Origin of the sequence: Bacillus sp. 22475, assembly GCF_052044835.1 — a bacterium.
GTDB classification, from domain to species: Bacteria; Bacillota; Bacilli; order Bacillales; family Bacillaceae_G; genus Bacillus_A; species Bacillus_A cereus.
In genome coordinates this window covers 62612-120282 of sequence record NZ_JBQENW010000010.1, presented here as the reverse complement: position 1 = coordinate 120282, position 57671 = coordinate 62612, and the positions used below count along the sequence as shown (strand labels likewise).

Below are 57671 nucleotides of genomic sequence, written 5' to 3'. Positions count from 1 at the left end.
ACAGGAAAATGGAAAGAGCAAACATTCTCTATTCCTTCTTATATATATGATCGTTATTCTTTTCACGAGGAAACCGACTTTGAAAAAGCAAAATCAATTATTCACTCTTTGCACAATCGTCCTTCTACTACCTTTTTAAATAACACACTTATCAATTTAAGTGAACTATATGATTTATTTCTCACTAATAAAAAACTGTCTCCTTATATACCAAAATTTGAAGTGGCAACGATACAAAACATTTTTAAACTGTTGTTAAAAACTAAAGATATTATTATACGCCCCACTAATACACATTCAAAGGATAACTTATATCGAATTGCTTACAAAAATAAAACGTTTCATATCGATACAGTAAATGAAAAATACCATACTTCTCTTCCATTAACACGGACAGACGAATTTATATCTTGGTGTAAATCTAACATACCTTCATCACGTTACATAGCACACACTATGCTACAACCACCAAATCAATTAACATATCCACTCCACATTCGAACCATTTTGCAAAAAAACAAAGAACAAACTTGGAATGTTATCGGTCAATTTATACAAAAAAGCTCATTTCCTAATCAACTTTTACCCTCAACAACGGACGATGATTCATTACATTCATTTTCAAAAATTAAATACGTACTATCTAGTACGGGTGTGCAACTATTGCAAGATGCTTTACACGACATTATAAATGAAGTATTCCAAACACTAGATCAGTCTTATTCTTCTTTATTTGAACTAGAACTTTCCACAATTATGGATCAAAAAGGCGCAATTTGGCTTATGTATGTCAACACGATTCCCCCTTACGAACAATACATTCGTCATAGTGATTCATTAGCTGAAAAGATATTTCACGGACCACTTAAATTCACTCGCTTTACACCATAATGAAAGGAGGTAAACCTATTTTGAAAGAACATATATATACATTAAACATTTCAGATGAACATCCAAATAGCATTACTTTACCTTACGTTTTTTCTATTACGCCACCTATTACATCCCTCTCCTTCGGTATACGTCACATTGCAAGTGAAGAGGTGAAAATTCATTATTCCTTTACTCGCGAAATTATTATCGGAAAACATATTGCCGAAAAACTTTTACTACCTCAATCCACTACTATTCATGCATTCACACAAAACCAAACAATTATTTTCGGACCATTAATCGGCATTTTTACAACTGGCTTTAACGATGATTCTTCTAACCCTTTAGGAAATCGTTCAATTGCTCTCAGTGAGTTGTTAACACCACCATTCTCATTACGACCGTTCGTATTCGTCTTTGGCGTTCAACATATAAACTGGGAAGAAGAAACGATTGAAGGATATTTCTTTCAAGAGAAACAATGGATAAAGAAAAGGGTCCCTTTACCAAATGTCATTTACGATCGATTACCGAATCGACAAGCTGAAAATTATAAACCAATCGTCAGAGCAAAAAGAAAGTTGGAACAAGACTACTCCATTCCATGGTTTAACCCAGGTTTTTTCAATAAATGGGAAGTTCATCAACTTCTTATGAAAGACGAATCAATTAGACCCTTATTACCAAACACAGAAGCATTTCAGCATTTTGAACAAGTAGAACGGTTTCTTGGCACGTATAAATCTGTGTACATGAAACCAATACACGGGAGCTTTGGTAGAAATATTCATCAAATGTTTTATTCTCAAACAGAGAATTGCTACTACTGTCGTTATCGCGAAAATGAAGAAAATAAACTAAGAAAGTATCAATCATTAGAAACTCTTCTAAACCACGTATTAAAAGGACATGATTTAAAAAAGTTTATCGTACAGCAAGGTATTTCGTTACTTCGCTTCGATGGGCAACCTGTTGATTTCCGCATTCATACAAATAAAAATCATTTCGGTAATTGGATAGTTAGTGCAATCGTCGCCAAAATAGCTGGCAAAGGTAGTTTAACAACGCACGTAAATAGCGGCGGTGATACGAAATTGCTACAAGAGCTTTTTCCAGATTCAACGAAACAAGTTCAAATTGAAAATAAATTAAAACATACTGCCTTACAAATAAGTTACGCGCTCGATGAACAAGTAACCGGAAATATTGGAGAAATCGGTTTTGATATCGGTTTAGACACAAAGGAAAATCCGTGGCTCTTTGAAGCCAACTCTAAACCTGGGCGAACTGTATTTCAAGATGAAAAATTAAAAGAACAAAGTGAAATGACGCGCCAATTATTTTACGAATATGCCGTCTACTTAACGGAACATTCTTTACGTGATACAAAAGAAAAAATGTCTCAAATCAAATCCGGGACTTCATCAAACACCGAACATATCCCTTCTCCTATGATTCACTCACAAATACAAAAACAAAAACTTCCACCTAGATAATAAGGTGGAAGTTTTCTATTTACACAAGTTTCACTACAACCTCAGTTTCCACGTTACATACTCCGCAATAAAAAATATGATTGCAATATTTATTTGAATTATTATGCGTTAAACCATCTACTGCACTTAATAATTCTTGATCCATATAGGCACTATAATCGTCTATGTAATCTACAGACTTCCCATAATCTTGGAGTATACTTTGGCAATTTTGACAAGAATATGTTTGTGATTCTAATGCGTTGCAAAGTGGGCAAATCCCCATCATGATTCCTCCATACGTTATCGTTTAAAGCCTCTCTTTTTTAGATTGAAGAGAGCACCTACCCATGCATAGGAGCGGTCACTCCATCCCTACTTAAAAATAGAACTATAAAGTTGCTACCGATTTCATTTCAATAAATCATAAATAAGAAGCTAATGATTAGCCTACAAGTAGCAGGCTACAATGAGAAAATTATATTTAATATCCTCCTTAGTTTGGCCTGTTTTCTTAAAAATACAACGATTACTCTTATTTCATAATTTACGAAATCAATACGTTTTTTTGACAAAATTTACAAATTATTATTTTGTATATCTTTCTAGGTAACATCCATACTATGAGTACAAACTTAATTACCGATGGATTAGCGCCAACCGGGGCGATAATCTGGTTCAACTCCAGCTAGTCCAACCAAAAAAATTTTTATAACTCTAAGGAGGATATATTCCTATGGCAAACCAAAATTCTTCAAATCAATTAGTAGTACCAGGTGCAACAGCTGCAATCGATCAAATGAAGTACGAAATCGCTCAAGAATTTGGTGTACAATTAGGAGCAGATTCTACGGCTCGCGCTAACGGTTCAGTTGGTGGAGAAATTACAAAACGTCTAGTTGCAATGGCTGAGCAAAGCCTTGGCGGATTCCAAAAATAAATATATATGGCAAAAAGGTCTCAGGGCATATACCCTGAGACCTTTCTTAATTTACTGCAACATTTGTAAAAACTTTTTCGTGCGTTCTTCTTTTGGATTTGTAAATACATCTTCTGGTGTACCTTGTTCGACAACGACACCACCATCCATGAAAATAACACGGTTGGCAATTTGATGTGCAAAACGCATTTCGTGCGTTACAATAACCATCGTCATGCCTTCTTTAGCAAGTTCTTTCATGACTTTTAAAACTTCTTGAACGAGTTCAGGATCAAGCGCTGACGTCGGCTCATCAAATAGTAACACTTCCGGCTCCATCGCAAGCGCGCGCGCAATTCCAACGCGCTGTTGTTGTCCGCCTGATAATTGGAACGGATATAAATCCACTTTATCTGCTAAACCAACTTTTTCAAGGAAATAGTTTGCTTTTTTCTTTGCTTCTTCTTTCCCTACTTTTTTCACTGTAATGAGCCCTTCCATTACATTCTGAAGTGCTGTTAAATGAGGGAATAAGTTATGGTGCTGGAAGACCATACCTGTTTGTGTACGAAGATTTACAATATCTTTCTTCGATACTTTTTGAGCGAAATTAAGCTCTTTATTACCAATGCTAATATTACCAGCATCCGGTGTTTCTAGTACGTTGAGACAACGTAAGAATGTCGTTTTACCAGATCCAGACGGCCCAATAATAACAACAACCTCGCCCTTCTCAACTGTTAAATCTATATGCTTTAGTACGGTATTATCTCCGAAACTTTTTTGTAAATGTTGAATTGAAATCATAAAAACAAAAACTCCTTTTGTAAAAGGATTATTTTAATGTGTAGCGTTCTGAACGCTTTTCTAACATCTGTTGTACGATTGATAATAAGAAACAAATAACCCAATAAATAAGACCTGCTTCAAAATAAACAATTAAAAACTCGTAGTTCATCGCCGCAATTTCCTGCGCTTTTCGGAACATTTCTGTTACTAAAATTAACGATGCTAATGAAGTATCCTTCACTAAGCTAATAAATGTATTCGAAAGCGGCGGGATTGATACGCGCGTCGCTTGTGGTAAAATAACACGTTTTAATGCCTGTGGATATGTCATCCCAATTGTATAAGCTGCTTCCCACTGCCCTTTCGGAATGGAAAGGATAGAAGCACGAATAATTTCAGATGCATATGCACCGACATTTAATGAAAATCCAACAACTGCTGCTGTATATGGCTCAACTTCAATATTAAGAGTTGGAAGACCATAGAAAATAATAAATAATTGTACAAGAAGTGGTGTTCCGCGAATGATAGATACATAGATACGAGCAATCCATTGTAAAATACGACTACCAGAAATACGTGCGAGCGCTGTTAACGTTGCCAGTATAATCCCGATAATAAATGTAATAAGCGTTAATGGAATTGTTGTAAAAACAGCTTCCTTCAGCATAGGCATGAAGGAAGTCTGCATAATATCTATCCAAGTAGACAATCGATCTGAAACCAATGCACTACTTAGATACATTTTCACCGAACCATTTTTTCGTTATTTTGTCATACGTACCGTCTTTTTTCATCTCTTCTAACGCTTTATCTACTTCTTGTACAAGCTTATCGCTACCTTTACGGAATAAGAATCCACTTTCTGAAGCTTCTTTTTCAGTATCTACAATTTTAATTTTCGCATCTTTTTTCGTTTCTAAATAATTTAATACTGATAACTTATCATTAATTGTAAAATCAACGCGTCCTGAAGCTAATAATTCTGCTGCTTGGCTAAACCCTTCTACACCAATAATTTCCGCACCATTTTTCTTAGCGATATCTGCATAGTTACTCGTTAAAGATTGTGCTCCTTTTAGTCCTTTTACATCAGCAAATGTAGCAGGCTTATCTTTATCTTTTGCAATAACTAATGCCGCTGAAGATGAAACATATGGCTTAGAGAAATCGTATTTCTTTTGACGATCTTCACGAATACCAACTTCGTTTGCAACCATATCGAAACGTTTTGCATCAAGACCAGCAAGTAAGCTATCCCATTGTGTTTCTTTAAATACAGGCTTTACACCTAAACGTTTTGCAACTTCTTCTGCTAATTCAACATCGAATCCAGTTAATTTATTGCTTGAATCGTGGAACGTAAATGGTGGATATGTACCTTCTGTACCAATTACAAGTTCACCGCTTTGTTTAATCTTTTGTAACGCATCTTGACTAGCTGTATCTTTTTTCTCTTCTTTACCGCAGCCGGCTACAATCCCGATCGCTAATGTAGTTACTGCAAGCACTGAAAATAATTTCTTCATGATTGTAATCCTCCAAGTATTCTGATAGGAATTTAAAAACTATATTGATTGTATGCAATCTTGAACAATTTTTCAATGAAAATGTTCTTATTTAGTTTATCCTTTTTCTTCATAATCAAACAAAAGGGAAAATAACGCTACATACAAAAAATAAGTAACATTTTTTAATATAGCATTTATAAAGAAAAAGGTAAAACAATACTTCTTATTTAACTGTCGTAATTCGCTAAAGAGTCGACATGTTCATCAATAAAAAAGAACTTGTGAAAATCACAAGTTCTCCTCCATACCTATTAAGCACTCTGATTGCCTTCCATTTGCGTTTTATACATATCATAATAACGCCCACGCTTTTTCATTAGTTCATCATGAGACCCTTTTTCCAAAATCGTTCCTCTATCGAGCACAATAATTTGATCTGCGCTTTTAATCGTTGAAAGACGGTGAGCAATAATAAATGTCGTTCTTCCTTTTTTCACAACTTCTAGTGCTTGTTGAATCATCGCCTCTGTTTCTGTATCAATACTAGACGTTGCTTCATCTAAAATTAAGATAGCTGGATCAAAAGCGAGTGCTCTAGCAAATGAAATAAGCTGACGTTCTCCAGTGGAAAGCGTACTTCCCTTTTCTGTAATTTCTTCATTTATATTGTTTGCAAATCTTTCAGCACCAACATCATGCAATGCTTTTATGATACGCTCTTTTGAAATTTTTTCGTTCTCTAAGCTTACATTGGAAGCGACCGTCCCGCTAAATAAAAACGGGTCTTGCAATACGATTCCCATATGCTCACGAGTTGCTTGTTTCGGCATTTCTCTTACATCGTGACCATCAATCGTAAGCCTTCCTTTTTCAAACTCATAAAATTGAAAGAGTACATTCATGATAGAGCTTTTTCCTGATCCAGTATGACCGACAAGTGCCACTGTCTCGCCTTGTTTCGCTTCAAAAGAAATATTTTTTAGCACTTCATCTTTTCCATTATAAGAAAATGATACATTATCAAATTTTACATTTCCTTTTAAACGGGGCATACGTTCTTCTTCTACCGCTTCCCCTTTTTCCTCTAACAATTCAAAGACACGTTCTGATGCAACGCGCGCTTGCTCTAAGTTTGCAAGCTGGTTCACCATATTCGTAATTGGCGAGAATAATCGTGTTAAATAATCGACGAATGCATACAGTACCCCAAGTGAAATAATACCTGTAGCACTTAATGACGCACCGCCGAAATACCAAATCACTCCTGTGAAAGCGATATTTCTTAATACGGCTACTAAGTTATGCGAAGTTGCTGCATTTAAATTTAAAATTTTATTTTGATACTTAAAATAATCACCATTTAATTCTTCAAATTCTTTTTTCGTTTCACGCTCTTGACGGAACGCTTGAATAATTGGCATCCCTTGAATGGATTCATTCACTGTTCCGTTAATATCAGATAAACGAGAGCGCATTTTATGATTGTATACAGACGCGTATTTTCTATAAAGAATCGCCCAAACAATTAAAATTGGGATAATTAATAAACATAATGAAGCGAGCTTCACATCTAATAAAAATAGCGCAGCAAATATCCCAATAATATAGATGATACTAGAAACGAATGTTGCCAGCACCGTTACATATAAATCACGAATGGCCTCTGTATCATTCGTCACACGCGAAACAATTTTCCCTGCCGGTAAATGATCAAAGTACCGAATTGGCAACGTTTGAATATGAGAAAAAACATCCTCCCTCATAATTTGAATAATTTTGTTCGCTGCCTTCTGCAAAAAGAACTGCTTTCCGTATGCAAATAATGATACGACTACTAATAAAGCGAAATAGCCACCACCAAGTAATAATAGACGGTTTATTTCTGGTTTATAAAACGCAAACACTTCTTCTTTCGTTAATGCCTTCGCTTTATACACTTGCACCGCCTTACCATTTTGAACGGTAATCATATCTCCTTTTACAGTACGTGATCCTTCAATATTCACTTTATTCGGTACAAAGTAATATTGAAAACCGACTTGCATTACGCGTACTTCTTTACCTTTTGTCTCGCCTTGTTCAAAGCGATCACTTCGCTTATAAAACGCGCCATTATATGAAACAGCTTCTTCACTCTTTTCTGTTTCATACCAAGGTTTCTCTATCCCGACGATATGATCATCAATCATCGTTTTAGCGACGAAAGGACCAGCAAGCTCTGCAATGACGAAAATAAATAACATCAGCATCGCTGCAAAAATCGTCCCTTTCACTTTCATCGCGTATTGAAACAATCGTTTTGAAACGCTCATATTTTCACCCCACTATCCGCACTTTCACTTTCACCTTGTTGTCTTTCAAACTGTTCAGCATACCAGCCTCCGCTCTGGATAAGCTGAGCATGCGTACCTTCTTCTATAACTGCGCCTTCATCCATAACGAGAATCCAATCCGCATGTTGCACTGCAGATAAACGATGCGTCGTAATAATCGTCGTCTTTCCGCTTCTTTCTGTTCTTATATTTTCAATGATCGCTGCTTCCGTACGAGCATCTACAGCTGATAAAGAATCATCCAAAATTAAAATTTCTGGATTTTGAATAACAGCTCGTGCAATCGAGATCCTTTGTTTTTGCCCTCCTGATAAAGAAACACCTTTCTCTCCAACGAGCGTTTCTAACCCTTCTGGTAAAAACTCTAAATCCTTTTTAAACGCCGCAATTTCAATCGCTTTCTCGAGTTCGTCTTCAGTCGCTTCCCTATTTCCGAATAAAATATTTTCTCGCGCTGTTTTTGAGAACAAAATATGCTCCTGCGGTACATAGCCAATCCACCCGAGTACATTTTCATTCGTTATTTTATCTAATGTCACATCAGAAACTGCAATATCTCCATCTCCAAGCGGATATTGACGAAGAAGTTGACGTACAAGCGTCGTTTTCCCGCTTCCTGTTTTCCCTACAACCCCAAGCGTCTCCCCTTGTTTTAAGGTAAACGAAACCTTTTTTAAATTTGTTTCAGTTGATGAAGGATATGAAAAGGTAACGTCATCAAACTGAATATAATCCGGCTCTTGCACAAGCTTTGGATGTTTCGGATTCTTTACATCTGGCTCATACGCTAACGTTTCATTCACACGGTCAAGCGAAGCATTTCCTCTTTGCATAACATTAATTAATTCACCAATTGCGAACATCGGCCAAATCATCATCCCTAAATACACGTTAAAAGAAACGAGTTCACCAAGCGTCACCTTTGACTGGAACACAAGGTATGCACCGTACACTAAACCGATTAAATAACTAAGACCGACAAGCATTTTCACAGTTGGTTGGAATAATGCATCAATTCTCGCTACCTTCATATTTTTTTCGTAGACGTCATCTCCTAAATGATGAAATCTTTCCTCGTCTGCATTCTCTTGTACGTATGCACGAATAACGCGCACACCAGCGATTGACTCAAGTACTTTATCGTTCATATCACCGAATGCATCTTGCGCAACTGTAAATCTTTCATGCAATTTCTTTCCATATATATTCATCGCATACGCCATAATCGGAAGCGGTATAAGTGCCGCAAGTGTAAGCTCCCAACTAATTGTAAATCCCATCATAAAAACGATCGTAAGCATATATAAACTCGAATCCACGAGCGTTAATATACCGAAACCAGCTGTCATAGCGATTGCTTTTAAATCATTTGTCGCTCTCGCCATTAAATCACCAGTACGATTTTTTTGATAAAACGTCGGTGTCATTTTAAGTAAATGCCCCATAAATTTAGACCGCATCGTTTTCTCAAGTACAAATGCACCTCCAAACAATTGATGTTGCCATACAAAAGTAAGACCATACCCAACGATTGTAACCCCTATTAAAATAAGAATAGATTGCATAATAGCTTCGTTCGATAACGTTCCTGTTTTTATGTTATCTATCGTAACCCCTAACACTTTCGGGGGAATAACTTCAACTATATTCACAATTAAAAGAGCTCCAATGGCAATACTATATCTCTTCCAGTGCTCTTTAAAAAACCATTTTAACTTTAGTAATACTGATAACAATGTAACCTCTCCCTTCTCGTTCTCGTTTAATTCTCATTTCTTTATCCGCTATCCAAACCCATCACATTTACATTTCGTAACCCATACAATCTCATCACATTTTTCCACCTTCCAAAATTTTATATAGTAACATGGAAAATAAACAAAAAAAAGCATACCGCCGCTTGACGATATGCACAAAAATGCATAAAAAGCGTACGTTACGATATACGCAACGTACGCTTTTTATAAGACAAAGATGCCCTATATATCCGCACGGGTTGCGTAATGATATAAATGTTTTCTGCCATTTAACAGAGCTAAGCTCATTACATTTACGATTACAATCATTACGCACACCCCCTTCATTTATTTTCCATTTATAATCTTACAACTTTATTGAGTATTCTGTCAATTATTTTTTTACACATAAAGTAAAATTCACGAAAATGAAAATGGTTCATGACATAATAAACCAGTTTGAAATAAAAGAATGTTCTGTAAGAAAGGGCATACAAAATAAAAAAAGAATAAGAAATCGTTTTCACAAACATTTCATTTGAAAAATGTTATCAAACCCCCTACAATCACCTTATACTCACTCTTACAAGTTGCTATTTTAGGAGGACTAATCATGACAACTAGCAATACGTACAAATTTTATTTAAACGGAGAATGGAGAGAAAGCTCTTCAGGAGAAACAATCGAAATTCCATCTCCATACTTACACGAAGTAATTGGACAAGTACAAGCAATTACTCGCGGAGAAGTAGATGAAGCAATTGCATCTGCAAAAGAAGCTCAAAAATCATGGGCTGAAGCTTCCCTACAAGATCGCGCAAAATACTTATATAAATGGGCTGATGAGCTCGTAAATATGCAGGATGAAATTGCCGATATCATTATGAAAGAAGTCGGTAAAGGCTATAAAGATGCGAAGAAAGAAGTTGTTCGTACAGCTGACTTCATTCGTTACACAATCGAAGAAGCTTTACATATGCACGGAGAAAGCATGATGGGCGATAGCTTCCCTGGCGGAACGAAATCGAAACTTGCGATCATCCAACGCGCACCACTTGGTGTTGTATTAGCAATCGCACCATTTAACTACCCAGTAAACTTATCTGCTGCAAAACTTGCACCAGCATTAATTATGGGTAACGCTGTTATTTTCAAACCAGCAACTCAAGGTGCAATTAGTGGTATTAAAATGGTTGAAGCACTTCACAAAGCTGGCCTTCCAAAAGGTCTTGTAAACGTAGCTACAGGACGCGGTTCTGTAATTGGTGACTACTTAGTAGAACACGAAGGCATCAATATGGTATCGTTCACAGGTGGTACAAACACAGGTAAACATTTAGCGAAAAAAGCTTCAATGATTCCACTTGTATTAGAACTTGGTGGTAAAGATCCTGGTATCGTTCGTGAAGATGCTGACTTACAAGATGCTGCAAACCATATCGTAAGCGGTGCATTCTCTTACTCTGGTCAACGTTGTACAGCTATTAAACGTGTACTTGTACACGAAAACGTAGCGGACGAGCTTGTTAGCTTATTAAAAGCGCAAGTAGCTGAACTATCAGTTGGATCTCCAGAACAAGACAGCACAATCGTTCCATTAATCGACGACAAGTCTGCTGACTTCGTTCAAGGCTTAGTTGACGATGCTGTTGAAAAAGGTGCTACAATCGTTATCGGTAACAAACGTGAGCGTAACTTAATTTACCCAACATTAATCGACCACGTAACAGAAGAAATGAAAGTTGCTTGGGAAGAGCCATTTGGCCCAATCCTTCCAATCATCCGCGTTTCTTCAGACGAGCAAGCAATTGAAATTGCTAACAAATCAGAGTTCGGCTTACAAGCAAGTGTCTTCACAAAAGACATTAACAAAGCATTTGCAATTGCTAACAAAATCGAAACTGGTTCTGTTCAAATTAACGGACGTACAGAGCGCGGCCCTGATCACTTCCCATTCATCGGTGTAAAAGGTTCAGGTATGGGCGCACAAGGTATTCGTAAAAGCCTTGAGTCTATGACACGTGAAAAAGTAACTGTATTAAACTTAGTTTAATCTTATAAAAAGAAGCTGATTTATTTTTAGATCAGCTTCTTTTCTATATAAATACTTCCAAAAAACGGAGTATTTAGTTCTACTTCCGATTTGGTTTTCCAAATCGAACTAAAACATGCCATAATAATTTTAATTCCTGAAGCACTTCTTCATAAGTTCCACGATCACTCCAAGATAATGGATTGCGTTTCAAATCCACTACAGCAGAGCCAATTATATTTGCATCGATACAATTATTCCGTGCAATACGTCTTGCTAAAGATGGCATTTTTGAACCTCTAAAATCCATCGGAACTTCGTCTACCATAAGTACAAAACCGATGTGCCAATATAAATCAATAGCATACTTCAGGCAAATTTCTTCTAAAACTCTTCCTACATCCGTACCCTTAAATGAAGGATCTGCAACAAGCACCTCTACGTCTTCTTTAAGAGAAATCTCTCCATGAATCTGCGCTTCAATATAATGATTAAGATTACGGGCTGGCTCTTTGCTTACTAAATCTATAAACGGCCTTTTCAGATTAGCCAATAAATGATTAATTATTATTGTTGGAGTCAAATTTCCTTCACCAATTGCAAAATCTCTTACGAATGCCTCTTCCAAAAGAGCAGCTAAAATCATATCAAACTCCTCATAAGTCCCCTTTTCTTTCGGATCTTGATGTGAATCTAAATATGTATATGTAGAGCGCGAAGAAACTTTTGGAGATAAGAGAAAATAACAGGATCCAAAACGCGGAGCCGGCCCATCTGGATGTAACATCAAATTTAGCGCTCCGTATTTTGGACGTTGATCATTCGTTACGCCTTCTAATTGATATGCCCCTCCAAATATTCTCTTTTCCCAAAGGTCACGTTCACCACCAGGGTAAGCAGATACGCTTCCATTAGATAGCAACGTTTCAAATTGACTTTTATATATTCCTTGTTCAAGCAATGCTTCAGCAACACTTTTCATACTCGAATCTAGTCTGTCTGGATGAAAGTGTAAAGCAATCCTTGCATGAGATTTTAAATTAGCGACAGCTTCTTCAAATATTTCATCTGTAATATTACACATGTTAAGTATATGATTAATTGTTGCTTTAGCCCCACGTTTTTCGTTCTCTGCATATTTTGAAATATACTCTAAAGCAAATAATTGAGATCTTGATAATTCCATAATCAAACCTCTCCTTTAATTAAAATGACCTTAATCATTTCAATTAAAAGCTTATTCTTTCCTTCTTATGAAACGAACCTGATTTATTTAAAAAAGTAATTTACTAAATCTTAATTATGCATACACGCATTTTTCATAGGCAAATGTACACATTCTACAGAAATTTGATACCCTAGCCATCGTTCAGCAATATGTTCAAATGATAAAACAGATCCCGTTGTAAAAAAGCGATGCTTCGGATTCAGATTGTCAGACAAAATTCCTTTGTGCTGTAAAATGGTACTTAACTCTATCGCTGTTTCTTCTGCAGAACTAATAATCGTTACATCTTCTCCTAGTTCCTTTTTTATATAGGACTCTAAAAGTGGATAATGCGTACACCCAAGAATTAACGTATCTATATCTTCTTTCGTTAATGGAAGTAAAGCTTGTTTCACTTGCTGCGTGACATATGCTATATCTTCTAATCGATTTTCTACAACTGTAGCTAAAGTCGGACACGCATGACTATACACTTCCAAATATGTATCAAGCTCATGTAATGCTTTTTCATACATATTAGATTTTATCGTACCTACAGTTCCAATTACTCCGATTTTCTCTTTCTTTGTTACTTTAATTGCCGCTCTTGCTCCTGGATGTATAACGCCAATAACTGGAATGGAAAGTGCTTCTTGCAGCACAGTCAATGCAGCAGCTGCAGCAGTATTACATGCTACGACTAGCGCTTTTAATGGAAACTGTTTGAGGAACTCAACCATTTCAAATACGAAAGATTGCACCTCCTATACACTTCTTGGCCCATACGGGCAACGCTTATTATCACCAACATAATAAATGCTTTCTTTAGGCAATTGTCTTATAATTTCGCTCGCAACTGTTAATCCCCCAACTCCCGAATCTAACACACCTATTACTGAATGTTTATGATATACAGACATTTACTTCATCCCCTTTTCAATCATCTAGCGCTAATAACATGTATTATATTACGAAAATTCAAATATCACATAACAATCCCTCTTACTTCTAATCACAAACTCTTCTCTATAATCTGATTATTACTATATCCATTGACGTATAAAAATACATTTGTTACTCTTAAATACGTTAATTTAATATTTAAATCCTCATTCGTATCTCGGTGAGGTAGAGGTTGCAGTCATTAAGAGTATCATTTCAGGAGATGTAGTGGCATTGATGAAGGAATGAGAAAGGAATGATTGCCGAAGTAAGTTGTGTCCACCATGCACGCTTGCTGGGTCTGCATTTAATAAGTGCAGAACTGTCACAAACGCTTCGTTTGTGGAGAGCTATCGAGAGGTATGTCGTGGGTTTCTTATAAGATAGAAAGCATGTAGCGGCAGATTACGTGCTTTTTTTGTTTTGTTTGGGACTTCTCTTCTTTACTAAGAAGACATACATATCTCCTCGCTTGACTTGGTTATACTAACTTTGGAGGTATTTTCTATGCAACAAAAAAAATGGGGCTTTTGGGTACTAACAGCTTTCGTTGTCGGTAACATGGTTGGCGCTGGTATTTTCATGGTGCCAAGTACGTTAGCACAAACAGCAAGCCCTCTCGGTGTCACTTTAGCTTGGTTAACAACAGGGTTTGGTGTTTTAATGCTAGCTCTTGTTTTCGGTAATTTAGCAATTCGTCGTCCTGATTTAACGACAGGACCACAAAGTCATGCATATGCCTTATTCTCAACACCAAAAAAGAAAAAAATGGCTGGTTTCAGTATGGTATGGGGATATTGGGTTGCAAACTGGGCAAGTAACGTTGCCATCATTACATCATTTGCGGGATATTTATCACTCTTCTTCCCAATTATGAAAGATACACGACTACTATTTTCAATCGGTTCTTTTAACATAGAAGTCGGAAAACTAATTACATTTACTATTTGTTCCATCTTACTTTGGGGAACTCATATTATATTAACAAACGGTGTAAGCGGAGCTGGAAAACTAAACTTCTTAGCAACAACAACGAAAGTAACTGGATTCCTTTTATTCATCGTCGTTACTTTATTTGCATTCGAAGCTTCTAAGTTTGGACAATGGTACACACCGATGATCGATAAATCAGGTGTATCACACGGTCTTCTTTCACAAGTAAATTTAGCTGCTCTTACAACGCTTTGGGCGTTTATCGGAATTGAATCAGCCGTTCTTTTATCAAACCGTGCTGTTTCTCCAAAAACGGTAAAACGTGCAACGGTTGCAGGATTACTTATTACAGTTGCCATTTACTTAGGAATTACAATTTTAACAATGGGTGTACTTCACGTTGATAAATTACAAGCTTCTGAACGTCCATTAGCAGATGCACTAAATGCTGCAATGGGTCATGGCGGCGGGAAACTGATGGCATTACTTGCTCTTACTTCCCTGTTCGGTTCTATCTTAGGCTGGATTTTATTAAGCTCAGAAGTACCTTATCAAGCAGCAAAAGAAGGTTTCTTCCCTTCCTTCTTCACGAAAACAAATAAAAAAGGAAGTCCAATTTACTCATTACGATTAACAAACATTATGTCGCAAGTATTCCTATTCTCAACATTATCAGGAACCATTGCGGAAGCTTATACATTCGTTATTACCGTATCGACACTGGCCTACCTCATTCCATATCTCGTTTCACCAATCTTCCAGTTAAAACTAGTCGCAACTGGTGAAACATATAAAAATGAAATGCGGGCAAGAATTACAGATGGCATAGTTGCAGTTATCGCACTTTGCTACGCACTATGGGTTATTAAAACCGGCGCATCCGATATAAAAACGTTCCTTCTCGGAATTGGTTTATTCGTAATTGGATTTGCTTTCTATCCATTAATGAATCGTGATCAGAAAAAAAATAACGAAAAGAAAAACGGGCAAGTTGCATAACGCAATTTGCTCGTTTTTTCTTTTGTAAAACATATATAATAGAACAAAGAGGTGAAAAACATGTCAATCGAATCGCTATGGAGCAGTCGCTTCCAACAACATATTCAAAATATCATTACATACTTTGCACGTATGATTAACGGTTTACTATATAGCTTTATCTTTATTTCATGCGTTGGTGCATATTATTATGCTCAGTTTCTAAAAGCATCTCCTTCTAAAGGAATATCTTTAATAATTATAACGATTGTACTTACATTCATTATAACGAGATGCCCTATCCGTACATTTATTCAAAAACCTGATGCTGTCTATTTACTAGCACTAGAAGAGAAATTAACATCTTATTTCAAAAAATCTCTTCTATACAATTACATCATTCAGCTTTTCCCATTATTATTTACGTTCCTTATTCTCGTTCCACTTGCTATGCAATCATTGCAATTAACGGTTCCTTTTTTATGTACAATCTTTATCATGTTAATGATTACGAAAGCCTGGAACATGTACATACATTGGATGTGGCGTGATAGTCACGAAAAAAACATATGGCTAATCATTCGTATTACTTGTAACGCCCTAATCATTTTCATGCTGTTTTATTCCGCAAATGTTCTCATATTGGGCGGACTACTCTTACTACTTGCTTTCCTACTTCTATATACGAAAAAACAGCCTACAAAACGAATACCTTGGGATTACATAATCGAGCAAGAAGAAAAAATGAACGTTCGTTTTTATCAATTTGCTAGCATTTTCACAGATGTTCCGCAACTGAATAAACAAGTAAATAAAAGAAAATGGCTTACAAATTGGATTGAACCTTTATTACATAAAAAACGAGCAACTTTCTTCTACTTACATACACTAGCATTTTTACGTGGAAATGATTATTTCGGTATATATATTCGCTTAGGATTGATCGGTGCTTTCGCCTTATATTTCATACCAAATATATACGTAAAAGGCGCTATCGCTTACATCGTTCTATATATGATTTCTATGCAGCTCCGTTCACTGTGGAAATATTTTTCGGGAAATATTATTGTAGCATTATATCCAATCCATACTGAAGAAAGGATGAAGCAATTTCTTAGCTTAATCTTTATATTGCTAAGCATTCAACTCATTGTATTTTCGAGTGTTATACTCATTGCTACAGGTCAATTTTTACATAGCCTTATCATTATGATTGTCGGGTTACTCTGGATCAAATTTATTATTGTACCAAAAACGAAGCAACGCGTTTCTTCGTTTTAACGAAAAGAAATATCTTAAAAACCAAGGAGCAAATAAATTATCTCCTTGGCTTTTTTATTTTGCTTCCTCAAACAAGAATCACTGAAACAACCGATATTTTATGATTTTTACATACAAAAACGATAATACATGTTTACGTCCTAATAAAAAGGGTATTTATTAAATTAACAGAGCAAAGAAAGTGGAGGGAATGAAAAAATATGAATTAAAGTTTCACTTTATAACAGGCATTGCTCAAGGATGATTCTGGAACCGACAATATAATGTAAGGAGCTGAATGCAATGAGTAAAAAAATTGCTATTTTAATAACGGATTATTTCGAGGACACAGAATACACAAAGCCGGTAGCAGCTTTTAATCAAAAGGAATATGAATTAACAACCATTGAAATGGAAAAAGGGAAAACAGTACACAGTAAGCAAGGAAAAAGTGAAGTCGTCATTGATAAAAGTATTGATGATGTTTCTCCAGAGAACTTTGATGCCCTCTTCATACCAGGTGGATTTTCCCCTGATATACTCCGTGCAGATGAGCGTTTTGTACGCTTTAGTAAAGCATTTATGGATGCGGAAAAACCTGTTTTCGCTATTTGTCACGGACCTCAGCTACTCATCACTGCACAAACACTTGAAGGACGTGATGTAACTGGATATAAATCTATTGAAGTCGATTTAAAAAATGCCGGCGGGAACTTTCATGACAAAGAGGTTGTCGTATGTCAAAATCAGCTAGTCACAAGTAGACAGCCAGAGGACATCCCAGCGTTTATTGAAGAATCGTTGCGTATATTAGGATAACTACTTTGGTTAACTAACCTCCTTTTATTTACATGAAAATAATTAATCAGTGGGGTTTTATTCATCCCCCCACTGATTAATTAGCCCTCACCAACTGGTCGTTTACAGGAAATCCGACCACCACAAATAGCAAGATAAATAAAAAGAGGGGAATCCAAAAGTTCAGTTTTAATGATCTTTTGGATTCCCCCCTTTTCTCACCCAAAAATTCCTTATCACTTTTCATAGGCAGTTCTCATATAGTGAAAATGACTATATAATTCCTATCCATAAGTTAAATAATGATTTCGCACATATATAAATACAAAAGATGGGAGCCTTATTTATGAATAACAATCCACCTTCAACGCCCCCAAATGCAACGGAAACGAATAATAATGAAGTGAGCTTACAAACGTTACGCGTCATTGGGCTTATTGTACTGATTAGTGGCTACATATTAGTCGCTCTTTCTGAAGTAGGAACATTAAAAAATCTTTTGCTACAGCCGAATACCACTCCAAATTTAGCTGAAGTTGATCCGTTCTAAAAATTATATAAAAAGCGAATCCCAGTATAGCTGGTTCGCTTTTATATAGTTTCATCCAATTTGAGAAACATTTCTCTCATCCTCATACTTCTCTTTCCCTATCGCTTTCATAAATAGTAAAATACTGCTCATACCAACGATAAAGTACAGAGCACTCATGCCCCAAGATGCAATAAATGAACCTAGCATAACACCTAATGCCCCGTTCATTTTTGCCACTTGAAAGACCATTCCGTTAATCGCCATATAAGAACCTCTTGCCTCATTTGGCACCATATCTGCCATAATAGATTGACGCACTGGCACATACATCATCTCACCTACCGTTTGGAAAAGCCCTGCAATTAATAAAATCCATAAGCTATTGCTCGTTCCGAGTATTGTAAATCCAATTGTATAAATGAATAAACCTACATATAAGATTTTCAAATCGTTGAAGCTTTTCAGCATTTTAATAAGAAGTGCTGAACATAACACAACTAAAATTGTATTCTCTGCAGAAATCCAGCTCAGCATTCGAATACCCGTTAAATCAAACGTAAAACCATTACTGAAGAAAAATTGTACTGTTTCAAATTCCTTCTGCAAACGTACCCCTAAATAATTATTAATTTGAAACTCTAACGATAATGTACATATACTCGCTGCACAAAAAATTAAAAACGCTCTATCTTTCATTACGACTTTATAACTATCCGCCATATCTTTTAATATATTTTTCTTCTCCACCGTTTTTCTCGCTACATACACTTCTTCCATATATACAGCCATTACATATAAAGTAATAATTGCAACAAGAGTTAATACGATAAACAATTGTAATCTATAGTTTTCAAATAGTAATCCACCAAATATTGCTCCAATTGCAATGGATAAATTAATCGCCCAGTAGTTAATGCTGTACATCACTTTTCGATTTTCAGGTGTACTCACATCAATTAACATCGCCTCTGTCGCAGGATTCATAAGTCCAGAGCCTAAACTATTCACTAACATAAACACAAATGTTAGCCATGGTGAGTCAACGTAATCCGAATTCGCAACTCCCATACAAGCAATGGAAATGACTTGTATACTTTGACCGATAATCATAACCTTTTTACGCCCAAGCCGGTCTCCAACATATCCACCGTATAAACCAATTACTAATGAAGCTATGACATTAATAAGTAGTAACGCACCAGCAATCGCACTACCTAACTTTATTGAAAAATAAATCGCCATAAATGGAAAAATCATCGTGGACACAGTACGTGTTAAAAACGAAGTTATAATTCTAATTTTTATATTTCGATGCATACTCCAAAATTCCATTGTTTCCCCCTCCTTATGCTTACTTATTTTACTTTGAAAAAAAGGAAGAAAAAGGTTAGAATATTCTAAAGAGTTTCCCCTTTTATGATAGAAGGAAGTGTATATATGAAAATTATGGAATATTACATTAGACTAAGACTACATGCACAAGATCAACAACATATGCGAAATAGCTTACAAGAATTAGCGGATGTTTTATATTGCAGTACGAAAAACGTAAAGATTTTATTAAAGAAAATGAGCGAGGAACAATTAATTCGCTGGACTCCAGGTCGAGGCCGCGGAAATAAAACGGAAATTCTATTTGTACATAATTTCGTAGAAGCAATTGAATCCCATACAGATGAACTGTTAGCGCAAGAAAAATTAAAGGATGTTTTTCTTCTTTTAAAAGAACCCCTACCCCTTGCACTTCAAAAAAAGATAGAGAATAAACTACATCATCATTTTGGATACGAACCTTCAAATGATATGTACGACGTATTAAAGATTCCTATATCGAGAAAGATTTTCCCATTAGATCCGGCTTTTGTGGCTGTAACTACAGAGAGCCATCTTACGAGTCAAATTTTTGATACGTTAGTCGTCTATAACGATGTTACTGAAAAAATGGAGCCTCACATTGCGCATACGTGGGAATTAAGTGAAGATGGACTTACGTGGACCTTTTATTTACGAAAAGATATATATTTTCATAACGAAACAATTTTAACTTCTAAAGATGTACAATTTTCATTCGAAAGACTAAAGCAAGTTCAATCCCCTTTCGAATGGTTAACAGAAGAAATTATTCAAATTGAAACACCATCACCACTGCAAATTCGATTCCATTTAGCAAAACCAAATTTATTTTTCTTACACTATGTAAGTTCCATGCAGCTCGCAATTTTACCGCGTGATACGAGTATTCAAAATCATCATTATATAGGTACTGGACCTTTCAAACTTGCTCATTACTCTGAAGATAATATCGTACTCGAAGCGTTCAACCATTATTTTAAAGAGCGCGCGTTATTAGACCGTATTGAATTTTGGGGTATTCCTGACCATGTGCAAATAGATGCTGATTATGAACTACCAAACGAAGAAGAAAATGAAAGGTACGACATACAAGTAGAAGAAATAGGCTGCATTTATGCTGGCTTTAACTTTACAAAACCTGGTCCCCACCACGACATTTACTTTCGAAAAGCTTGGAGAGAACTATATGATGTTGAAACGATACTTCGTAGCATAGAGGGTAGACGAACAATTGCTGCATCAAGCTTTTTCCCTGATAGAAGCCGCCTTGCAACAAGAAGATCCTACTCTTTAGAAAAGGCAAAAGAGTATTTGCAAAAGAGTACATATAATGGAGAAACGATACATATTTACTTCTTCGCATTTAAAGATAGTGCAAATGATGCATATTTCTTAAAAGAACGATGTGAAAGTTTAGGTATACAAGTAGAGCTTCACCCATTTCCCGTTTCAGATTATATGGATCGCTCTATTGATAAACATGCTGATATTATTTTCATGGGAGAAGTCTTTGCTGCCAATCATGAAATTGCATTCTTAAATGTATTTAAAAATAAAAGTTGCTTCGTAAATCGGTTCATGGACCCGCACTACGAAAAACAAATTAACTGTTTACTAGATACATTTTTACTAGAAGAAAATAAAGAAAAGCGTTATGAACTCATGTATGAGATTGAAGAGTTTTTACAAGCAGAACACATCATTTTATTTAACTATCACGTTTTAAAAAGAAAAACATACCCTTCTTCTTTAAAAAACGTAACAATTGATTCATTTGGTTGGGCAAATTTTGCGAAGTTATGGATACAGCCATCCACGTATTAAAGTGTGAGTTTTTATAAAAGGAGAAGGTACTACATCCTTAGTAGTACCTTCTTCACATACAAATATAAACTATTATTTAATTACTCTATCTAAGTGATCTTTCAAGTTCAATAAATATTGTTCTATATCCGGATTCTTCACCACATCATAACAAGCAAAACTCTTTAACGGACTCATACCGAGAAACTTTTGCACGCGGTGTAAATGACTAAGCGCTGATTCTAAACTTTCTCCTTCAAAGAACTTCGTCTTATCTCCAAATGCTTTTTCAGGTGCATTCCAAGTTGTAGAGAACATATACTCTTTCTCTTTTAATAAACCACCTGTTCCATATTCATCTGCACCTTTAAAGAACAAACCGTATTCATATACTTCATCCATATACGTTTTAAATAAGCCTGGAACACTAAACCAATAAATCGGTGTTTGATAAATAACAACATCGGCCCATAAAAACTTATCTTGTTCTTCTTTAATATTGTAACCATCTTGAATCGTTGTTGTTTTCACATGATGATTCTCGCCTAATACAGTAACCATATAATCTACTAACGTTCTATTTAATCGTCCTTCCTTTGTACCGTATTTTTCATGTCCATTTATAATAAATATATTTTTCATCGTTTTTCTCTCCCCTATATGATCTACTCTTCGGCTATTAAGCCGAGTTGCTGCTGTAGTGTAAGATTATCTTCTAAATGCCAATCTTCCGTTATCTTTCCGTCTTTCACATGTAAAATATCAATCGCAAAAAAATTAATTTTCTTACCATTATGCGTTCCTGTAAAAGAAAGACGGGCTGTTACTTTATCACCAACAACTAATAAGTCTTCAATCTCGCAATGTATATCAGGCACAACTTTACGAAAATTTTGCGCTGCAAACTTTAATCCTTCAATGCCTTGTGGTCGCCCTTTCGGCAATGTATTATCGAAGAAATCTTTAGTAACAGTCTGCGGAATAAGTTCCTCCTTACCTGTATCCCAAAATGCATAAAAACGCTGCGCCGCATGAACCATTTCTGTCGCTTCTTTTTTACTTAGTGAGGGATCGATTGTCATTGCTTTTGGCTTTGGCATTTCTTTTAATAACTGGACTTCAGTTTTCTCTTCCACACCGCATGCTACAAGCACAATACAAATAACAAACAAACTAAGAACTCCAAATAACTTTTTTATCCCCATGGAAATCACCACCTCCTTATATAAATCCTCTTTGTTTCGTATTGCTATTGTATATGCAATAACTTCCTTTATGGAAGTAGTGATATTTTTTTCATATAGTTACCAAAAGTATAGTTTTGTGATACTATAAAGCAAATTCATCCAAAAAAATTTTATGGAGGCTAGTTCCATGAACAATATAGATCCAACTGAATTAACGAAAGGTTTACCTGGCATACCTTGTCCTATCGCTAAAACGCTTGATGTAATTAGTACAAAATGGACGTTTTTAATCATTCGTGATCTTCTTATCGAAGGAACATTACGCTTTAGTGATTTACAAAAATCAATGGATGGTATTAGTCCAAAAACATTATCGCTTCGACTAAAAGAATTAGAGTCTCAAGGCATTATAACGAGAAAAGTATATCCAGAAGTTCCGCCTCGTGTAGAGTACACATTAACGGATAAAGGAAAGCAATTAGAGGGGATTTTTATTGAATTAAAACGGTTTGGATTAAGTTTATAAAATGAAACCTTAATCAGGATAAAACAAAAACCCCTTACCGTCGTAAGGGGTTTTATTACTTCGCAAAACTTTCAGCCAACTGTTTCTCTCTCCACATAAATGTAATGCCGAGACCAACTATTAAAACAACGCCTGAAAATGCATATGGATAATGAATATTCATATCAAATAATATTCCGCCCATCGCTGGTCCTGCAATATTGCCTAAACTCGTATAAGTCGAGTTCATACCAGCAACGAATCCCTGTTCTTTTCCAGCTGCTTTTGACAAAAACGTCGTTAAAGCTGGACGAAGTAAATCAAATGCTAAGAAAATGAAGCAAGTAACGAGAAGTACAAGCCAATAATTAGAGACTACAGTTGAGACGAATGCTAATACTGCACCTACAATTAAACATATTTGGATTAATACTTTTTCACCGAACATGTCTACCAATTTGCCAAACATAAATACTTGCACAACTACCCCAAAGATTGAACTAATTGTAATAATTGCTGCAATATCTTTCGGCGAGAAACCAAATTTATGATCAGAGAACAAGCTAAACACTGTTTCATATGCTGATAATCCGAATGCGAGTACAAATACGATAATAAATGCAATTGCATACATTGGATGTAATGATTTCTTTAAATCACCAATAAAACTTGATTCTTTCGTATTAGAAGAAATCTCTGCAAGTTCTTCTTTCGTTAACGGTTCTTTTAAAATAAATATCGAAATCACACATGCTATAAAGGCAATTGCTGCTGCAACGAAAAACGGCACACGTATACCGTATTCTGCAATAAATCCGCCGATTCCAGGCCCTATAATGAATCCAGTACTAATCGCTGCAGATAAGTATCCCATTGCCTTTGGACGTTCCTGAATAGATGTAATATCCGCAACATATGCCGTAACACCAGGCATAATAAACGCAGCACTAATTCCGCCTAACACCCTTGCTACATAAAGCATCCATACATCTTTTCCCAATCCAAAAAGAAGCTCTGAAACACCAAAAATAAATAATCCAATGATTATCATTTTCTTCCTACCGTAAAGATCAACCCACCGGCCTGTAATAGGTGAAGTAATGAGCTGTGCCATTGCAAATACTGCAACGAGATATCCCATCGTCTTCCCTGTTAAATGCATATCATTCATAAAGGACGGCATAACCGGAATGATTAATCCAATCCCTAAAAAAGCGATAAATATATTACTCAAAAGAATGACCAATACCATCTTTTGTTCTTTTATCGGTTTCTTCACTTTTTAACACCTCTTCCCGTAAGTTCCTCTCAAAAAATAATACCCAAGAAGCTTTTTCTTTATCCTGCTCTTTGCGGGCTAGTAATGAGTGAGGATGCCTCCACTCATTAGAATTTCACTCTATCCTTCCACACATACATAAGCATTAGGTGAATGACTATCATTCAGTTTTCCTCAAAAATGAACCTACCTTTTCAGACAGGTTCATCTTACTACTTCTTTATATGTAGTGCATGTGTTAAAAAATCTAGTACTTCTGCCTTTTGCAAATCCACTTGATCATCATCTTTATGATCATATAAATAAACTTGTTCCGCTGCTGATTCAACAAGAGCGATAAATAACTTCGCTGTTCGTTCTGCGTGAACCGAATCACGAATTTCACCAGCTTCTTTCGCCTCACTTAAAAATTCGCTTAACCACATATAAAGAGGCTCATACACAGCTTCCCACTCTTTTATATGTTCTGTAGATGCAAGACCCGCATACATTAAAGCTTGTATTTCACGGTATTCCTCTATAAATTGAAACACCGCATCGATTACTTGTGCCACTTTATTTGAAAAAGGTACATCTTTTTGTACTTTCTCTTTCACTGCAAGTATCATCTTTTCAACCATCACTTCTGCTATTGCAGGCATAACAGATAGCTTAGAAGGAAAATATAAATAGAAAGTTCCTTGCGCAATGCCAGCTAATTTCACGATATCAGAAATCTTCGTTTTTTCGACGCCCTTTTCCTGAAACACTTCAATCGCTGCATAGACAATTTTCTCTTTTTTATTCATCATCTAAACCCTTTCACACGCATATTGAATGACTGTCACTCATTTTATAAGATAATCGATTGTACTGTCAATGATAGTGAACTCTAAGAGGAAATCATTTTTTTATAATAAAATCTCCTAATAAACAATTAGGAGATAAAAATACAATATATCTTTAAGAAAGTGCCTTTAATCCTGTCACTCCACATACAATAAGAAACACACTAATAATACGCGCTTTACTTTTCGACTCACCAAACAAGAACATGTTTAACAAAACTGCACCTGCTGTTCCAATACCAATCCAAACCGCATACGCGACACTGACTTGTAAAAATAAGAAAGATGTATACAAGAATGCGAAGGATGTAGCAAACCCGCCTATATAAATCGCACCATTGGCTAATGTTTTATCTTTACTATACATTTTAAGTCCTATCACACCGACTATTTCACTAATTGCAGCACAAAATACGAAAAACCAACCCATCTTTAAGCAGCTCCTTCCACAGTTTCTTCTTTATTATCAGCTAGCTTTAAACCGATAACGCCAGCTACAACCATCACGATAAAGAATAACTTCCCTACACTGAAACTTCCGCCGAAAAGAAATACATCCATTAAGAAAGTACCTACCGTACCAGCTCCGGCGAAAACAGCATATACAGTCCCTGTTGCAAGATGTTCACACGCTTTAGAAAGGAAGTGAAAATCAACAGCGATAACTCCTAAAATAATAATCCAATGCCACCAAGTATTAGCCGTATTAAAACCAAACACCCAAAAAATTTCAAAAATACATGTTAATATGACATATAACCAAGCTCTATTTTTCATGCCTCTCACCCCTCATGACTGACTATCAGTCATTTTGTTTTAAAAAAATATACTCTTTCATCAATACTATATAAAAACAACTATCATCCTCATTTACCATTGTATTTGTTCCATTTCTAAGCTAACTGCATCCTGTCACATAAAAATGACTGAATGTCATTCATATATATTGTACATGAACATTTTAAAAACTGTCAATGCCGAAAGTTTATTTAAAATTTCTTTCATCCGATTTGTATATTTCTCAATAATCTGTCAATACTGCTAGTAACATAATATTTTCTCCACTCCCCCTTGGAGAGATCCCTTGAATGGAGCAGTTAGCTTTTGCTAGCTGCTCTTTTTTATTTGTCCGCACACTATGATGAAATACTCATAGATCAACCATCTATTTATTTTCCAATGAGTTTTTGTATGCACTAATTTTATTCTCAAGCATCTTCTCTGTAACTTCTAAGTTTTCTCTTTGAATCTGAATAGATTTCCTATGATCTTCTAGGAGCTGTAAACGAGCTTCTGTTGTATGCTCCCCTTCTGTATATAATCTAGCGTATTCTCTTATTTTCGCTATTGGCATTTGCGTTTGTTTTAATTTCATTACAAACTGCAACCACTTTATATGTGACTCTTCGTAAAGTCGATTTCCATTTGTATCACGATTTGCAATTAATATATTTTCCTTTTCATAATAACGTAGTGTATGTGTGCTCATGCCTAATAACTTTGCTACCTCGCTAATTGTGTACATACTAAAACTCCCTTCACATGCTTACCCTCATATATTTTATAACCGTATCAAATTTATAAAAAACATTTGACTTAGAGTATACTCTAACAAATACAATCTAACCATAAATGAATTTGAATTTAGGGGGATTTTATATGAAATACACGGTTATTACTGGTGCAAGTTCCGGAATTGGTTATGAAGCAGCTTTAGCATTTGCATCTCGCGGAAAAAATTTAGTACTTGTAGCTCGAAGACAAGAAGAATTAAACGGATTAAAATTGAAAATTAACGAAATGCATCCTGAGTTGGATGTTGTCATTCGAAAAACTGATTTATCTGTGACTGAAGATGTTTATAAACTTTATGAAAGCCTACAAGCTTTTCAAATTGAAACGTGGATTAACAACGCAGGTTTTGGTAATTTCGCCTCAATTGCTGAACAAAATTTAAATAAAATAGAGACGATGTTGCATGTCAATATAGAAGCACTAACAATACTCTCTTCTCTTTTCGTTCGAGATTATTCAATGGTTGATGGAACACAGCTTATTAACGTTTCATCGGGTGGCGGATACACGATTGTTGCTGATGCTGTTACGTATTGCGCTACGAAATTCTATGTAAGTGCCTTTACAGAAGGGCTGTCTCACGAACTGAAAGAACAAAGCGCAAAACTGCAAGCAAAAGTTTTAGCTCCTGCTGCAACTGAAACAGAATTTGCGAAGCGTTCATTTGATATTGATGAATTCCAATACGATAATGTTGTACCAAAATTCCACACTGCAAAACAAATGGCACAATTTATGCTCGATCTTTATGATAATGATAAAGTTGTAGGAATTGTTGACGGTTTAACGTATAACTATGAACTTAAAGATCCACTTTATAATTTTGCCGTGAGACAAAAGAATTCAAATTCTTAATAACCTGTCCATTTCTTATGGAAATATATATTCCCACTATATATGTAAATAATAGTGGGAACTTTTTCCCAATAAATTTTTCATCCAACATACCGCACCATCGCCACTTCATCACAATAATCCACCTTTGGGCAATGTCTACAATCAATCCATACTTTCTCTGGCAACGTTTCTTTATTTACAAAATCAAATCCACACTTTTGAAAAAATACTGTTTTATATGTTAAGGAAATTACTCTTCTTACATTTATTTTCGTAGCTTCCTCCATTACATGATTTACGAGCATACGCCCTATCCCTTTCCCTGCATATGTATGCGAAACTACTAACGATCGTATTTCTGCAAGATCTTCCCCTAATACATGTAATCCAGCAACTCCAACAATTCTCTCGTCTTCTTTCATAACATATAAACATTGCAAATATTGATAAAGAGACAAAAGAGAACGTGGTAAAACAACTCCCTCTTTTGCATAAACCTCAATAAGACTATAAATTTCTTTCACATCACTCGTCACCGCATTACAGATTTTCATATTACATCCCCTTGCCCTCGATATTAATATTTATAACTTCAAATGAATTTTAATTCATAATTTTATATAATAATACATCTCTCTTTTCTCCTCGTCAATCAATTTATACAAACAAAAAACCAAGCAATCTAATTGATGCTCGGTTCCTCATTTCGTATCGGCAATACCGTCGAATATTTAATTTCACGAAGTGCTAAACTTGTCTGTATCCTTGTAATACCAAGCTTATTCAGCTTTCTAATAAACTGCTCTAGTTCTTTACGATCACGATTTGCAACCTTTAATAAATAATCGTACTCTCCTGTTAAACAGTGACATTCTAACACTTCCGGCATCGATTCTAATTCTTTCTCCAACACTTCCAGCTTGTCAAATTGATGAATATTTGTACTCATAAAAATAAAACATAATAAATCAAACCCAAGCTTTTCTTGATTTAAAATCGCAACTTGCTTATCGATGAACCCTTCCCCATCTAACCTTTTTATTCTTGCATGCATCGCAGCCGGTGATAAATTAACGCGACGTGCCAGCTCTGCATTACTTACTTGTGACTCCTTCTGCAATATATCTAAAATTTGTACATCCAAATCATCCAACACTTTAATAACAGACGACTCCATTACAATTCCCCCTTTTTTCTTACCGATGATTATTCGAAAAAACACCTTATAATTTATCCAAAACTGAATATCATTCTGTAAATATCATTCACAGATAAATATTTTATCGAGTTTTTACCATTATACAAAAGAATATATTATACAATAAAGAAAAATGCTAAAATTATTTACAATTCGTATTGATTATAAAAAAGGGGATTTTAGCATGCCTTATTTTTACGTCTTTTTACTATTACTAACGAGCTTATTATGGGGAGGAAATTTTGTCGTTGGAAAATCACTCGTCGATCATGCATCGCCGATGACACTGACAAATTTAAGATGGATGATTGCGATTGTTTGTTTATTACCAATGGTATGGTTTAAAGAAAAGAAAATCCTTCCACCACGTACCGCAATACTTCCTTTAATATTGATGGGAATTTCAGGGGTCGCTCTTTTTAACATCTTTCAATTTTTAGCATTAGAAAAAACATCCGCTACGAATGTAGGTCTTATCTCTACTTTGAATGCAATTTCAATCGCATTATTTTCAGTATTATTTCTAAAAGAAAAAGTAAATACACTTCAAATCCTATCCATGATTCTTTCATTCTTCGGGGTTATCCTCGTCCTATTAAAAGGTGATTTCTCGCTTTTATTTTCACTACATTTTAATAGCGGTGATTTATGGATGATTGCAGCAGTCTGTATTTGGGGAATCTATTCTGTTTGTAGTAAATGGGCAACAAAAACAACTACACCACTTATGGCAACGTTGTACTCTGGTATTTTCGGCGTTATTTTATTACTCCCGTTTAACATAGGTAGCTTCACTGTTTCAAATATAAATACTTCTTTCATCACATCACTTTTATATACCGGGCTTATTTCGACAGTTCTTTGTATGGTATTTTGGAATATTGGTGTACAAAAATTAGGTGCAACTACATCAGGTATTTTTCTAAACTTCAATCCAATTTTCACAGCCATTTTAGCATTCATATTCCTCGGAGAAGAATTAACGTGGATACAAATTTTAGGAACAATTGTCGTTGTAACAGGATGTTATTTATTTTCTCATTTCAAAACTGTCGCTGTTCAGCCAACTAGAGCTTTAATGCGAAAACATTCTTAATGAAAAAACATCGTCATCCAAGTGGCGATGTTTTTATTTACTCTTCATTTCTTTTATATACTGTTTTTCCTCTTCTGGCGATAAACGTTCCGTCGCCTTGCCAGTATCTCCACCTTGAAGGCTCCATAAAAAGTTATGTTCCTCAACGGTTTGAGAAAAATCTCCTTTTTCCCATCTATTTATAATAGAAAATAACTTCATTTTATATTGAAAACCTGTACTATTTTCAATATCTCTTTTTACATTAGAAATTTCCTTTTTTGACATTTCTACAAATCCCCATTTTTCAGAGGATTTTACCTTTTGGTGGACCATTTTATGCATAGTAGAAATAATTTCACCTTCACTAATTTGCGGAGCTTCTTCTGCAGCTTTTTTCTCTTTTTCGTTTGCCGCTCGCTCGGTTTGAATATTTGTATTTTCTTTTTCCACATATGCAAGCAATTTCTTTCCGCCAACTATAGAAGAGATGATTACCATAATGGTAATACATATACCTACAATCCATTTAAAAAGCATTAGCTCTTCATCGCTTCCCTAACAATATGACTATCTACATATTGCTTAAACTTCACGATTTTTCCATTTTCAAGCTGCCATACATGAACAAATTCTGCTTCAAATGATTTTCCTGTTTCTTTATAAACTCCAGAATACATACCTTCAGCAATGATTACATCTTTTCCGTTTACTTCATGATATGTATTTACACTTGCTTTATAATCATCCCATTCTGATCCTAAACGGCTAAATACATTTTCCATTATAGCTTCTACGCCTTTATATGTTCCGCCGTACGGGAAACCTTCTGCCTCTGTCCATTCCACTTTTTCAGAGAAGGCTTTTGCTAAATGCTTTGCATTCGAAGAAGCTGATCCTTCATACGTGCTTTGAATAATTTCTAAATTTGATTTAGGCATATTACTTCCTCCCGTTTATTTATTTTCACACAAGACGTAACCAATGTAGTTACATCTTGTGTGAAAAAATATTTAAATTGTTTCATTCGCAATTCATTAGTTGTAATCATTATAGTTACAATAATTCTTCAAGTCAACAATTTATAAATAAAATTTACTTCGTTTTCATTACTTTCTCTTTTAAGAAACGATCTACATATCCTTCTGCTTTTACTACGAATAAATACGCACCCATTGATAATAATGCAAGATCTAATTCATATCCTGGATTCTTTCCATCTCCTAATAAACCTGCTGCTCCATTTACCTTTACGATAGCTCCAGCTAAAATAAGAGCGAATAACAATCCTACATATCGTACACCTAAACCGATAATTAATAATATACCACCAACTAATTCTACAGTTGCTACGCCGTATGCAAGGCCACCTGGTAAACCGATGCTTGTAAACCATCCTGCTACATTATCGATACCTGATTGAAACTTTGCTAAACCGTGTGCAAAGAACGTAACTCCTAACACGATACGAATAATTAAATTCCCAATATATTGATTCATTTTGAACTCTCCTTTTTGTTTTGTTATGGTGAACTTTTATTCACAAGTCAAAACAATACGGTATTTTATTTCATTCGTCAAATACTTTTTTAAAGAAAACAAAAAACATTATCCCTTTTACGGATAATGTTTTCTTACAAAATAGCGCTAATTCAAGCTTTTATTCTATCGCATAGAAAAAGTTGAAACATTTTTCCAGCACCAATATAAGGCAGTAAAGAAACGTCCTCTTCCACAACCATTCCAAAAACATTCACTTTCTCATCTACAGGTAAATCATGTGTAGCAACTTGCATCTCCCCTGCATATCTACCGTACAATTCATTATCAATTGTAATGCTGCCTTTCTTTCTTACAATTGTATGCATCGGCTGTAAAACCACTCTGTTTCTTTCCCTTGATTCTACAGATCGAATAACATCACGAGCCGAATCTAGTCTATTTGTATGCACTTGCTCCACCACTTTTAATACTTCTTTATCAGTTATAAATGATTTGTAACGCAATGGAATAATCCCTCTACTCGCACTAGCTACTTCTTGCATACTTTCCAAACTTGCGCTTATATCTCCAATCAATACTTTATCAACACCACAATCTTGAACAAGTTCTAAATACGCTTCAAGCGGGCGCATATTGCGATGTTTTTCTAACGTTGGTAACCCTTCATATAACGGACCTCGTTTTTCCGCATCTCCTGGAATAAATGCCATCGTCTTTATTCCGCACTTCTGTAAATATTGATTTTGTTTTTGTAAGAAGGACTTTGCTAGTCCTGTCTCTGGACGTGGGTAAAAATTATGCCATGCTTCTACATTCTCTACTCTTATATGTTCTGCAAGTAATTCTTTCCAAAATGAATTTGTAATCGTACTCGCATTTAAAGCTACTTTCATCTTATGAGATACGCTTGCAATTTCTTTTGGCGCAATGCCGTAATCCATTCTTAAACCGGTAATGCCCCAGTCCAATAGCTCTTCCACATTTTCATATGTTAGCCCTAAATGGTGTAACGATTTTGGAGAAACATCAACCATTAGCTCCATTTCATGTGCAAGAGCTTGTTTCCCTAATATTTGAATTAACTCTTTATACGTATTTGGATCATCTTCTGGAATGTGCAGTGATGTAAAAATAGATGTAAACCCATTTTCCTTCGCTACTTTTAACCACTCTTCTTGTTTCTCTACTCGTTCTTTTGAAAGATAAATGGAAACTCCGATCATATAAATCTCCCTTTCTATTAATAGAAAAAGAGAAAGGAATCCCTTTCTCTATATGTTTTCTGCCATTTCTTCTTTAAATCCGAAGAAGTACGTAAAGATAAATCCGAAAGCATATGCAATTACTAAACCTAAGAAATAGAGTAAATATTTATTGTCAGCAATTAAAGGAATTAAAGATAGCCCTGATACGCCAATTCCAAGAGAAGCTGTTTGCATAACTGCTTGGAATGCACCACCGACAGCCGCTCCTAAACAAGCAGTAATAAACGGTTTCCCAAGTGGTAATGTCACCCCGTATAATAACGGCTCACCAATTCCTAAAAAGCCAACTGGCAATCCACCTTTAATTACGTTACGAAGTCGTTTGTTTTTTGTTTTCACATAAATCGCAATTGCTGCGCCCACTTGGCCAGCACCAGCCATTGCGAGCACTGGTAATAAAGGTGTTACGTGTGTTTGATTAATAAATTCCATATGAATTGGTGTTAAACCGTGATGCAATCCGACCATAACGAGAGGTAAAAATGTTCCCGCAAGTACTGCGCCAGCAAATGCTCCGCCAATATTTAAAATAGCATTAATTCCGCTCGTAATACCATCTGATAAGAAACCTGCTAATGGCTGAATGGCTAACATCGTTACGATACTTACAACTAATACAGTAATGAGTGGTGTCACGATAATATCAACTGCATTTGGCACTGCTTTTCGAACTTGTCTTTCCACTACAACCATAAGCCATGCTGCAAAAATAACTGCAAACAATCCGCCCCGTCCGGGCACTAATGCTTCACCAAACAATTTTACGTTTGCCATCGCCGGGTTGAAAATTAAAATACCAGCAATTGCCCCAAGAACCGGTGTCCCGCCAAATTCTTTCGCTGTATTCCAGCCGACTAAAATTCCTAAGAATGTAAAGATACCGCCGCCAATGAGTAGTAACATTTGTAACCACGTTGCATTTGGATCAGCACCAGCATTTTTCGCAAAGTTAGCAACCCCGTTTATAATTCCTGACGCAACAAGCCCCGGAATTAATGGGATGAAAATACTTCCTATTTTTCGTAAAAAGTTTTTCACCGGTGTATTATTTTTCTTCTTAATCTCTGATTTCATCTCTTGCCCAATATCTTCAAGGTGATGATCTGCTACCTCACCAATTCGTAGTCCTGTCAAACCTTCCATTTCAGCTGCTACTTTATTTACTGTTCCTGGACCAACGACAACTTGAAGAGTCTCATCTTCTATAACGCCCATAACGCCTTCAACTTTTTTCAAAAGGTCCATATTTACTTTACTTTCATCATGAAGCGTTAAACGTAGTCTCGTCATGCAATGAGCAATACTACGAATATTTTTTATTCCCCCAAGTTGCTCCGAAATTTCCTTGGCCATTCTCTCTTCTTTCTTCATAATAGAATCCCCCTCCCTATTACTTTATAATGCTTTCTTCACAAACCCTTTTGCGTATTTTAGTTTCTCCAGTGCTTCCCCATACTCACACTGCAACAACACCATAACAATGGCAGCTTTTACGTTACGTTCTGCCTTTTCATAATACTCTGCCGCTACTTCATAACTAGCGCCTGTTGCTTCCACAATAATTCGTTTTGACCGTTCTACTAACTTTTCATTTGTGGATTGAACATCTACCATTAAGTTTTTATATACTTTTCCTACACCAATCATCGAAGCTGTTGAAATCATATTCAGCACTAATTTTTGTGCTGTACCAGCTTTTAAACGCGTTGATCCTGTTAATATTTCTGCACCTGTCTCTACTTCCACATTTAACTTTGCATATTTACTTATTTCAGCATTTTTATTACAAGAAATACTCGCTGTACTCGCTCCTACGCTCTGTGCGTATTTCAAGCCGCCAATTACGTAAGGAGTTCTGCCACTTGCAGCAATTCCAATCACTGTATCTTTCTCATTTAATCCAATACTTTTTAAATCTTCTTCTGCTAACTCTTCGCGATCTTCGGCACCTTCCACCGCTTTAGTAAACGCTTTCAATCCACCTGCTATAAATCCTTGCACCATTTTATCATCCGTACCAAATGTCGGCGGACATTCCACTGCATCTAGAATACCTAAACGACCACTCGTACCAGCACCAATGTAAATTAAGCGTCCCTCTTCTTCAAAAGATTTAATAACAGTCTGTACAACCTTTTCAATTTGTTCTATCTCTTTTTCAACTGCTAACGCAACAGTTCGATCTTCTCCATTCATACTTTGCAACACTTCTTTTATACTCATTTCATCCAGATTCATTGTTTTCTCATTACGATGTTCTGTCGATAAATTTTCTAACATATTGCCACCCTCTTTGAAATTATATTTCACACTTTTATTATAACTTTAAGAAACTAAAAATCAATAACCCTTTCTTATTTTATGAAATAAAATTTCATAAAATGACATATTTGTGTCAAAGATAATAAAAAAGATGAGTCTCCTCATCTTTTCTTCTACTTTAACTTCCGTAACCGCAACGCTTCTTCTCGCGTCTCCATAAATTGATCCAATACTTTATTGCCAATTCGGTTGAAAGTAATCACATATAAAGCATCAATCATATTCAGTTGCGTCATTCTCGACGCAATACTTGCAATACGATGATCTTGTTCTACATCTGGCATACAAAGACGAATGTCCGCTTCTTTATATAGGGGGGATGATTGATCTAGCTTCGTAATTCCAATAACAGTTGCATCTTGTCTCTTTGCATACTGCGCCATTTCAAGCACATCTCTCGTTCGACCAGATGTTGAAATCGCAACAAATATATCGCCTTCTTTTAAATTTGTCACAAGCGGCAACATCATATGAAAATCAGATAGCATCATCGCTGTAAATCCAAGCCGCGTAAATTTATAAGCCCCGTCCATTGCTGGCGTAGCTGATCCGCCTACTCCGTAAAATATAATTTTATCTGCTTTGACAATACGATCTGCAGCTTTCTCAAGTTCCTTCTTATCTATCGCAGTAACACTCGCCTCAATCGCAGCTTTATTCACATAAGTGACTTTATTAAACAAATCGTACGGTCCATCTTCCGTATTCATCACTGAAAAATCATTTATATTATAATCAGCAATCGTTAATTCACGAACGAGTGCTATCTTAAATGCTTTAAAACTTCCGATTCCAATCGATTTACAAAAGCGAACGACACTCGCTTCACTTGCGCCTGCATTCGTTGACACTTCTTTCGTCGTTAAATTCGGTACAATTTCTGCATTCTCCATTATGTACATGGCAACCTTCTTCTCAGCTGGTGAAAATTGATCCATATTACTTTCAATTTTAAATAGTAATGTTGAAGCTTTCACTATTTAACCTCCACTTCTTACGGTTGCGTTCACTTATTTTCTCTTGCTTCAAGAAGGTAATAACCATCATCGCCAGGAGGATGAAACACATTTACAATGCGATTCCCTTTTTGATAAACAGTTCTTTCCCCTTCTGTCCACTTCTTTTCCCAACCGTTCATCCAAATCGCAACATCAGGTAAAAAAGCAGTATATTTCAGCTTCTGACCGTACTCACCATCTGCTTCTTCCGAAAAAATAGAAACCGGAAAATCTTTCACTTTTGATTCTTTCCATGCAGTAAATGGTATACATACTACAATAAGTACGATTACACCGATAACCTTCTCCTTCGTAATCTTCACACTTCCCTCTCCTTGTCATATCACATACATAGATTTTACCATAATTACAAACCCTTCATGCTATATGATCATTGCTTTTGGGAATAAAAAAAGAGCTTACCTACATCAGATAAGCCCTTCCTCTCTATACAAAATATTTCTTCAAAAGTGGCGGTGTAATAATCGTCGTCAATATAACAACAATAACAATCGCTGTGAAATTTTCTTTCGCTAATAAATTCGCCGTAAGTCCATTTGCAGCGATGATAAGCGCTACTTCACCACGTGATACCATCCCCGCGCCAATACTAATAGAAGATTGGAGGTTAAACCCTGTCAGCCTTGCTCCTAAACCTGATCCGATTAACTTTGTGAAAATCGCAATGAGAGTCATAATAATAATGAACCAAAGCTGGCTTCCAATGCCTTGAAATGTAATTTCCATTCCGATACTTACGAAGAATACTGGAACAAATATTGCATAAGCAATCGGTTCAATTTTATGTTCCACTTCATGCTTATACTCTGTTTGAGAAATAGCAATTCCCGCGGCAAATGCTCCAATAATACCTGCAATTCCCATCATTTCACTGTAATAAGAAAAAGAAAAGCAAATAATAAGAGCCGCGCTAATTAACGCTTCTGTTACACGAAGCGGTACAAGCATTTTCATAATCCAAGGAACGACTTTCCAAGCAATAAAAACAATACTTACAAAGAAAATAATTTTCTTTGCAATGACAAGTGTTATATTCACATCTTGTGTTCCTAAAAAACTCATTACAAATGCCAATAAAATAACGACAATGACATCATCAAATACGGCAGCACCTAAAATTGTTGTACTTTCTCTCGTATTCATTTTTCCTAGATCACGTAGCGTCTGGACCGTAATACTAACCGATGTTGCGCAAAGTAATAACCCTAAAAAAATGGCATGGGACTGTATTAATCCAAACAGCAATCCTGTTACATAACCACCGATGAAAGGAAAAATAATTCCACCAGCCGCTACTGCAAATGAAGATTTCAAGTTCCGGTTTAACTCTTCTAAATCTGTTTCAAGTCCTGCCATAAACATAAGTAACAAAACACCAATCTCACTCAGTTCATCAATTAGTTCAGAACTATTAATAATACCAAGTACAGCCGGACCGATAATAATACCGACAATTAACTTACCAAGTACAGAAGGCTGACCAAGTCTCACGCTAATGTCACCAGCTAATTTCGTACAAAGTAAAATGACGACAAGTTCAAAATAAAATAACATAGCATCTGCTCCTACTTTAACTTTAATCAGTGGGTCGTTAACCCCCGTCCATTTCTGCAAGTAGTTTCCCCTATTGATCCGAATTTTATTTGTCATATTTTTATTTGACAAAATATTCTGAATTATATTAAGATTAATCCAGCAATTTTAAAAAACTACATACCATAACTGTACCTCCATTTCCTTACATACTCTTTTTTAATGGGCTCATACTATAGTCGCAGTTATGGAAATGAAAAAACGGGGGGAGAGTCCACAGTGAAGTCATTATTACGAAAAAAAGCGCTTAGTACTGAATCACCAAAGCAGCTAGATAGAACATTAACTGCACTCGATTTAACATTTTTAGGGATCGGCGCCGTAATTGGGACAGGGATCTTTGTATTAACAGGTATTGTTGCAGCAAAACATTCTGGTCCTGGTATTATGCTATCATTCCTTATTGCTGCATTTACTTGTGCTTGTGTAGCCTTTTGTTATGCTGAATTTGCTTCTTCTATTCCTGTCTCAGGAAGTGTGTATACTTACGCATATATGACAGTCGGAGAAATCGTCGCCTTCATCGTCGGATGGTGTTTAATGCTCGAATATTTACTTGCCGTTGCAGCAGTAGCTGTCGGTTGGTCTGGTTATTTGCAATCATTACTACAAGGATTCAATATACACCTGCCCGCCATAATCGCCTCGGCCCCCGGCGTAGGAAAAGGTGGTCTCATCGATTTACCAGCTGTCTGCATTTTACTTCTTATTACTGGCCTTTTAAGTTTTGGTATACGTGAAAGTGCACGCATTAATAATATTATGGTTCTTATTAAACTAGCTGTTATCATTGCCTTTATCGTAGCAGGTGCAAAATATGTAAAACCTGAAAATTGGACACCGTTCATCCCATTCGGATACGACGGTATTATTACTGGGGCTGCCACTGTGTTCTTCGCCTTCTTAGGATTTGATGCAATCGCAACCGCTGCAGAAGAAACGAAAAAACCGCAGCGTGACTTACCAATTGGTATTATCGGTTCTCTTCTTATTTGTACTGTTTTATATATGATTGTATCTTTCGTTTTAACAGGTATGGTTCCTTATACGCAATTAGACGTCTCTGATCCAGTTGCATTTGCATTGCATTTCGTTGGTGAGGATACAATTGCAGGACTACTCGCTGTCGGAGCGATGACTGGAATGACAACCGTTCTCTTAGTCGTTATGTATGGACAAGTTCGCGTTTCGTATGCAATGAGCCGTGACGGTCTACTTCCAAAAGCGCTAGCACGTGTAAATAAAAGAGTAAAAATCCCTTTATTAAATACGTGGATTACTGGCGTTGTTGCCGCTTTATTAGCAGGACTTTTAGATTTACATTTGCTAGCGAATTTAGTAAACATCGGCACGTTAACAGCCTTTACATTCGTTTGCTGCGCAGTACTTATTTTACGAAAAACACATCCTGATTTAAAACGTGGATTCCGTACACCTTTCGTACCTGTATTACCAGTTGTCGCGATTCTTTGCTGCTTATATTTAATGATCAATTTGTCTAAAACAACATGGATTAGCTTTGCAGTTTGGCTTATAGTCGGCTTATGCTTCTATTTCTTCTACTCTAGAAAACATAGTCATTTAGCTATTGAAAAAACAAATGATGAAAAGAAAAAAGCATAACAAAGTAGCTCGCCGATAAAACGGCGAGCTACCTTCATATCTTATTATTTTTTTTCGTCAACGATTGTAAAATGATGAATATGCCGATGCAAGCTGTAAACCATGCCCAATTTCCTATTGGCGTTGCGTATTTAACAATTCCAATACCTACAAGTAATAGAAAAATAATCACCTGATATATGAGCTTCCACTTTTGCATATATTCCCTCCTTTACTTCGTTCCCTTCTTTTTCTTCTTCCATGCATTTAAACTATCAAAGAAGAAATTAATAAATAACGTGCCTAAACCCGCTAATAAAAACGTCATTAAAAATAGAACCCATATACTTTTTTCTTTTAAGAAATAATATCCTACAAGGAGCACAACCGCGATCCATACATATTCAAGAATTCTTTTTAGCTTTTTCTCTTCCAAATTATTCGCTCCTTCATTCTATACTAATTTTAGTATAACAAAAAAGAAGCCTATCATGATAAGCTTCTTTTCTTCTCTCTTATTTGTTTATGCTTTTTTCAACAAGTGAAATCGTATACTCTAATGTACGATTCATCGTTTCTACCTGTTCATCTTTTACTTGCACATCTTTTAATACAGCTTCTGCAACTGTAATTTTTTGTTGCAATGATTTTACTGAACCATCTGTTACATTTGCATCTTGCGCTTTTTTCACTACTACTTTTGCAGATTCAATATTGATTTGTAATTTTTCTTTCGGTGTTTTCGGTTGTTCTACTACTTTAGATTGTACAAATGTTACATTAGCTGTTTTTAATTCGTTATATGTTTGAACGATTTGCTCTCCCGTACTCCCTACATTTTCAAACACTTGTTTTGCATTATTATAGCTTTTCTCTAATTCTTGAAATGCTTCCTTTGAATATTGACCTGGCTTATCACCAAACTCATACGTACCAGCTAACACTTCTTTCACTTTTCCAAGCTCTTCATATAACGCGTTTACTTGCTCTAACTTTGTGCGGTTAGAAAACTCATTGTACGCCGCTAATACTTCTGAAGAACTTAACGCTTTACTATATAATTTCGCAAGCGCGATTTGTCCATTTAACGGAATACCACCATTTCCGTTACTATCAGGATCCGCTCCAAATGCAAATGGTACGTTTGGATGATACACTTTCCCAGTAGCTGGCTGACTATTTACTTTTTTACCATCTACGTAAATTGCCACTTCACTTCCGTTATACGTTCCTGTTAAATGATACGTTTTGTTCGCTTCTAATTGAACTCCAACACGTTTATAGCTGCCACCAATGTGAGCCCATAATTCAACATATCCACTTCCTGTAGACTCAAATCCAATTCCGCCGCCTTCTGTATTTTGCAAGATGCCTTGTCCGCGAATTTCATTCATTGAAAATACAGTTTCTAACGTAAACGTATTTGCTATTTTCTCTTTTTGTGCTGCTGAAAATGGAAGATATCCAAATGTATTTGTTTTTCCGTTTAACTTCATAACATTCTTTTTCAATGCTTTATCATATTCAATAGTCACATTGCCCTTCACATCACCTTTTGTACCAAATGGTGAATTGTCTTTAAATGTACCATCTGCAAAGTTTACATCGAAAACATCAGCTTTTGGTACTTTCACATTCGGGTCAATATTATCTTTTTTCGTAGTAATTTCCGCAGTTAACGGCTGCGCAGTTTCATTGCCGAATGAATCGATTGCAACGACTTCAAGTGTATATGTTTTCCCGCCATCTAACCCTGCAAGCGTAAACGTAAGATCTTTCGGCACTGGATCACGGTAAAACTCTGAGAATGCTAACAATTTATTTTTTATTTCACCCGTTTGCTTATCTCTAGCTTGTACACGGTAAGAGTGAACAAGAAGGTTGTCCAATGCTTGCGGGAATGTTACTGTTGCCGCATTTTCTGTTACATTTGATACAGCAAGCTTTGCATCCTTAGCAAAGTAAGGCTTTTCTTTATCACGATCTTCTACATGTGTAAATGTTTCTTTCTTTGCTGGTAATTTAATTTTCCAAGGCTCGCCTGTCCAAGAATTCGTATGGAAATCACGACGATTAATCGTTACTTCTTTATCATCTACTTCTACTAATAAACCTTGGCTTAACGTACTAGCTCCTGGCGGGATATTCCCTTGTACTTTACCACCTTCAACTTCCATATAACTTACTGAAGATGTACCAACTGATGTAAAGTCTTTTTGATGTATCGATCTCGGATCATCTAATGGATAATGTGAATGACCTGAAAACGTAATAACTTGTGGGTATTCTTTTAATACCGCATTAATTTTTGCGCTATCTTGTGTTCCCCATTCATGACTACCGTATACTGTCTCTTTAATGTGTTGATGTAAAAATACAAAAATCGGTTTTTCTGGATCATCTTTTTGCGCTTTCGCTATTTCTTCTTTTAACCAATTAATTTGCTTGTCTGAATAATATCCATGAGTTGTTCCATTCTCTGGAGACATAACAAGGAAGTGATAACCTTTTACCACTTTATGATAATAAATTGATTCCATACCTGTTTTTTCTAAAAATCTCTTTTGCGCTCCAGCTTCTGATAAGCCATTCCAATAATCATGATTCCCTAGAGAATTCATTCGTACCGCATCTTTATTTGCATTTTCATTATATACTTGCATGAAACGATCATACTGTTGTACCGATCCTGAATCAGTAAAGTCTCCCACAATTACGAACGCATCTTGCTTCGGTGCTAATGCATTAAACTGTTCAATCGCTCTTTTCCAGCGAAACGTATCATCCATTCCACTATTTTTAATATGTACATCACTTACAACTGGAAAAACTATCTTCTTCTCACTTAATGCCTTTTCTTGCTTTTTCTCTTCTGCTTTAACTGATGTGCTCCATGGAAATGATACGAATGCTAATACAAAAACCATCAATAATCCAATAAGGCCTTTTACTTTTCGTAAATCAGTTCTGTCCACGTAAATCCTCCTCATATAATGAATTAATTACAATGGTTATTGTATCGAACACATATTAACTTCGTTTAAAGTGAAAATGAAATTTATTTAACTTTTGTAAATATACAGTCAATTTTCTGTAACATCCAACATTACTTGTATTATCTTATACAACTACCCTGTGTCTAACAGACTCTTATTCATTATTATGATTTGGAAGCCTATTAAACAAACTTTCCTGAAATTTTTCGCCCCTTTATTAACACAACTATCGTTTTCCAACATTTAATAGTAATAAAAAGAAAGTATGAAGGGAGGAGCTACTAATGGCTTGTAAAAAAAATATCGGCTGTTATGCCCCTTTATCTATCATCTGCCCTCCCTATGATCCACCTAATCCACCAGAACCACCAGGCTGTGAGTTAGTTACAAATGAATTTGCCGGTAATTTTCTTATAACAAAAGAAATTCCACCACCTTCTGAAAATCCTACATTAATCTTATGGGAAGGAGATGGTGTAGTTAAAATATCTGGTACCATTTCTGTGTATAATAGTACTAGTAGTACTGCAGGAATTACCGTTCAAATTATCGGAAAGGTGACAAATACTTTTACAGTCTATCCTGGCAACACAATGTCATATACAGGTCAATCCTTACAATCTGTGGCTATCATTGATATTCCAAATAACCCAACCCGATATATGGAAGGAAAATATTGTTGTCAATTCTCATTTTGCTTATAAATTTCTTCACCACCTTAACTTACAAACTATATAAAAAAGCATACCACTTGGTATGCTTTTGCTTATGAAATTGGATAACGTACTGTCAGACATAATTGTCCTTGGCTTACTCCCGTTCCTGTTGTTACAATTTGAATTGTAGTAAAGTATCTTACTGTAAATGATCCACTGCTTTGTGGTTGTACAGTAATTGTATTCACCACTGTCGCTCCTACTAAAAAATTCACCGTAATTGGAGCTGTACCTACATCATATTTCACATAACCTGATGCATATAAATCTTGCGTAATATTATTCGTATACACTGTTTCAGTTACCGCACCAGTAGCAGCCCAATCTATACATACCTGATCTTGAACAAGTGTTTTACTGGAACAGCATGATAAGTTAGAATTGTACATCTTAGCCCTCTCCTTTTCTATTATGAAAGTGGATAACGTGTAGTTATACAAAACTCCCCTTGATATGTTCCAGCTGTTGCAGCAGGTAAAGTTACTTCAATTGTTACGAAACGACGGTACGTAAAAGCTATACTTGTTCCTGGGTTTAATGTTTGTGTATCAATTGTAGCGCCTGCTGCATCTAAAACTGTCAGTGTGATCGGAGCCGGTCCGACGTCATATCGAACAAACCCTGTTCCAATCATATTTTGATTAATATTATTGTTGTACAGTACATTCGTAATAGCAGTCGCCACTACAGTTCCTGACCACGGACTACACACTTTATCTTGCACATAATTTTTATCTGGACAACAAGTTAATGCTGACCCTGAGCACTCACAAGACATAGTTGTTTCCCCTCTCTCTTTTATATTCCCTATATGTGTATGTCCCTCAGAGTCTTTTGCCTGTACTATTCATCTATTTTCAAAAAATATTCAAATGACTAAATAGATTCCGTTTTATTTCTTTTCTTTATATATTTATAGACAAAGATACTAGCAACGATAAGAATAACGCCTCCTAATATTGGTAGCATATATTGTCCAACAACGTCCGCTGCCTTTTCCCAATGCGGACCTAATTTCATTCCAAAATAAACATACAAAGTCGTTAACGGGAACATTGCTACAAATGTATATATACTAAATTTCCATATGTTCATTTTCGCCATACCACACGGAACAGAAATAAGCGTTCGAACTCCTGGTACAAAGCGTCCAACAAATGCTACAACCGGTCCATATTTCTCAAAGAAATCATCTGCTTTTTGAATTTGTTCTTCTTTAATGAAGAAGTATTTCCCGTATTTTATTAATAGAGGACGACCGCCGTAATAACCGAGTGCATATAACGTTAAAGGTCCTGTCGTTCCGCCCAGGGTTCCGGCTAGTACAGCAAGCCAAAAATTCATATCTCCCTCGTACACCCAATAACCAACCATGGGCAAAACTACTTCTGCTGGAATAAATTCAAACGTTAATGCTAACACAACTCCAAAATAAGAAAACTGCTTTAAAAACTCGATTATATCTAAAATAATTTGCTCCATATTTTTAACTCCTATCCTACGTTTACGTTATGCTTTTCTTGTAATTGAACTGGCGCCATTTTTACAATTCGATTCAAAATGAATAACACAACTCCAATATCATCTAAAATACCGATAAACGGTAAGAAGTCTGGAATTAAATCGAGCGGCATCGCAACATAACCAACTAAAAACGCAATAGATAAAATTTTCTTCTTTATTGAAACCTCTTTTGAAGTGAAAAAGTCAAATAGGAATGGAACAAATCGGCGAACATGAAATACAACTCTTAATCTACTAATAAGTTTTTTCATTTTTATTTCTCCTCTCTTTGTATACGAAAAGGACCCTACCAAATATGGTAAGGGTCCTCAAAAAGACAGAAAGGGGCCTTTACCATTGCTGGTAAAGGTCTCACTAACAACGAAACGTTGCCAATAAAGCCGAGGGTTTCTCCCTGTAATGACGACTTTATTGTAATAAGTTACTCCCCTTTATACACAATTTTATACACTCACATTAAAATATTTCAGAGGGCTTGTCAATATATTTTATATTCCAATCCCTTCCGTAAAAAACAAAAACGTATAGGAAATTTCTTACTATCTCATAATATACATAACCATTTTTGAACGAAAGGAGATGTTTCATTTGCATACCGTCTGGAAAGGTGCACTTTCACTTGGACTATTAAATATAGGAATTAAACTATACAGTGCCGTAGAAGAAAACGATATAAAATTTTTAAGCCTCCATAAAGAATGTTTAACACCTATTAAATATAAAAAATTTGCTCCTGATTGTACGGATGAAGAAATTGATGATACAGATATTGTAAAAGCCTATGAATATGCACCTCATAAATACATTATTATGGATGAAAAAGAATTAGCTACGTTGCAAAAAGCTCACGAACCACGATCCATTCGGATTATATCTTTTGTCCAAAATAACGAAATCGATTCTGTTCTTTATGATCGCTCTTATTTTATAGGCCCTACCCCAGGACATGAAAAATCGTATTTATTATTAAAAGAAGCTCTTGAACGTACAAATAAACTTGGACTTATTCATATTTCTATTAGAAAAAAACAACATTTAGCTATTATCCGTAACTTTGAAGATGGACTAATGTTACAAACCATCCACTACCCTAATGAAATTCGCGATATAACAAATACACCTAACTTACCAAGTAACGAAAATTATCCTATACAAAAACAAGAACTCACCGCAGCAATTAATTTAATCCACCACCTTACAAATCCTTTTGAACAAGAAATGTATACAGATGAATATAAAGAAGCCCTTACCGAATTAATCGAGAATAAAATTGAACAACAGGAAAAAACTGAAACAATCTCTCCAGCTCCGAACATCATTAATATTATGGAGACATTACAGGCAAGCATTGAACAAGCAAAAATAAAAAGAGACAATAAAACAGAAAAAGAGGCCAAATAAAATTGACCTCTTTTTCTTTAAAGCGGATTACATTTCGGCATTTCCAGCCCAGACGATTGAGCTAGTTTTAATAAGTAGTAACATTCCTCTCTTGCCATATGATCTGCCATTCTAGCTGATAGTGCACTTAATACTTCATGAGATAACTCGAGCTCTTCCACTTCATGTAAAAAATGCGAAAATAATTTCAATTCAAGTGAAACATCTTTGGTAAACTTCTTTAATGCTGGAAAATGATGAAGCTCCGTTCGTAAATATCCAGTCATCTCAACTGCCTTTAAGTAAAATTGTTCAAAATGCTTCGTAAATTCTTCGCTTTTCTCTTTCAATCTTTTTTCAACAAGATCTAGCCCACCAGAAATAGAACCCGCATGACCAGCCGCATCCGTTAACCAAACGAGATGATAATGCAATTCATGAAAAACAGGCGGAACTTCCCCTTTCTTCAAAAACTCTAAAACTGTTATATACTCTTCCACTTCGTTTACCATATGATTAATAAAAGTTGGCGTAAAATGAATCGTAATTTTCCCTTCCAACTGCTTCTGTATAATATTTAATTTAAACGCCCGAATCTCCTTAGCGGCTTGTTCTGCCTCTTTTGAAAATGCCATCAGATTCACATTCCGAACTTTATTTAACAAATTCGTAAATGTTTCAACAAAGTAAGTAGCTTTTTTTATATCCTCTTTTTCCTTCGGAGCTAATGCATCCAGTAAAAATTGTGCATGATCAGTAAGTACTTTTAACCAAAATTGATGCTCAAACAACGCACTTTCTTCGTAATTTCTCTCCACTAAATCCCCTCCGTCTATTCATCCTTCTCTATCACTTGAAGTTTATATCCATCCGGGTCTTGTACTACAATACTCTTCTCACTTTTGTTTTCTGTATATGCGATTTTATAAAATACTAACCTCTTCTTTATATTCTCTATGTTAGAAATTGAAAACGTTAGAACATCAACTGAGTCCGTAACACTCTTCTCACGCCCGCCCAAACTGCGATTCATCACAAAACTAATTCTCGTTGAATCAGTATCATACCAAACCCCTGTAACATCTAATTGTGGCCTTTCTGAACTAGGTGTTATCCCTAAAATCCCTTCATAAAAATACAGAGTTTCCTTTAAGTTCTTTACTTCTAACACGATTAAATTCTTTACATTCTCCACATTCATTCCCCCTGTACTTATTACTTTTTTATATGTGTCATAAATGCTCATTATGTCTGAATACAATACGTAGTAATGAACATGTAAGGAGGTTTATTCATGAATAAATATATGAGATCATTCGTGCCCTATCATAGTCCTCTCGATCCTTGTCCTCCTATCGGAAAAAAATATTATTCTACTCCTCCGAATTTATTTTTAGGTTTTCAACCGCCGAATTTACCGCAATTCACACCAAAAGAAGCGCTACAAAAAGGAACTTTATGGCCTGTTTTTTATGACTATTATGAAAATCCTTATAAAAAAGGGCGGTGACTACCGACGTGACTCAATCGCTACCAGAAGAATATTATCAGCTTTTACTGGAGCTTCAAGAACTAGACTTTGTACTAGTTGAGCTAACTCTTTATTTAGATACACATCCAGATGATACCGCTGCTATTAATCAATTTAATGAATTCTCTTATAAACGAAGAGTGTTAAAACAAAAGATAGAGGAAAAATACGGGCCACTCCAACAATTTGGAAATAGCTATTCTAACGCTCCTTGGGAATGGAGCAAAGGTCCTTGGCCATGGCAAATATAAAGGAGAGAAACTATGTGGATTTATGAAAAAAAATTGCAATACCCAGTTAAAGTAGGAACTTGCAATCCAGCACTCGCAAAATTATTAATTGAACAATATGGCGGTGCAGATGGAGAGTTAGCTGCTGCACTCCGTTACTTAAATCAGCGATATACAATTCCTGATAAAGTCATTGGCCTCCTTACCGATATTGGTACAGAAGAATTTGCTCATCTTGAAATGATTGCTACGATGGTTTATAAGCTGACGAAAGATGCGACTCCTGAACAGATGAAGGCAGCTGGTCTCGATCCTCATTACGTCGACCATGACAGCGCACTTCACTACCATAACGCAGCTGGTGTTCCATTTACTGCAACCTATATACAAGCTAAAGGCGATCCAATTGCCGACCTATACGAAGATATTGCGGCTGAAGAGAAAGCACGTGCCACATATCAATGGCTTATTAACCAATCTGACGATCCCGATATAAATGATAGCTTGAGATTCTTACGTGAACGAGAAATTGTCCATTCACAACGTTTCCGAGAAGCAGTTGAAATTTTAAAAGAAGAACGTGATAAAAAAATATTTTTTTAAAACACATATCCTAGCGATATGTGTTTTTTTACGTTTAAAGTTAAATCCTTCCTATATTAAGCATATAAATAGTATATTTATTCAATTTTACGCATTATTTTAAAATATTTTTAAAATTCCCTATTGCTTTCTAGTCATCAGACCTTTAAAATAATAACAGTTACTCGACAAATTGTTTGAATTTTCGACAAAAACACTCATTAGGAGGAGTTTCTTTATATGCGTACAACTTTAAAACCAGCGCAAATACTTTCGATTAGTTTATTACTATTCGCAGTTTTCTTCGGTGCTGGTAATATGATTTTTCCACCTCTTCTCGGTCTTTCTTCCGGAGAAAATATGTGGATTTCCATTACAGGATTTATTATTACAGACGTCGGTTTATCTTTACTAGCTATCGTCGCTGTTGCCCTTGCCGGTGGTAGTTTTAACACTTTAGCAAGCCGTGTTCATCCAAAATTCGCAGCAGTATTCGCTATCATTATTTATCTTTCAATCGGCCCACTATTTGTTATTCCACGAACTGGATCTGTATCTTACGAAATTGGGATTGCACCACTTTTCCCAGACCAATGGTACTCTATGTTAGTTTTTAGTGCTATTTTCTTTACAGTCGTCTACTTCTTATCATTAAATCCATCAAAATTAGTAGATCATATCGGAAAAATATTAACACCAATTTTACTTGTAATTATTGCAATTATGGCAACAAAAGCAATTCTTTCACCAGGAACGTTTGCAGAGCCTATCGGTGACTATAAAGATATCCCATTTTTCAAAGGATTTCTTGAAGGATTTTTAACGTTAGATGCAATTGGAGCACTTGTATTATCAACGATTGTTGTAAATGCAATTCGTCAAAGCGGTGTACAAGACAAGAAATCAATTGCGAAATATACAATTATTTGCGGAAGCATTGCTGCCCTATTCTTAACAATTGTTTATTTCTTACTCGGTTATATTGGCGCTTCAAACGGAAACTTAGGACAATTCGAAAACGGCGGTCAGCTATTAGCTACTGTTATGTACCAATTCTTTGGGACAAGCGGTAATATTTTATTAAGTATCGCCATTATCTTCGCTTGTTTAACAACAGCAATCGGCGTTGTAAGTGCATTCGCCAACTATTTTGCAACAGTATTAACGAACGTTTCTTACAAAAAGCTCGTACTATACGTTTGTATCTTTAGCTTCGTGATTTCAAACTTAGGTTTAAGTTTATTAATCAAAATTACTTTACCTGTATTAATTATTTTATATCCAATTACGATTATTTTAATTTTCGTATCATTTATAGATAAATATACGAAACGTAAACCTTCTGTCTACATCGGAGCAATGATCGCAGCATTCATTATTAGCTGTATTCATGCACTTGATAATGTGGGAATGATACCAAGTTTTATTGCGAATATCGTACACACCATTCCTTTTTACAACTTAGGAATCGGCTGGATCGTTCCAGCAATAATTGGTGGTATAATCGGATACTTTATTCCGCAAACAGAAGCTGAAGGCGAAGTTTCTACAAAATAAAGAAAAGAAGCAAGCATGAAATACATGCTTGCTTCTTTTTATTTTCACATCGTATGCTTAAAAGTAAATAACTCTTCTTTCGACTGCACAACAGATTGTTCCTCTTCTACAACATCCTTCTTTAGCTCTCCTCCTAACCTTATTTTCATCATCGCCTCTTCGATACTTTTTACAATCATATTTCCTGAAAAAATAGTAAGTCCAAAAAATGTAATCGGAACGAGAGGGATCCACGGATTCACTGTTAATGACCTAAAGTATACTCCAATTAAACCTGACCATTCATGCGTATAAGATTCCACCTCTTTTATTTGTCCACCAAACATTACAGTCCCACCAAAGAACACTTCAAGTAATCCTAAGTGCAGTAAAATAGTAAGAGTCTGCGTAAACTGCTGAAGAAATACGAGTATAAACGGCATATAGAGATGCGGAAAAATATGTTTTATAACAATATGTCTTCTCGATCCACCTAATATGCGCGCGGCATCAACAAATTCTTCCGTTCGCAATTTACGAACTTCCTTCGCAACATACAGTGCAATAACCGGCATTACAAGCAGTACAAGTAATACCACTTGAAACGAAGCCCTTTCAAAAAAGGTTGTTGTCTCCTCTCCGCTTCCAAATGCATTTGCAGATTGAAGAAAAAAATACGCAATCATAACTGTCGGAATAACTGTAAAACTATCGAAGAAAGCCTCAATTTTTGAAAATCCTCTTTTTATATACGTTCCGAGTACGACACCGAAAAACACACCTATTACCATTCTAAGTGCCGCAATTAAAATAGATATACCAATCGTCCACTTCGCGCCCTCAATGACTAAATGTAACAGGTCATACCCTTTCCGGTCTGTCCCGAGTAAAAATTGTAATGAAGGTGGAAACGGTGGCACTTGTGGATTTTCATCCGCATCATATTGCAATGTAACTTGTCTAATATGTCCATCATTCCATAACGTATTTCCGATGCTCAAAAGAACTAATAGGAGAAGAAACCCAATGCTTATCCAAAATCTTTTATCACGTTTTATATACGTCCACATATTATAATCTCTCCTTCATCGCAGCCGGAATGAGATAATGAAACAATTTAAATAAAATAAAAATCGGAATATATATAAGAAGCACACTAACGATGAAAACCTCAACTCTAATACCAAAATACGATTTCAAAAACATAAAAATACCACCCGTATTAAAAATCCATTCTATAATATATAAATTAGATAACATAAAAAAGATATTCGTTTTCGCAAAGAATAATGTACTAAGCAACACATTTCGTAAAATATGACGATTTAAAATATGAAAGCGCCCCAGCCCTTTCGCCTTAGCAAATAGTACATAATCTTTTTCTAATTCATTTTCAAAACGAAGCACGACCATTTTTACAAACATAATCGTAGTCGGGATGCTCAAACATAATATTGGCAACCCCCTAATCGACTCGCCTCCAATTGAAGCAATTTGAAAAGGTAAAAAACCTGTTTGTTTAAAAAACCATACAACTAAAATTTGTGATACTAAAATAAGAAGGATATCTGGAATGGATTCTAGGAAGATAAGAAATGATTTAATTCGATGTTGTATACGCGGTGAACTACTCATAATTACATAAACAATACAAAATGCTACAAATAATGAAATAAAAAAAGCAGCTAAAAAAATAATAATCGTTTCTTTATAATGGACGAACAGCTGCGGAAATAAAAATTTACCTTTCACATATTGCAAATTGGAAATATCCATTAAGTTCACAAACACTTCTTTTAAACTCTGTATGTACTTTGATACATCCAGCTTAAATCCATAAAACAATTTCGGCAGAGCCCCTAACATAATAATCCCCAAAATCGAAATAAGAAATTGAATCGTCACTTCCATTCCATTCAAAAATACTTTTTTGATCATTTTCGCCCTTCTCTCTCTATAATTTACCCCTTAATTTTATTCTCAATTTTCTGAATTGTAAATATTCAACACATAAAAAATCGCTAGGTTATGACCCTAACGATTCTTTATGTAACTGTTTTTCTCTTTTCGCAAATGGCATATACAAAATAAAACACCCAATAAGCGCTGCGAGTTCTAATGAAATAATATAGTAAGGATGCGGTCCTAACATATCGAGTAATGAAGCAGTTTCTAGCTTATGAGCTAAAAACATATAGTTTCCACCCGTTTTGTAATTCACAAACGAAACAATTGGAATCAATATGTTTAAAAATATCATTGTGCGTTTAATAGATTGTACTGTCGGACGATACCCTTCTACCCAAGTCATAAAGAGCGGTGCCCAAATAAGCAATACATGTGCGATAAAATATTCAATGAAGCGAAAATGCGGAAAAGTATACTGCAAGTTCGGCGTTAAAATGGCTTGTGATGCACCAATAATTCCTGTGAAAAATACAATCTCATATATGCGGTAACTTTTCGTTACAATCATAATCGACGCTAATAATAAACTAATCGTACATAACTCAAACGGTAATGAAGTGCCTAGCTCAAAAATCCCTGCTTTCCATTCCCACATATGAAGCCCAATTTCACTCCCTATAAATAGAAATGCAATCGCATATCGAACCGTTATATTCCACTCACTTTGACGTAATACATCTTGGTATTGATACAGAAAAAATATCCCCACCAACATAATAAATAATATAAGGACGTGTTGTCTTGAGTATGGAATAAACGATTTTAATGGATGCGCACTAAAATAAGCTTCCATCTTCCTTCCTCCTCTCCTCCATACAATATTATTGTAAGAAAGAAACAACGAGTCAATTCATTTGCTTATACTAGGACAACCTCTACCTTACATTTACATATTCATACCTTACAAAACTGTAAGGTTATTGTAAGCTAAAACGATTTGTCAGATTCTTCTCCTCTTCTATACTTAATGTAGATACTAAAACGAACGAAAAGGTGATAAATAGATGAAGAAGAAAAATAAAGTGTTAATTACTAGTGTAGTAGCAATTGGAATTGCAGCTGGATCATACTTTGCATTTGCTGGGGGCGGTTCGGATGTAGCAATGGCATATAGCGGATATAAAGTAACCGAAAAACAAATCCAAAACGCGCAAAAATTTGGTGGCGAAGTTATTCCAAATGGAATTGAAACTATTTCATTCGATCCAACAAAAGGAACATATGAATTAGCTGTTAAAAAAGGCGATGAAGTGAAAAAAGGTCAGCTTCTGTTTAAATACAATGATCCGACTGCGAAACAAGGTGTAACAGAAGCAGAAATGCAAAAGAAAATCGCACAAAAAGAAGTAACGTTGCTCCAAAAACAAATTGATTCAGCGAAACAAAAATTACAAAAAGATAAAAATGCAGGCCTTCCTGCTGAAGCATTAAAAGCATCAGAAGCCGAAGTTGGGCAATTAGAATCACAAATTGAAATGAAAAAGTTTGAAGTTGAAAAAGCTGATGAAATGATTAAAGTAGCAAAAGAGAAAGTAAACAATCTTTCTGTAACAAGTCCTGCTGATGGCGTAATTGATGATATCGTAAAAACTGCTGACGAAAAAACAGGTATGAGCGGAATTACTCTTCGTCACGCTGGTCAATTTAAAGTAAAAGGTCAACTTTCTGAATATGAGCTTGCTAGTATGAAAGTTGGGCAAGAAGTAACTGTTTCATCAAAAACTGTCGCTGGTAAGACTTGGACAGGAAAAGTAACAGAAATCGGTTCTACACCTTTAAAGAGCATGGATGAAAATAAAACTGTTTCTAATTACCAATTCACTGTCACATTAGATAATAGTGACGAACTACAAAACGGCTTCCACGTTTACGTAACAAGTAAATCTGGCGAAGCAACTGGTACAATTATTCCGAAAAGCAGTATCGTGAAAAAAGGTGACAAAAATGTTGTCTTCGTTGTAAAAGACGGTAAAGCGAAAGAACAAGCAGTTACTGTTGAATTCGAGACTGATAGCGAAGCAAAAGTTTCTGGAGTGAAAAAAGGAGAGGAAATTATCTCTAAGCCTGAAAAAGACTTAAAAGATGGTATGGAGGTTGTCGCCCAGTGATTAACTTAAAAGGCATCACGAAATCCTTCCAAAATGGTGCAGAGTCCGTTCAAATATTACACGGAATTGATGTAACACTGAACCAAGGAGAATTCACTTCGATTATGGGACCTTCTGGTTCTGGTAAATCAACATTAATGAACATTATCGGTTGCTTAGATAAACCGACGACAGGTACGTACGAACTAGCTGGTCAAAACATTTCAAACATGTCTGAAACAGAACTTGCACACGTACGTAATAAAGAAATCGGATTCGTATTCCAAAACTTCATGTTATTACCTAGACTTACAGCACTTCAAAATGTAGAGCTACCTCTTATTTACGCTGGAGTCGATAAAAAAGAAAGACGTGAGCGCTCGTTAGCTGCTTTAACAAAAGTAGGCTTAGCTGATCGCGCTACTCACTTACCGAACGAATTGTCCGGTGGGCAAAAGCAGCGTGTCGCTGTTGCACGTGCAATCGTAAATAACCCAAAATTCATTTTAGCCGATGAACCGACGGGAGCACTTGATACGAAAACAAGCACACAAATTATGGACCTCTTTTACGAATTAAATAAACAAGGCTCAACAATTATTATGATTACCCATGATCGTGAAATCGGGGAAGCTGCAGCACGTCAAATTGTAATTCGTGACGGAAATATCGTCCAAGATTGGAGAGGTTAATTTTGAATACGAGTGAAAATATACGCATGGCCCTTTCCTCTATCTTTGCTCATAAGATGCGTTCTATCTTAACAATGTTAGGTATTATTATCGGTATTAGTGCCATTATTACTATCATCTCAATGGGTGATGGTACAAACGCAAAGTTTAAAAAAGAATTAGGCCAAGGAAAAGATAATGAAGTAACGATTTACTACAACAACCCTGATTACGGAACAGATAGTGCCAAAATCACACCTGATATGCTAAACCGTCTGCAAACTGTACCAGGCGTTAAAGATGTATATCCAGACGTAAGTATGAAAGTAAAAGCATCTGCTGGTTCAAAAGATGTAAATCTTGATTTAAAAGGTGGAACAGGCGCCTTTATGAAAGATTCGAAAATAAAATTAGTTCACGGTCGTGAATTAAATGACAGTGAACTAAACCAAGCAATCCCTGCTGTTATATTAAATGAAGAAGCTTTCAACAAATTATTTAGTGGTTGGGAATCAAACCAATACACAGATATAAAAGGAAAGCCTTATAAAATAGTTGGTGTATACGAAACGAAAAACGACTTCGGAATGCCTATGCCTGAAGGTTATACGTCACTTGAAAACGCGCCTGTCATTTCAGGAGTAAATGAGTATGACTCTGTAAGATTAACAATGACCTCTCCGACAGAACGTAAAAGTGTAGAAAAACAAGCTGTTTCTGTCTTAAACGAAATGAAAGCTCCTAAATTTGAGCACAAATTCGAAGCACAAGATTTAGGTAAATTTACGAAACAACTAGACGAATCAATCGGTATGATGAAAATGGTATTCGGTGGTATTGCTGCTATCTCCTTACTTGTTGGTGGTATCGGTGTAATGAACATTATGCTTGTATCTGTAACAGAACGTACACGCGAGATTGGTATTCGTAAAGCACTTGGTGCAACACGTGGTAAAGTATTAACACAATTCTTAATCGAATCTTGTATTTTAACAGGACTTGGTGGTTTCATCGGATTCATGCTCGGTATTTTCTTCGCTTGGATCGTCTCAATCTTTGCTGGATGGCCACTCGTTGTCTCAAAAGAACTTGGACTTCTTGCAGTAGGCATTTCAATGCTAATCGGTATTGCATTCGGACTATTACCAGCTAACAAAGCTGCAAAACTTGATCCAATTGAATGTTTACGATATGAATAAACAAAAACGTAGGAGTTTACACTCCTGCGTTTTTTATTTACCTATTAAATCGAGTTTCTTCTATTATATATGTTTCACGTTACAACTATCATTCTAATACTCTTCATTATTTATAGGTACTAAGGCTATTATCTAATCCTATTATTGCAAAAATACTATGTAACAGACAAAAATCAAGGCGTAATTTTTTCCATGCTTCGACTGATTTTGTAACAATTATATCGATATTTCATTAAATTTCACCTCATTTATATCTTTTTACATCTAAAAAGGTTATTATTCCATAACTATCTTTTCATTCAGACAGTAAAATACGCTATTTTTGTAACACTATAGATATCAATAAGAAATATCACCGTAACATTATTAATGTTATTGTAATTGAAATACTACTCATTTTGTGTTTTATACGCCCTAATACGCCAAAAAACAACAAGGAAGCGCTATCAGGATATTTATGGAATTGTTACAGAATATTAATGCCCCGTTACGAAAGCTTTGTAATTTTATGTTTTTCGCAAATAAGAAAATAATGGTTGCTATAATGAGGTCAACGAAAACAAATGCAATGGAGGCTATTATGAAAAAATTTATGGGTATAGCAACAGCAGCGGTTTTTGGTCTTGGGATTTTCACAACATCTGCTAAAGCAGAAACGATCGTAACGACTGACGTACTAAACGTACGAGAAAACCCAACTACTGAATCAAAAGTTGTAGGAAAATTATTAGATGGATATAAAGTAAATGTTTTACATACAGAAAATGGTTGGTCAAAAGTTACATTGAATAGCGGTAAAGAAGCTTTCATAAGCGCTGACTATACAAAAGACACTTACTACGTAACAGCAAACGTATTAAACGTACGTGCTAGTGCAAACACAGACTCAGAAATTCTTGGTAAGTTGAAACAAGATGATGTAATCGAAACAACACACCAAGTGCAAAATGACTGGATTCAATTTGAATATAACGGAAAAACAGCTTATGTTCATGTTCCTTACTTAACAGGTAAAGCACCAGTTAAAGTTCAACCAGCAGTTAAAGTTGAAAAAACGACTAAAGTTCAAGATACAGCTAAAGTTCGTGAAGCAGTTAAAGCTGGAGAAGTAGCTGAAACTCAAGCAAAAGCTAAAGCTCAAGAAGCAGCTAAAGCTCGTGAAGCGGCAGAAGCTCAAGCAGAAGTTAAAGCTCAGGAAGCAGCTAAAGCTCGTGAAGAAGCTAAGGCTCAAGCAGAAGCTAAAGCTCAGGCAGACGCTGAAGCTCAAGCAGAAACTAAAGCTCAAGAAGCGGCTAAAGCTCGTGAAGAAGCTAAAGCTCAAGAAGTAGCTGAAGCTAAAGCAGCGGCTAAAGCTCAAGAGGCAGCTAAGGCTCAAGCAGAAGCTAAAGCTCAGGCAGACGCTGAAGCTAAAGCAGAAACTAAAGCTCAAGAGGCAGCAGCTGAAGCTCGTAAAGCAGCTAAGGCTCAAGAGGCAGCTGATCGTGAAGTGGCTAATAAAGCTCAAAAACCAGCTACACAACAACCTGTTGCAAAAGAAACTGAGAAAAACACACAATCTTCTTCTCGTGAGTTCCAAGTTGTAGCAACAGCTTACACAGCAGATCCACTTGAAAATGGTTATAAAGCAGGCGACCAAGTAAAATCAGCTTTAGGTCATAACTTAACAGCTAATCCAAACATGAAACTTATTGCAGTTGATCCAAGTGTAATTCCATTAGGTTCAAAAGTATGGGTTGAAGGTTACGGAGTAGCAATCGCTGGTGATACTGGTGGAGCTATTAAAGGTAATAAAATCGACGTTTTAATGCCAGATAAAGGTACATCAAGTAGCTGGGGACGTAAAACAGTTACAGTTAAAGTATTAAACTAGTTAGTAAAAAAAGAGTCAGTCTGAAGTGACCCCTAAAAGTTAGACACGGTTATTTCATTAGGCAGCTTGATAAAAGTGAGTCCGGTATTGTACCGGGCTCATTTTTAATTTTGCCTTAAT

General features: G+C 35.7%; 61 protein-coding genes, 1 pseudogene and 1 riboswitch (1 of these 63 cut by a window edge). Of the genes and pseudogenes, 23 read left to right on the top strand and 39 right to left on the bottom strand.

Features of this window, described 5'->3' with window-relative positions; all coding sequences use genetic code 11:
* Both ACTJJY_RS17755 and ACTJJY_RS17750 read left to right on the top strand, forming a co-directional pair.
* Nucleotides 1–891, top strand: the 3' portion of a protein-coding gene (locus tag ACTJJY_RS17755; protein WP_440606149.1) for a YheC/YheD family endospore coat-associated protein. It extends 162 nt beyond the left edge of the window; the window shows 891 of its 1053 coding nt (coding positions 163–1053); its start codon lies off the left edge, out of view; the stop codon is at nt 889–891.
* A gap of 20 nt (nt 892–911) precedes the next feature.
* Nucleotides 912–2369, top strand: coding sequence for a YheC/YheD family endospore coat-associated protein (locus tag ACTJJY_RS17750; RefSeq protein ID WP_440606148.1), 1458 nt, complete (start codon nt 912–914; stop codon nt 2367–2369).
* A gap of 19 nt (nt 2370–2388) precedes the next feature.
* On the opposite strand, the gene ACTJJY_RS17745 is transcribed toward ACTJJY_RS17750, so the two are convergent.
* Nucleotides 2389–2634 (bottom strand): hypothetical protein, encoded by a 246-nt coding sequence (locus ACTJJY_RS17745; RefSeq protein WP_440606147.1) that lies wholly within the window; start codon nt 2632–2634, stop codon nt 2389–2391.
* 450 nt (nt 2635–3084) lie between these two features.
* On the opposite strand from ACTJJY_RS17745, the gene sasP reads away from it, so the two are divergent.
* Nucleotides 3085–3288, top strand: coding sequence for a small acid-soluble spore protein, SasP family (sasP, locus tag ACTJJY_RS17740; protein WP_000013339.1), 204 nt, complete (start codon nt 3085–3087; stop codon nt 3286–3288).
* A gap of 51 nt (nt 3289–3339) precedes the next feature.
* Here the strand turns inward: sasP and ACTJJY_RS17735 are convergent, their stop codons facing one another.
* From ACTJJY_RS17735 to ACTJJY_RS17715, 5 genes are all read right to left on the bottom strand, one after another.
* On the bottom strand, nt 3340–4074 hold the full coding sequence (locus ACTJJY_RS17735; protein ID WP_000623598.1) for an amino acid ABC transporter ATP-binding protein: 735 nt from the start codon (nt 4072–4074) through the stop codon (nt 3340–3342).
* A gap of 28 nt (nt 4075–4102) precedes the next feature.
* Nucleotides 4103–4801: an amino acid ABC transporter permease gene (locus tag ACTJJY_RS17730; RefSeq protein ID WP_000281499.1), complete on the bottom strand. Its 699-nt coding sequence runs from the start codon at nt 4799–4801 to the stop codon at nt 4103–4105.
* Nucleotides 4788–5585 carry an amino acid ABC transporter substrate-binding protein gene (locus ACTJJY_RS17725; RefSeq protein ID WP_440606146.1) on the bottom strand — a complete coding sequence of 266 codons (798 nt, stop codon included), beginning with the start codon at nt 5583–5585 and terminating at the stop codon, nt 4788–4790. Before ACTJJY_RS17725 ends, ACTJJY_RS17730 begins: the two co-directional genes overlap by 14 nt.
* 293 nt (nt 5586–5878) lie before the next feature.
* Nucleotides 5879–7879 (bottom strand): ABC transporter ATP-binding protein, encoded by a 2001-nt coding sequence (locus ACTJJY_RS17720; RefSeq protein ID WP_440606145.1) that lies wholly within the window; start codon nt 7877–7879, stop codon nt 5879–5881.
* Nucleotides 7876–9636 carry an ABC transporter ATP-binding protein gene (locus ACTJJY_RS17715; protein ID WP_440606144.1) on the bottom strand — a complete coding sequence of 587 codons (1761 nt, stop codon included), beginning with the start codon at nt 9634–9636 and terminating at the stop codon, nt 7876–7878. Before ACTJJY_RS17715 ends, ACTJJY_RS17720 begins: the two co-directional genes overlap by 4 nt.
* 613 nt (nt 9637–10249) lie before the next feature.
* Between ACTJJY_RS17715 and gapN the strand changes: the two genes are divergently transcribed.
* A complete protein-coding gene (gene gapN, locus ACTJJY_RS17710) occupies nt 10250–11689 on the top strand; it encodes an NADP-dependent glyceraldehyde-3-phosphate dehydrogenase (RefSeq protein ID WP_000213634.1) in 1440 nt (479 codons plus the stop codon).
* 79 nt (nt 11690–11768) lie between these two features.
* Here the strand turns inward: gapN and ACTJJY_RS17705 are convergent, their stop codons facing one another.
* Both ACTJJY_RS17705 and racE read right to left on the bottom strand, forming a co-directional pair.
* Nucleotides 11769–12854, bottom strand: a complete 1086-nt coding sequence (locus ACTJJY_RS17705) for a DUF3626 domain-containing protein (protein ID WP_440606143.1) — start codon at nt 12852–12854, stop codon at nt 11769–11771.
* Between the two features lie 110 nt (nt 12855–12964).
* Nucleotides 12965–13795: pseudogene (racE, locus tag ACTJJY_RS17700) on the bottom strand (glutamate racemase).
* A gap of 201 nt (nt 13796–13996) precedes the next feature.
* Nucleotides 13997–14178: riboswitch (Lysine riboswitch) on the top strand.
* A gap of 146 nt (nt 14179–14324) precedes the next feature.
* Between racE and ACTJJY_RS17695 the strand changes: the two are divergent.
* From ACTJJY_RS17695 to ACTJJY_RS17680, 4 genes are all read left to right on the top strand, one after another.
* The gene (locus ACTJJY_RS17695) at nt 14325–15749 is read left to right on the top strand and encodes an amino acid permease (RefSeq protein ID WP_001186292.1); all 1425 of its coding nucleotides are present in this window, start codon (nt 14325–14327) and stop codon (nt 15747–15749) included.
* Between the two features lie 60 nt (nt 15750–15809).
* Nucleotides 15810–17009, top strand: a complete 1200-nt coding sequence (locus ACTJJY_RS17690) for an ABC transporter permease (RefSeq protein ID WP_440606142.1) — start codon at nt 15810–15812, stop codon at nt 17007–17009.
* Nucleotides 17010–17291: 282 nt separating this feature from the next.
* On the top strand, nt 17292–17807 hold the full coding sequence (locus tag ACTJJY_RS17685; protein ID WP_440606141.1) for a type 1 glutamine amidotransferase domain-containing protein: 516 nt from the start codon (nt 17292–17294) through the stop codon (nt 17805–17807).
* A gap of 325 nt (nt 17808–18132) precedes the next feature.
* The gene (locus ACTJJY_RS17680) at nt 18133–18336 is read left to right on the top strand and encodes a hypothetical protein (RefSeq protein ID WP_023521249.1); all 204 of its coding nucleotides are present in this window, start codon (nt 18133–18135) and stop codon (nt 18334–18336) included.
* A 51-nt stretch (nt 18337–18387) separates the two neighbouring features.
* Here ACTJJY_RS17680 and ACTJJY_RS17675 read toward each other — a convergent pair whose 3' ends face one another.
* Nucleotides 18388–19650 (bottom strand): MDR family MFS transporter, encoded by a 1263-nt coding sequence (locus tag ACTJJY_RS17675; RefSeq protein ID WP_440606140.1) that lies wholly within the window; start codon nt 19648–19650, stop codon nt 18388–18390.
* Between the two features lie 84 nt (nt 19651–19734).
* Between ACTJJY_RS17675 and ACTJJY_RS17670 the strand changes: the two genes are divergently transcribed.
* Nucleotides 19735–21495, top strand: a complete 1761-nt coding sequence (locus ACTJJY_RS17670) for an SgrR family transcriptional regulator (RefSeq protein WP_440606139.1) — start codon at nt 19735–19737, stop codon at nt 21493–21495.
* Nucleotides 21496–21567: 72 nt separating this feature from the next.
* On the opposite strand, the gene ACTJJY_RS17665 is transcribed toward ACTJJY_RS17670, so the two are convergent.
* The gene (locus ACTJJY_RS17665) at nt 21568–22116 is read right to left on the bottom strand and encodes an NAD(P)H-dependent oxidoreductase (RefSeq protein WP_006917044.1); all 549 of its coding nucleotides are present in this window, start codon (nt 22114–22116) and stop codon (nt 21568–21570) included.
* 23 nt (nt 22117–22139) lie between these two features.
* A complete protein-coding gene (locus tag ACTJJY_RS17660; RefSeq protein WP_440606138.1) occupies nt 22140–22679 on the bottom strand; it encodes an ester cyclase in 540 nt (179 codons plus the stop codon).
* Between the two features lie 169 nt (nt 22680–22848).
* Here ACTJJY_RS17660 and ACTJJY_RS17655 point away from each other — a divergent pair, with 169 nt between their 5' ends.
* Entirely contained in the window at nt 22849–23187 is a 339-nt protein-coding gene (locus ACTJJY_RS17655) for a winged helix-turn-helix transcriptional regulator (RefSeq protein WP_440606137.1), read from the top strand.
* Nucleotides 23188–23242: 55 nt separating this feature from the next.
* On the opposite strand, the gene ACTJJY_RS17650 is transcribed toward ACTJJY_RS17655, so the two are convergent.
* The 5 genes from ACTJJY_RS17650 to ACTJJY_RS17630 form a co-directional block, all read right to left on the bottom strand.
* Nucleotides 23243–24445 carry an MFS transporter gene (locus tag ACTJJY_RS17650; protein ID WP_440606136.1) on the bottom strand — a complete coding sequence of 401 codons (1203 nt, stop codon included), beginning with the start codon at nt 24443–24445 and terminating at the stop codon, nt 23243–23245.
* Nucleotides 24446–24657: 212 nt separating this feature from the next.
* Nucleotides 24658–25236: a TetR family transcriptional regulator gene (locus tag ACTJJY_RS17645; RefSeq protein ID WP_440042445.1), complete on the bottom strand. Its 579-nt coding sequence runs from the start codon at nt 25234–25236 to the stop codon at nt 24658–24660.
* Nucleotides 25237–25387: 151 nt separating this feature from the next.
* The gene (locus tag ACTJJY_RS17640; RefSeq protein ID WP_000539671.1) at nt 25388–25702 is read right to left on the bottom strand and encodes a DMT family transporter; all 315 of its coding nucleotides are present in this window, start codon (nt 25700–25702) and stop codon (nt 25388–25390) included.
* Nucleotides 25703–25704: 2 nt separating this feature from the next.
* Entirely contained in the window at nt 25705–26049 is a 345-nt protein-coding gene (locus ACTJJY_RS17635; RefSeq protein ID WP_000796022.1) for a DMT family transporter, read from the bottom strand.
* Between the two features lie 388 nt (nt 26050–26437).
* On the bottom strand, nt 26438–26797 hold the full coding sequence (locus ACTJJY_RS17630) for a MerR family transcriptional regulator (RefSeq protein WP_000288061.1): 360 nt from the start codon (nt 26795–26797) through the stop codon (nt 26438–26440).
* Nucleotides 26798–26931: 134 nt separating this feature from the next.
* Between ACTJJY_RS17630 and ACTJJY_RS17625 the strand changes: the two genes are divergently transcribed.
* The gene (locus tag ACTJJY_RS17625; protein WP_078994542.1) at nt 26932–27702 is read left to right on the top strand and encodes an SDR family NAD(P)-dependent oxidoreductase; all 771 of its coding nucleotides are present in this window, start codon (nt 26932–26934) and stop codon (nt 27700–27702) included.
* 80 nt (nt 27703–27782) lie between these two features.
* On the opposite strand, the gene ACTJJY_RS17620 is transcribed toward ACTJJY_RS17625, so the two are convergent.
* Nucleotides 27783–28238 carry an N-acetyltransferase gene (locus ACTJJY_RS17620; protein ID WP_440606135.1) on the bottom strand — a complete coding sequence of 152 codons (456 nt, stop codon included), beginning with the start codon at nt 28236–28238 and terminating at the stop codon, nt 27783–27785.
* A 128-nt stretch (nt 28239–28366) separates the two neighbouring features.
* Nucleotides 28367–28861, bottom strand: a complete 495-nt coding sequence (locus ACTJJY_RS17615) for an Lrp/AsnC family transcriptional regulator (RefSeq protein ID WP_000446098.1) — start codon at nt 28859–28861, stop codon at nt 28367–28369.
* A gap of 205 nt (nt 28862–29066) precedes the next feature.
* Between ACTJJY_RS17615 and ACTJJY_RS17610 the strand changes: the two genes are divergently transcribed.
* Nucleotides 29067–29978, top strand: coding sequence for a DMT family transporter (locus ACTJJY_RS17610; RefSeq protein WP_001146238.1), 912 nt, complete (start codon nt 29067–29069; stop codon nt 29976–29978).
* Between the two features lie 33 nt (nt 29979–30011).
* On the opposite strand, the gene ACTJJY_RS17605 is transcribed toward ACTJJY_RS17610, so the two are convergent.
* From ACTJJY_RS17605 to ACTJJY_RS17565, 9 genes are all read right to left on the bottom strand, one after another.
* A complete protein-coding gene (locus ACTJJY_RS17605; RefSeq protein ID WP_106823056.1) occupies nt 30012–30497 on the bottom strand; it encodes a PRK06770 family protein in 486 nt (161 codons plus the stop codon).
* Nucleotides 30497–30898 carry a nuclear transport factor 2 family protein gene (locus ACTJJY_RS17600; RefSeq protein ID WP_440606134.1) on the bottom strand — a complete coding sequence of 134 codons (402 nt, stop codon included), beginning with the start codon at nt 30896–30898 and terminating at the stop codon, nt 30497–30499. Before ACTJJY_RS17600 ends, ACTJJY_RS17605 begins: the two co-directional genes overlap by 1 nt.
* A 154-nt stretch (nt 30899–31052) precedes the next feature.
* Nucleotides 31053–31457 (bottom strand): DoxX family protein, encoded by a 405-nt coding sequence (locus ACTJJY_RS17595; RefSeq protein ID WP_001077751.1) that lies wholly within the window; start codon nt 31455–31457, stop codon nt 31053–31055.
* Nucleotides 31458–31609: 152 nt separating this feature from the next.
* Complete coding sequence (locus ACTJJY_RS17590; protein ID WP_440606133.1) at nt 31610–32683, bottom strand: DUF871 domain-containing protein; 1074 nt, start codon at nt 32681–32683, stop codon at nt 31610–31612.
* 48 nt (nt 32684–32731) lie between these two features.
* Complete coding sequence (locus ACTJJY_RS17585; protein ID WP_000711293.1) at nt 32732–34096, bottom strand: PTS transporter subunit EIIC; 1365 nt, start codon at nt 34094–34096, stop codon at nt 32732–32734.
* 24 nt (nt 34097–34120) lie between these two features.
* Nucleotides 34121–35005 (bottom strand): N-acetylmuramic acid 6-phosphate etherase, encoded by an 885-nt coding sequence (gene murQ, locus ACTJJY_RS17580; RefSeq protein WP_000892367.1) that lies wholly within the window; start codon nt 35003–35005, stop codon nt 34121–34123.
* A gap of 155 nt (nt 35006–35160) precedes the next feature.
* Nucleotides 35161–36024, bottom strand: coding sequence for a MurR/RpiR family transcriptional regulator (locus tag ACTJJY_RS17575; RefSeq protein ID WP_440606132.1), 864 nt, complete (start codon nt 36022–36024; stop codon nt 35161–35163).
* Between the two features lie 29 nt (nt 36025–36053).
* The gene (locus ACTJJY_RS17570) at nt 36054–36368 is read right to left on the bottom strand and encodes an outer surface protein (RefSeq protein WP_322359996.1); all 315 of its coding nucleotides are present in this window, start codon (nt 36366–36368) and stop codon (nt 36054–36056) included.
* Between the two features lie 124 nt (nt 36369–36492).
* A complete protein-coding gene (locus ACTJJY_RS17565; RefSeq protein WP_071731171.1) occupies nt 36493–37716 on the bottom strand; it encodes a cation:proton antiporter in 1224 nt (407 codons plus the stop codon).
* A 162-nt stretch (nt 37717–37878) separates the two neighbouring features.
* Between ACTJJY_RS17565 and ACTJJY_RS17560 the strand changes: the two genes are divergently transcribed.
* Nucleotides 37879–39282 carry an amino acid permease gene (locus tag ACTJJY_RS17560; RefSeq protein ID WP_440606131.1) on the top strand — a complete coding sequence of 468 codons (1404 nt, stop codon included), beginning with the start codon at nt 37879–37881 and terminating at the stop codon, nt 39280–39282.
* A 34-nt stretch (nt 39283–39316) separates the two neighbouring features.
* On the opposite strand, the gene ACTJJY_RS17555 is transcribed toward ACTJJY_RS17560, so the two are convergent.
* From ACTJJY_RS17555 to ACTJJY_RS17545, 3 genes are all read right to left on the bottom strand, one after another.
* Entirely contained in the window at nt 39317–39481 is a 165-nt protein-coding gene (locus ACTJJY_RS17555; RefSeq protein WP_377821356.1) for a hypothetical protein, read from the bottom strand.
* A 12-nt stretch (nt 39482–39493) separates the two neighbouring features.
* Entirely contained in the window at nt 39494–39697 is a 204-nt protein-coding gene (locus ACTJJY_RS17550) for a hypothetical protein (protein WP_000391504.1), read from the bottom strand.
* A gap of 79 nt (nt 39698–39776) precedes the next feature.
* On the bottom strand, nt 39777–42236 hold the full coding sequence (locus ACTJJY_RS17545) for a LamG-like jellyroll fold domain-containing protein (protein ID WP_440606130.1): 2460 nt from the start codon (nt 42234–42236) through the stop codon (nt 39777–39779).
* Between the two features lie 305 nt (nt 42237–42541).
* Here ACTJJY_RS17545 and ACTJJY_RS17540 point away from each other — a divergent pair, with 305 nt between their 5' ends.
* Nucleotides 42542–42961 (top strand): S-Ena type endospore appendage, encoded by a 420-nt coding sequence (locus ACTJJY_RS17540; RefSeq protein WP_327641579.1) that lies wholly within the window; start codon nt 42542–42544, stop codon nt 42959–42961.
* 62 nt (nt 42962–43023) lie between these two features.
* Here ACTJJY_RS17540 and ACTJJY_RS17535 read toward each other — a convergent pair whose 3' ends face one another.
* The 4 genes from ACTJJY_RS17535 to ACTJJY_RS17520 all read right to left on the bottom strand — a co-directional run bounded on the left by ACTJJY_RS17535 (nt 43024) and on the right by ACTJJY_RS17520 (nt 44748).
* Nucleotides 43024–43362 (bottom strand): DUF3992 domain-containing protein, encoded by a 339-nt coding sequence (locus tag ACTJJY_RS17535; protein WP_000282809.1) that lies wholly within the window; start codon nt 43360–43362, stop codon nt 43024–43026.
* Between the two features lie 20 nt (nt 43363–43382).
* The gene (locus ACTJJY_RS17530) at nt 43383–43751 is read right to left on the bottom strand and encodes a DUF3992 domain-containing protein (RefSeq protein WP_001277547.1); all 369 of its coding nucleotides are present in this window, start codon (nt 43749–43751) and stop codon (nt 43383–43385) included.
* 98 nt (nt 43752–43849) lie between these two features.
* On the bottom strand, nt 43850–44455 hold the full coding sequence (locus ACTJJY_RS17525; protein ID WP_431149142.1) for a DedA family protein: 606 nt from the start codon (nt 44453–44455) through the stop codon (nt 43850–43852).
* A gap of 11 nt (nt 44456–44466) precedes the next feature.
* Nucleotides 44467–44748: a YkvA family protein gene (locus ACTJJY_RS17520; RefSeq protein WP_097961950.1), complete on the bottom strand. Its 282-nt coding sequence runs from the start codon at nt 44746–44748 to the stop codon at nt 44467–44469.
* 337 nt (nt 44749–45085) lie between these two features.
* Here ACTJJY_RS17520 and ku point away from each other — a divergent pair, with 337 nt between their 5' ends.
* Complete coding sequence (ku, locus tag ACTJJY_RS17515; RefSeq protein WP_440606129.1) at nt 45086–45898, top strand: non-homologous end joining protein Ku; 813 nt, start codon at nt 45086–45088, stop codon at nt 45896–45898.
* Between the two features lie 17 nt (nt 45899–45915).
* On the opposite strand, the gene ACTJJY_RS17510 is transcribed toward ku, so the two are convergent.
* Nucleotides 45916–46695: a DUF2935 domain-containing protein gene (locus ACTJJY_RS17510; protein WP_000440975.1), complete on the bottom strand. Its 780-nt coding sequence runs from the start codon at nt 46693–46695 to the stop codon at nt 45916–45918.
* A 14-nt stretch (nt 46696–46709) separates the two neighbouring features.
* On the bottom strand, nt 46710–47123 hold the full coding sequence (locus ACTJJY_RS17505; RefSeq protein ID WP_440606206.1) for a VOC family protein: 414 nt from the start codon (nt 47121–47123) through the stop codon (nt 46710–46712).
* Nucleotides 47124–47171: 48 nt separating this feature from the next.
* Between ACTJJY_RS17505 and ACTJJY_RS17500 the strand changes: the two genes are divergently transcribed.
* From ACTJJY_RS17500 to brnQ2, 4 genes are all read left to right on the top strand, one after another.
* Nucleotides 47172–47387, top strand: coding sequence for a spore coat associated protein CotJA (locus tag ACTJJY_RS17500; RefSeq protein ID WP_001046257.1), 216 nt, complete (start codon nt 47172–47174; stop codon nt 47385–47387).
* An 8-nt stretch (nt 47388–47395) separates the two neighbouring features.
* Complete coding sequence (locus ACTJJY_RS17495; protein WP_440606128.1) at nt 47396–47659, top strand: spore coat protein CotJB; 264 nt, start codon at nt 47396–47398, stop codon at nt 47657–47659.
* A gap of 12 nt (nt 47660–47671) precedes the next feature.
* Nucleotides 47672–48241, top strand: a complete 570-nt coding sequence (gene cotJC, locus ACTJJY_RS17490) for a spore coat protein CotJC (protein WP_000265276.1) — start codon at nt 47672–47674, stop codon at nt 48239–48241.
* Between the two features lie 219 nt (nt 48242–48460).
* On the top strand, nt 48461–49777 hold the full coding sequence (gene brnQ2, locus ACTJJY_RS17485) for a branched-chain amino acid transport system II carrier protein BrnQ2 (RefSeq protein ID WP_440606127.1): 1317 nt from the start codon (nt 48461–48463) through the stop codon (nt 49775–49777).
* A gap of 44 nt (nt 49778–49821) precedes the next feature.
* Here the strand turns inward: brnQ2 and ACTJJY_RS17480 are convergent, their stop codons facing one another.
* From ACTJJY_RS17480 to ACTJJY_RS17470, 3 genes are all read right to left on the bottom strand, one after another.
* Complete coding sequence (locus tag ACTJJY_RS17480; protein ID WP_440606126.1) at nt 49822–50826, bottom strand: ABC transporter permease; 1005 nt, start codon at nt 50824–50826, stop codon at nt 49822–49824.
* 1 nt (nt 50827) lies between these two features.
* The gene (locus tag ACTJJY_RS17475) at nt 50828–51694 is read right to left on the bottom strand and encodes an ABC transporter permease subunit (protein WP_440606125.1); all 867 of its coding nucleotides are present in this window, start codon (nt 51692–51694) and stop codon (nt 50828–50830) included.
* Between the two features lie 88 nt (nt 51695–51782).
* A complete protein-coding gene (locus ACTJJY_RS17470) occupies nt 51783–52517 on the bottom strand; it encodes a YwaF family protein (protein ID WP_440606124.1) in 735 nt (244 codons plus the stop codon).
* A 211-nt stretch (nt 52518–52728) separates the two neighbouring features.
* Here ACTJJY_RS17470 and ACTJJY_RS17465 point away from each other — a divergent pair, with 211 nt between their 5' ends.
* The 4 genes from ACTJJY_RS17465 to entC all read left to right on the top strand — a co-directional run bounded on the left by ACTJJY_RS17465 (nt 52729) and on the right by entC (nt 57551).
* Nucleotides 52729–53832, top strand: coding sequence for an efflux RND transporter periplasmic adaptor subunit (locus tag ACTJJY_RS17465; protein WP_440606123.1), 1104 nt, complete (start codon nt 52729–52731; stop codon nt 53830–53832).
* Nucleotides 53829–54503, top strand: a complete 675-nt coding sequence (locus ACTJJY_RS17460; RefSeq protein ID WP_000609100.1) for an ABC transporter ATP-binding protein — start codon at nt 53829–53831, stop codon at nt 54501–54503. Before ACTJJY_RS17465 ends, ACTJJY_RS17460 begins: the two co-directional genes overlap by 4 nt.
* Before the next feature lie 26 nt (nt 54504–54529).
* Nucleotides 54530–55681, top strand: coding sequence for an ABC transporter permease (locus ACTJJY_RS17455; protein WP_440606205.1), 1152 nt, complete (start codon nt 54530–54532; stop codon nt 55679–55681).
* A gap of 457 nt (nt 55682–56138) precedes the next feature.
* Nucleotides 56139–57551, top strand: a complete 1413-nt coding sequence (gene entC / locus ACTJJY_RS17450; RefSeq protein WP_440606122.1) for a cell wall-binding protein EntC — start codon at nt 56139–56141, stop codon at nt 57549–57551.
* Nucleotides 57552–57671: the final 120 nt, after the last annotated feature.

Bases quoted from the DNA above. Each gene is read 5' to 3' on its own strand.
- ACTJJY_RS17745 (WP_440606147.1), bottom strand. From the start codon at position 2,634: ATGGGGATTTGCCCACTTTGCAACGCATTAGAATCACAAACATATTCT.
- sasP (WP_000013339.1), top strand. From the start codon at position 3,085: ATGGCAAACCAAAATTCTTCAAATCAATTAGTAGTACCAGGTGCAACA.
- ACTJJY_RS17735 (WP_000623598.1), bottom strand. From the start codon at position 4,074: ATGATTTCAATTCAACATTTACAAAAAAGTTTCGGAGATAATACCGTA.
- ACTJJY_RS17730 (WP_000281499.1), bottom strand. From the start codon at position 4,801: ATGTATCTAAGTAGTGCATTGGTTTCAGATCGATTGTCTACTTGGATA.
- ACTJJY_RS17725 (WP_440606146.1), bottom strand. From the start codon at position 5,585: ATGAAGAAATTATTTTCAGTGCTTGCAGTAACTACATTAGCGATCGGG.
- ACTJJY_RS17720 (WP_440606145.1), bottom strand. From the start codon at position 7,879: ATGAGCGTTTCAAAACGATTGTTTCAATACGCGATGAAAGTGAAAGGG.
- gapN (WP_000213634.1), top strand. From the start codon at position 10,250: ATGACAACTAGCAATACGTACAAATTTTATTTAAACGGAGAATGGAGA.
- ACTJJY_RS17705 (WP_440606143.1), bottom strand. From the start codon at position 12,854: ATGGAATTATCAAGATCTCAATTATTTGCTTTAGAGTATATTTCAAAA.
- ACTJJY_RS17695 (WP_001186292.1), top strand. From the start codon at position 14,325: ATGCAACAAAAAAAATGGGGCTTTTGGGTACTAACAGCTTTCGTTGTC.
- ACTJJY_RS17690 (WP_440606142.1), top strand. From the start codon at position 15,810: ATGTCAATCGAATCGCTATGGAGCAGTCGCTTCCAACAACATATTCAA.
- ACTJJY_RS17685 (WP_440606141.1), top strand. From the start codon at position 17,292: ATGAGTAAAAAAATTGCTATTTTAATAACGGATTATTTCGAGGACACA.
- ACTJJY_RS17680 (WP_023521249.1), top strand. From the start codon at position 18,133: ATGAATAACAATCCACCTTCAACGCCCCCAAATGCAACGGAAACGAAT.
- ACTJJY_RS17675 (WP_440606140.1), bottom strand. From the start codon at position 19,650: ATGGAATTTTGGAGTATGCATCGAAATATAAAAATTAGAATTATAACT.
- ACTJJY_RS17670 (WP_440606139.1), top strand. From the start codon at position 19,735: ATGATAGAAGGAAGTGTATATATGAAAATTATGGAATATTACATTAGA.
- ACTJJY_RS17665 (WP_006917044.1), bottom strand. From the start codon at position 22,116: ATGAAAAATATATTTATTATAAATGGACATGAAAAATACGGTACAAAG.
- ACTJJY_RS17660 (WP_440606138.1), bottom strand. From the start codon at position 22,679: ATGGGGATAAAAAAGTTATTTGGAGTTCTTAGTTTGTTTGTTATTTGT.
- ACTJJY_RS17655 (WP_440606137.1), top strand. From the start codon at position 22,849: ATGAACAATATAGATCCAACTGAATTAACGAAAGGTTTACCTGGCATA.
- ACTJJY_RS17645 (WP_440042445.1), bottom strand. From the start codon at position 25,236: ATGATGAATAAAAAAGAGAAAATTGTCTATGCAGCGATTGAAGTGTTT.
- ACTJJY_RS17640 (WP_000539671.1), bottom strand. From the start codon at position 25,702: ATGGGTTGGTTTTTCGTATTTTGTGCTGCAATTAGTGAAATAGTCGGT.
- ACTJJY_RS17635 (WP_000796022.1), bottom strand. From the start codon at position 26,049: ATGAAAAATAGAGCTTGGTTATATGTCATATTAACATGTATTTTTGAA.
- ACTJJY_RS17630 (WP_000288061.1), bottom strand. From the start codon at position 26,797: ATGTACACAATTAGCGAGGTAGCAAAGTTATTAGGCATGAGCACACAT.
- ACTJJY_RS17625 (WP_078994542.1), top strand. From the start codon at position 26,932: ATGAAATACACGGTTATTACTGGTGCAAGTTCCGGAATTGGTTATGAA.
- ACTJJY_RS17620 (WP_440606135.1), bottom strand. From the start codon at position 28,238: ATGAAAATCTGTAATGCGGTGACGAGTGATGTGAAAGAAATTTATAGT.
- ACTJJY_RS17615 (WP_000446098.1), bottom strand. From the start codon at position 28,861: ATGGAGTCGTCTGTTATTAAAGTGTTGGATGATTTGGATGTACAAATT.
- ACTJJY_RS17610 (WP_001146238.1), top strand. From the start codon at position 29,067: ATGCCTTATTTTTACGTCTTTTTACTATTACTAACGAGCTTATTATGG.
- ACTJJY_RS17605 (WP_106823056.1), bottom strand. From the start codon at position 30,497: ATGCTTTTTAAATGGATTGTAGGTATATGTATTACCATTATGGTAATC.
- ACTJJY_RS17600 (WP_440606134.1), bottom strand. From the start codon at position 30,898: ATGCCTAAATCAAATTTAGAAATTATTCAAAGCACGTATGAAGGATCA.
- ACTJJY_RS17595 (WP_001077751.1), bottom strand. From the start codon at position 31,457: ATGAATCAATATATTGGGAATTTAATTATTCGTATCGTGTTAGGAGTT.
- ACTJJY_RS17590 (WP_440606133.1), bottom strand. From the start codon at position 32,683: ATGATCGGAGTTTCCATTTATCTTTCAAAAGAACGAGTAGAGAAACAA.
- ACTJJY_RS17585 (WP_000711293.1), bottom strand. From the start codon at position 34,096: ATGAAGAAAGAAGAGAGAATGGCCAAGGAAATTTCGGAGCAACTTGGG.
- murQ (WP_000892367.1), bottom strand. From the start codon at position 35,005: ATGTTAGAAAATTTATCGACAGAACATCGTAATGAGAAAACAATGAAT.
- ACTJJY_RS17565 (WP_071731171.1), bottom strand. From the start codon at position 37,716: ATGACAAATAAAATTCGGATCAATAGGGGAAACTACTTGCAGAAATGG.
- ACTJJY_RS17555 (WP_377821356.1), bottom strand. From the start codon at position 39,481: ATGCAAAAGTGGAAGCTCATATATCAGGTGATTATTTTTCTATTACTT.
- ACTJJY_RS17540 (WP_327641579.1), top strand. From the start codon at position 42,542: ATGGCTTGTAAAAAAAATATCGGCTGTTATGCCCCTTTATCTATCATC.
- ACTJJY_RS17535 (WP_000282809.1), bottom strand. From the start codon at position 43,362: ATGTACAATTCTAACTTATCATGCTGTTCCAGTAAAACACTTGTTCAA.
- ACTJJY_RS17530 (WP_001277547.1), bottom strand. From the start codon at position 43,751: ATGTCTTGTGAGTGCTCAGGGTCAGCATTAACTTGTTGTCCAGATAAA.
- ACTJJY_RS17525 (WP_431149142.1), bottom strand. From the start codon at position 44,455: ATGGAGCAAATTATTTTAGATATAATCGAGTTTTTAAAGCAGTTTTCT.
- ACTJJY_RS17520 (WP_097961950.1), bottom strand. From the start codon at position 44,748: ATGAAAAAACTTATTAGTAGATTAAGAGTTGTATTTCATGTTCGCCGA.
- ACTJJY_RS17505 (WP_440606206.1), bottom strand. From the start codon at position 47,123: ATGAGCATTTATGACACATATAAAAAAGTAATAAGTACAGGGGGAATG.
- ACTJJY_RS17500 (WP_001046257.1), top strand. From the start codon at position 47,172: ATGAATAAATATATGAGATCATTCGTGCCCTATCATAGTCCTCTCGAT.
- cotJC (WP_000265276.1), top strand. From the start codon at position 47,672: ATGTGGATTTATGAAAAAAAATTGCAATACCCAGTTAAAGTAGGAACT.
- brnQ2 (WP_440606127.1), top strand. From the start codon at position 48,461: ATGCGTACAACTTTAAAACCAGCGCAAATACTTTCGATTAGTTTATTA.
- ACTJJY_RS17480 (WP_440606126.1), bottom strand. From the start codon at position 50,826: ATGTGGACGTATATAAAACGTGATAAAAGATTTTGGATAAGCATTGGG.
- ACTJJY_RS17475 (WP_440606125.1), bottom strand. From the start codon at position 51,694: ATGATCAAAAAAGTATTTTTGAATGGAATGGAAGTGACGATTCAATTT.
- ACTJJY_RS17470 (WP_440606124.1), bottom strand. From the start codon at position 52,517: ATGGAAGCTTATTTTAGTGCGCATCCATTAAAATCGTTTATTCCATAC.
- ACTJJY_RS17465 (WP_440606123.1), top strand. From the start codon at position 52,729: ATGAAGAAGAAAAATAAAGTGTTAATTACTAGTGTAGTAGCAATTGGA.
- ACTJJY_RS17455 (WP_440606205.1), top strand. From the start codon at position 54,530: ATGGCCCTTTCCTCTATCTTTGCTCATAAGATGCGTTCTATCTTAACA.
- entC (WP_440606122.1), top strand. From the start codon at position 56,139: ATGGAATTGTTACAGAATATTAATGCCCCGTTACGAAAGCTTTGTAAT.